Genomic DNA, 57671 nt, shown 5'->3' on the forward strand with positions numbered 1-57671 from the left:
ACGCGGAAGGACCTGCCGACCCTGGCGGCCGGGAGCTCACCACCGTGGACCAACCGGTACACGGTCATCTTCGACACGCGCATCATGGCAGCGACCTCGGCGACGGTCAGGAACTGCACCTGGGCCAGGTTGAGCTGCTCGGGCTGCTCGGACGGCATCCGAACACCGCCTTCCGCTCGCGCACCGTCCGTGGAGGGGACGATGTACACCTGTGAGGATAGCGGTGCCGTTGTGACTGCCCCGACAGGGATGCCACCCGGGCGTGGCCTCAAGGCCCCACGTCAGGGTGACCGACGGTCCGCCGATCGGGTCAACGCTGCTGCACCGTGCGTCCCAGCTCCACCGATCGGTCCCGCGCGGCCTCGATCGCGTCGATCAACGCGGCCCGCACACCGTGCCGTTCCAGCTCGCGGATCGCGGCGATCGTCGTGCCCGCGGGCGAGGTCACGGCCTCGCGGAGCAGGACCGGGTGGTCGTCGGACTCACGCAGCATCGTCGCCGCGCCGAAGGCCGACTGGACGATGAGGTCGGCCGCCACCGTGCGCGGCAGGCCGAGCAGGATGCCGGCGTCGATCATCGCCTCGACGAGGTAGAAGAAGTAGGCCGGGCCCGATCCCGACAGGGCGGTCACCGCGTCCTGCTGCGACTCCGGGACGCTGACGACGCGCCCCACCGCCCCGAGCATCTCCTCGGCCAGCGCCAGGTGCTCGGCGGTGGCGTGCGCCCCGCCGGAGACCGCACTCATGGCCTCCCCCACCAGCATCGGGGTGTTGGGCATGACCCGCACGACCGGCGTCCCGTCGGGCAGGCCGCCCTCGAACAGCGCCGTCGGCAGGCCCGCGCACAGCGAGACGACCAGCGCACCGGGCCGCAATGATCCCTTGAGCGAGGCAAGGACCGGCGCGATGTCCTGCGGCTTCACGGCCACGACCACGACGTCGGAGCCCGCCGCGGCCTCCTCGACGCCCAGCGAGGCGATCCCGAGCCGCTCGACGAGCTCGGCCGACCGTCCCGGGTGCCGTTCGGAGAACGCCAGGTCCGACGCGGGTCGGCCCGCCGCCAGCAGCCCGGCGAGCAACGCCTCGCCGATCTTCCCCGCCCCCAGCACCGCGATCCGTGTCATGGGAGAACCGTAACCGGACGACCCGCGCGGGCGCCGCCCACTTCCCCGCGTCGGTCAGCGCGGGAGCGGGGCCAGTGCGAGCTGGCGGGCCTGGCAGACCAGCCGGCCCGACTCGTCGACGACGCGGGTGTCCTCGTCGAACCACGTCCCGGCGACGGCGTGCGACTCCGACTCGCACCGCAGCCACCCCGGCGAGGGCCGCCCCCGCAGCAGCGCGGTGAGCTGCACCGTGGGCGCCCAGCCGACGTCACCGCCGAGGTTGAACACCGTCGGCGGCAGGATGTCGCCGGCCAGCAGCGCGAACAGCACGTCGGGTTCCTCGCCGAGCGGGCGCACCCACCCGCGCATCCTGGCGTCGCCGGTGTCGCCCCTGGCGAAGGGCATGTCAGCGGGGTCGAACCGCATCGCACAGGCCTTGGCCAGGGTGCGGCCCGGCCCGCGCTGGGCGCTCGGGTCGAGTGCGGTCCCGGTGGGCAGGGCGGGCATCGAGGTCAGGCCGGGGGTGACCCAGCGCGGCGCGTCGTCGGGGAGCCGCCCCGTGGTCACCGACGCCGAGAGCATCACGCGGTCGTCCTGGTGCAGCCGGGCCGAGCAGACCGACGCGGTGCGGCCCAGCTTCACGACCTCGGTGCGGACCTCCACCGGGCCGGGATCGGGGGCACGGAGGAAGTCGGCCGCGACGACCAACGGCTCGGCGGGCGGGGCACCGGCGTCGGCCTGCGCGGCGTCGACCCGGTGCTGCACGACCGCCGTCAGCAGCGCCAGCATCAGCCCACCGTGCACCTTGCCGCCCGCGGCGTTCCACACCCCGCCCAGTGTGGCCCGGTAGGTGTCGTCGGCAGCTCGCTCGAACGCCAGGGCCTCGGAGAACGGCCGCGCGGTCGCTCGGGTGGACGCGGTCACCGGCGGCCCGCCAGTGCGCGCAGGAAGAAGCCGACGTTGGCCGGTCGCTCCGCGAGTCGTCGCATGAGATAGCCGTACCACTGTGTCCCGTACGGGACGTATACGCGCACGGTGTGACCTTCGCCCGCCAGGCGCCGCTGCTCGTCGGGGCGGACCCCGTACAACATCTGGAACTCGACGGTCCGCGGGTCGCGGCCGGTGGCGCGCAGGCGTTCGGTGAGGGGGCCGATCAGCGCCGGGTCGTGGGTGGCGAACATCGGCAGACCGGCCCCGTCGAGCAGGACGCCCGCGCAGCGCGCGAAGCTCGCCCGCACCTCTCCCGCCACGGCGTGGGCGGCCGACTCCGGTTCGGCGTAGGCGCCCTTGCACAACCGCACCCGCGACCCCGCGCCGGCCAGCGCCCGGCAGTCGTCCTCGGTGCGGCGCAGCTGGGCCTGCAGCACCGCCCCCACCCACGGCCACGTCTCGCGCAGCGTGGCGACGACGCGCAACGTCGAGTCCGTCGTCGTGTGGTCCTCCGCGTCGACGGTGACGGTCGTCCCGGCCTCCGCGGCCGCGGCGCAGATCGAGGCGGCGTGGTCCGCCGCGATGCGCTCACCGTCGGCGCCGAGTGCCTGGCCGAGCGCGCTGAGCTTGACACTGACCTCGACCCGGTCGGCCAGCCCCGCGTCGGCGAGCGCGGCGACGACCTCGCGGTAGGCGTCGACGACCCGGCCCGCCTCGGCGGCGTCGGTGACGTCCTCACCGAGGTGGTCGAGGCTCACCACGCACCCGGCGCCGGCCAGTTCGGTGGCGACGCGCAGCGCGTCGGCGGTCGTCTCCCCCGCGACGAACCTGTCGACGACGGCTCGGGTGGGGCGGGCCGCGGTGATCGTCGTGCGGAGCCGGTCGCTCCGGGCGGCGGCGAGGATCGCCGAGCGCAGGGGGTTCACGCGGTCACCGTATGCCCGGTGACCACCCGCGGCCGCGCACGCGGCACCGACGGACGGGAGTCAGCCCCGGGTGGGGGCCGGGACGGGCCGGTCGGCTCCGGAACGCTGCGCCGGGGCCGCGGGTGCGGTGGGCTGCAGGTGCAGCCGGGCGAACAGCAGCGCCTCGGCCAGCATCACGACGCGGTCGTGGCGGGTGCGGCAGCGCCGTGTGCTGATCTCGACGACGACGGTCCCGCCGGCCGCGGCGAACGGTCCCGCCGCGAGGCGTTCGCACACCTCCGCACACGGCTGCGCGCCCCGGCCCGGGACGAGGTGCTCGTCGCGGGTGTCGCCGCTGCCGTCGGCGAGATGCAGGTGGACCAGACCGTCGCCCATGCGTTCGAGCATGGCGAGTGCGTCGGTGCCTGCGCCCGCGGTGTGCGAGAGGTCGAGCGTGTAGTGGGCGTGCCCGACCTCGGTGGGGTCGAGCCCGGGCGCGTAGGGCACGGTCCGGATCCCGGCACGGACGACGGGCAGCATGTTCTCGACGGCGATCCGCACGCCGGAGCCCTCCCCGGCACGCCGGACCTCCTCCGCGAACACGTCGGCGTAGCGGCGCTGCCAGCGGAACGGCGGGTGCACGACGACGGTGCGCGCGCCGAGCTCCTCGGCGGCGGCGACGGAGCGGCGGAGGCGCTCGACGGGGTCGGGGCCCCAGACGCGCTGGGTGACGGCGAGGCAGGGGGCGTGCACCGCGGAGACCCCGACACCGTGCCGGTCGACGAGGCGGCGGACCGCGTCGACGTCCTGGCTGACGCGGTCGGACCAGACCATCAGCTCGACGCCGTCGTAGCCGAGGGCGGCGGCGATCTCGAAGGCCGCAGCGGCGGGCTCGGGGTAGGCCGAGGCGGTCGACAGGGCGACGGGCGGGGCGGCCTGCACGTCAGACCTGCTGGCGGGCCAGGACGAGGATGGCCGGGGAGACCGTGAGCAGCAGGCCCACGAGGACTGCGAAGATCGTCGTCCTGAGGTTGTCGTCGCGCAGCATGGCGCGGACCCCGAGGACGAGCGCGACAGTGACGAACACCGCGCCGGCCAGGGCGACGACGGGCAGGTGCAGCCACAGGAACGCGAAGCCGACCCACAGCCCGGCGCCGACGACGGCACCGCCGATCCACTGGGCGATGACCGCCGCCCAGGAGTGGGGTGCGGCCTCGACGTCGTCGATCCCGTCGAGGTCGTCGATCTCGTCGCGGGAGCGCAGCCCGGCGGGCCGGTCGCGGGAGCGGCGCGGTGGGGTGCGCAACGCCGTCGTGGCCTGCTCACCACCGCCGGGGAGGGCGTCGTTCTCGTCGTCGGGGTTGTCGGTGTCGTCGCGAAGGTCGACGGCGGCGCGGCGGCCGCCCGCGGGGAGCGCCGTGGTGCGGCCGGTCGCGTCGTCGGCGCCCTGGTCGGCGTAGTCGTCGGCGCCCTGGTCGGCGTAGTCGTCGACGTCGTCCGGGTCGAAGGGGGCGGCCTGCGTGGGCGGGCCGCCGTCGCCGCGGGGGTCGGGCCGGTGCTGCGGGTCGTCGGTGAGCGGGGGGACGCCCGCCATCGTGGGCGGGCCCCCGTCGTCGTCGCCGCGGGGCGGCCGGCCGGAGATGGGCCCGGTGTCCTCGTCGCTGCGTTCGACCCGCGGCATCTGCTGTGTCGGGCGCTCGGGGGCCCAGGGGTTGCGCCGGGAATCGGGACGGCCCTGCACTTCGGGAGAACGCTGCACGTCCGGAGAACGCTGCACGTCGGTACCGCGTTGGCCGTCCGGACGCCGGGGTGCCGGTGGGGCCGACGGGTACGTGCCGGTGCCCGACCCCGCGGCCTGCGGGGGGCCGAGCCGGCGGGGCTGGCGGCTCGGCTCGGAGGGCTGCGGCGGCGCGGGAACATGCGGGGCGGGCCGGGCCTGCTGCACCGGGGCCTGCTGCACCGGGGCCTGGGGCTGCAGCGACGCGGGCCGCACCTCGGGGACCGTCGCGCCCTCGTAACCGGAGCGGTGCGGCGTGGACCACTGCTCGGGGCGGGTCTCCGCAGGGACGTGACCACCGCGGTACGCCTGCGCCGCGGCGGCGTCGGGCGCGCGCCGCTCCGCCGCCGGGGCGCGCGGTGGGGTGCCGCGCTCGTCGACGGCGCCGTCACCCGCATCGTCGTCGCCCTCGCGACGGCGACGGCGACGACCGGTCGTGGAGCCTGCGTTCTCCGCCAGCAGCTCCGCGACCGTGCGCTGACGCGGGTGATCGGTGTCTGAGCTCATCCGGTACACCGTGCCCCGAACGGCGTCAAGCGTCCAAGCGTTCCTGGCGAGTCCTGCGCCGAACGGTCCGTCTGGGCCGACCCATCGAGCGTGTCGAGCCGCCGGAGGATCACTCCCTCCCGCAGCGCCCACGGACAGATCTGCAGGGTGTCGATCTTCAACGCACGCATCGCGGCCTCCGCGACGAGCGCGCCCGCGGCCAGCTGCCGCGACCGGCCGGGGCTCACGCCCTCCAGTTCGGCGATGTCCTCGCTCGACATCCGGCTCACGAACGAGACGAGCTGGCGCAGCGCGGCGTGGGTCAGCTCGCGGTGCGCGCGGGGGCCCGCGGAGTAGGGCACGGCGCCGGTGAGCCGGGCCAGCGAGCGGAACGTCTTCGACGTACCGACGGCCACGTCCGGCGTGCCCGCCTCGAGGAAGCGGTCGGCGACCCCCGCGAGGTCGGCGTCGACCTTCTCCCGCAGGACGGCGATCTCCGCGCGGGTGGGCGGGTCGGCCTCGAAGAAGTCGCGGGTGAGCCGGCCGGCGCCCAGGGGCAGCGACACCGCCGTCGACGGGTGCTCGTCACGTCCCGACGCGAGCTCCAGGGACCCGCCACCGATGTCGAGCACCGTCAGCCGGCCCGCCGACCAGCCGAACCAGCGGCGGACGGCCAGGAACGTGTAGCGGGCCTCGTCCTCACCGGGGAGCACCTCCAGCGCGACACCCGTCTCCTCCCGCACCCGGGCGAGGACGGTGGCGGAGTTGGTGGCGTCGCGCAGCGCGGACGTCGCGAAGGCCAGGAGGTCGTCGCAGTTCGCCTTCTCGGCAGCCTGGCGGGCCTGGTCGACGGCGCGGACGAGGGCGTCGGCACCGCGACGGCCCAGCGAGCCGTCCTTCTCCAGGTGCTCGGCGAGCCGCAGGGGGTTCTTGTCCGAGGTCATCGGGGTCGGGTGGCCGCCGCGGTGGGCGTCGACCACGAGCAGGTGGACGGTGTTGGAACCGACGTCGAGAACTCCGAGGCGCACCCGAGCAGGCTAGGCGTCACGACAGACCCGTGGCCGGATCGTGACCGTTCTCCCCCCACGCATCACCCGGTCGGTGATCTCAGGCGTCGAACTTGTACCCGAGACCGCGGACGGTGAGCAGATGGCGCGGCGCGGAGGGGTCGACCTCCACCTTCGAGCGGAGGCGCTTGACGTGGACGTCGAGGGTCTTGGTGTCGCCGACGTAGTCCGCGCCCCACACCCGGTCGATGAGCTGGCCGCGTGTCAGCACCCGGCCGACGTTGCGCAGCAGGTACTCGAGCAGGTCGAACTCCTTGAGCGGCAGCGCGACGTCGGCGCCGCCGACGCTCACGACGTGCCGGTCGACGTCCATCCGCACGGGGCCCGCCTCCAGCACCCCGCCGCCGCCCTCGACCTCGGGGCCGCCCTCGCCGCCACGGCGCAGGACCGCGCGGATACGGGCGATCAGCTCGCGGGCCGAGTACGGCTTCGTGACGTAGTCGTCGGCACCCAGCTCGAGGCCGACGACCTTGTCGATCTCGCTGTCGCGGGCGGTCACCATGATCACCGGGACGGCCGAGCGGGACCGCAGCGAGCGGCACACGTCGGTACCGCTCATGCCGGGCAGCATGAGGTCGAGCAGCACGATGTCGGCGCCGTTGCGGTCGAACTCCTCGAGCGCGGACTGGCCGGTCGTGGCCACGGCAGCCGTGAAGCCCTCCTTGCGCAGCAGGAACGCCAGCGGGTCGGCGAAGGACTCCTCGTCCTCCACGATGAGCACCCTGGTCATGTCATCCTCCAGCTCTTCCGGCGGTCCACGCCGGATCGGGCAGGTCGGTCGCGTCGGACGGGGCTGCGGCGTCGTCCCCCGGGGACGGGTGTGCGCCGGCGCGCACGGGGATCCGCATGGTGAAGGTGGAGCCCGTGCCGGGGCTCGACCACAGCGTGACCTGTCCGCCGTGGTTGGCCAGCACGTGCTTGACGATGGCGAGACCGAGACCGGTCCCGCCGGTGGCGCGTGAGCGGGCCGGGTCGACCCGGAAGAAGCGCTCGAACACCCGCTGCTGGTGCTCGGGCGCGATGCCGATCCCGCGGTCGGTGACCGCGATCTCGACGACGTCGCCGTTGCGCCGCCGCGAGACCGAGACCGACGCGCCCGCCGGGGAGTAGGCGATCGCGTTCTCCACCAGGTTCGACAGCGCGGTGACCAGCAGCGTCCGGTCGCCGTCGACCTCGAGACCCGAGTCGGCGTCGACGGCGATCTCGATCGACGACGCCTCCGCCGACAGCCGGGACCGGGCCATCGCCTCGCGCACGACGTCGTCGACCTCGACGGCCGCCAGCTCCGGCAGCCGCTCGGCACCGGTGAGCCGCGACAGCGCGATCAGCTCGGTGACGAGGTTCCCGAGGCGTGTGGACTCGTTGAGGATCTTGGTGACGAAGCGGTGCACCTCGGCGGGGTCGTCGACCGCGTCGAGCACCGCCTCGGCCAGCAGAGCGACCGCGCCGACCGGCGTCTTGAGCTCGTGGCTGACGTTGGCGACGAAGTCGCGCCGGGTGGCCTCCAGCCGCACCGACTCCGACGTGTCGGCTGCCTCGACGAGCAGGAAGCCGTCGCCGATCGAGCGGACCGTCGCCAGCACCGCCTCGGGGCGGCGGCCGCGATGGTCGAGCGGTGAGAGGTCGACGTGCGCGACGGCGCCGTCGCGCAGCACCCGTTCGCACACCACCCATGCGCGGGGGTCGGCCCGTCCGGCGACGACGACACCGAGGGTGATGGCCTGGTCGTTGGCCATCACGACGTCGCCGTGCCGGGAGATGACGGCGAGGCCCGCGCCGCTGGACCGGAAGACCCGGCGCAGCAGCTCGGCGAGGGTCGGCCCGGCGGCCGGGTCGGGTCGGACGGCGGCCTGCCGGGCGCGGCGTCCCCACCAGAAGCCGAAGGCCATACCGAGGAGGAGGGCCGCGGCAGCCGGCAGGACGTACGCCAGCACGTTCACGGCCGCATCGTAGGCAGTCCCACCACCCTCAGGACCAGCCTGGAGGGCCCGTCGTGACCCTCACGACCCTCCGCAACGAGACATTTCCGCTCTCGTTCACCGCTCGTTCACCCGGTCAGGGGTCGAGCGGTCGAGGGAATGCGGATCCTCCGGTCAGCGCCCCTGGTTCGCGACGGCCGTGATCGCCGCCGCCGCCGCCGACGGGTCGAGGTAGGTGCCGCCCGGGTTCGTGGGGCGCAGGTCGTCGTCGAGGTCGTAGCGCAGCGGGATGCCCGTCGGGATGTTGAGGCCGACGACGTCGTCGTCGCTCATCCCGTCGAGGTGCTTGACCAGCGCGCGCAGCGAGTTGCCGTGCGCGGTGACGAGGACGACCTTGCCGGCGCGGAGGTCGGGGACGATCGCCTCCTCCCAGTACGGCAGGAACCGGGCGACGACGTCGGCCAGGCACTCCGAGCGGGGCAGCGCGTCGCCGAGGCCGGCGTAGCGGGGGTCGCCGTCCTGGCCGAACTCGTCGCCCGCGGGGATGGGCGGCGGCGGGACGTCGTAGGAGCGGCGCCAGAGCATGAACTGCTCCTCGCCGAACTCGGCCATGACGGCCTTCTTGTCCTTGCCCTGCAGCGCGCCGTAGTGGCGCTCGTTGAGGCGCCAGTCGCGGTGCACGGGGATCCAGTGCCGGTCGGCGGCGTCGAGCGCGAGGTTGGCGGTGGCGATCGCCCGGCGTAGCAGCGACGTGTGCACCACGTCCGGCAGCAGCCCCTGTTCGACGAGCAGCTCGCCGCCGCGGCGGGCCTCGTCCTGCCCGAGGGCCGACAGTGCGACGTCGACCCAGCCGGTGAAGAGGTTCTCCGCGTTCCACACGCTCTGTCCGTGCCGCAACAGGACCAGTGTTCCCATGGCGGACAGCTTGCCAGCCCACCCGGACCGCCCCGTTCCGGACGGGGGCCGCGTCACGCGAGACGTTCGGCACCCCCGGCGGTGGCCCCGCCCGACGACGCGGCGCGCACGGCCGCGGCAGCCGCTTCGCGCAGCGGTCCGGCGCCGGGTTGGCCCGACATCCGGTCGAGCGCGGCGTCGCAGATCCCGCGCAGCGCGTCGACCTGTTGCCTGGTCAGGCCGTCGAACAGGTTCTCCCGCACGCACGCGACGTGCCCCGGCGCGGCCGACTCCAGCACGGCGAAGCCCTCCGCGGTGAGCTCGGCGATCGTCGAGCGCCGGTCGTCGCGCGCCGGTCGTCGCCGCACCCAGCCGGCCGCCTCCAGCTTGGCGACGGCGTGCGAGACCCGGCTCTGCGAGCTCTGGGTGATCGCGGCGAGGTCGCTCATCCGCAGGGAACGGCCCGGAACCTCGGAGAGCATGGCGAGGACCTGGTAGTAGGCGTGCGGCATCCCGGCGTCACGCTGGAGCTGGCGGTCGAGCGCCGCCTCGAGCAGCGCGACGGTGGCCAGCAGGGATCGCCAGGCCCGGTACTCCCCGTCGTCGAGCCAGCGGGGGTCGTCGGAGGTCACACCTTCACTCTAGCCCAAGAAGCTTGAACTCTCATGTTTCGACGCGTAGAGTCCTTGAAAGTTGAACATCAATCCTCCTGAGGAGTCCCCGTGCCGGTCCAGCGGCTGAACCACGCAGTGCTCTACGTCCGCGACGTCGACCGCAGCGTCGCCTTCTACACCGAGGCGCTCGGCTTCCGGGTCAAGGTGTCGATGCCCGGCCGCGCCGCGTTCCTGCAGGCCGAGGGCTCCACCAACGACCACGACCTCGGGCTGTTCGCCGTCGGCGACGGCGCCGGTGCGTCCCAGGCCGGCCGCTCGACCGTCGGGCTGTACCACCTGGCCTGGGAGGTCGACACCCTCGCCGAGCTCCAGCGCATCCAGGACGTCCTGCGCGACAACGGCTCCCTCGTCGGCGCCTCCGACCACGGGACCACCAAGGCGCTCTACGCCCGCGACCCCGACGGCATCGAGTTCGAGGTCAGCTGGCTCGTCCCCGCCGACCTCATCCCCGCCGACGTCCGGATGGCCACCCTGCCGCTCGACCTCGACGCCGAGCTCGCCCGCTACGGCGCGCAGACCTTCGGCGGCATCGGCGTCTCGGTCCCCGCCGCGCGCTGACCCCGTCCGGCGCCCGGCCCTGCCCCTGCCGCACGCTCCCGGTGCCGGGGTACTGCCCCTCGGCGCCGAGCTCGTCGGTGGCGCGACCAACCGATCCCGGCGTCCGTTACGTCCACTCTCCGGAGAGGGGAGTCACCATGACGACGACCGAGCGCGCACCGACCACACCGAGGGACGCCGACGACCCGGCACCGCGGGACCCGGCACCGGAGGCGGGCCCACCCAGGGTCCCGCCTGTCCCACCCACCCCGGCCGCGGCACAGCCCCGCCCGCGCAGGCCCCGGCGGACGCTGCGGATCGTCGCGCTGGTCGTCGCGGTCGCGGTGCTGGCGACGTTCGTCGTCGCGGCGGTCGTCGCGACCCTGTCGCCGTCGGGCAGCGGCGGCGGGTACGCGGTCACGGTGGACCGCGACTCCACGTCCTCGTCGTCCACCGGGTCCCCGGGCGGGTCCGCCGAGTCGACGACCGGGGGCGCACCCGCCGTCCCGCAGTCCTCCGACGCCGCCCGCGCCGCCGACCCCGGCACCCGCGACCCCGCCCAGGACACGACGGTCGGCCCCGACCGCGCCGTCATCCGGACCGCGACCGTCCGCATCGAGGTCGCCGACCCCGCCGGCACCGCGGGTGACGTGCGCGCCGCCGTCACCGCCGCGGGCGGCTACGTCGCCGACGAGCGTTCCACGAGCCGCCGCTCCGACCTCACCGTCAAGGTCCCCGCCGCGCAGCTGGACGCGTTCGTGAACCGCGTCGCCGGGCTCGGGACGGTCACCGAACGATCCTCGACGGCCCGCGACGTCACCGACCAGCTCATCGACACCGACGCGCGGGTCGCGGCGCAACGTGCGAGCGTCGACCGGGTCCGCGCCCTGCTGGCGCAGGCGAACTCGATCTCGGAGGTCGTCGCGATCGAGTCCGAGCTGACCAGCCGCCAGGCCGCCCTCGACTCGCTCGACCGCAGGCTCGCGGGCCTGCGGTCGAGCACCGAGCTGGCGACGGTCGACGTCGCGCTGGTGGAGGCCGGTACGCCCGCGGCCACCGACACGGGGACGGGCTTCGGCGAGGGTCTCGGCGTCGGCTGGGACTGGCTGCGCGGCCTCGGCGCGGGACTCGCCGCCGCCGCGGGCTTCGTGCTGCCGCTGCTGCCCGTCGCCGCGGTGCTGGTGCTGGCCGCGTGGGGCGTCCGCCGCATCGTCCGGGCGCGCCGCCCCCGCCCCGCCGCGGCCGGCCCCACCGCAGGCCCCACCGCTGGAGGACCCGCCGACTCCGCCCCCGCCGACAGGACCTGACCACCCCCTCCGCCGAGCACGCGCAACTCGGGCCCTGCCCCCGCAACCCGGCGGGAACGCCCGCGACGCGGCGGGAACGGGACCGTCAGGTGAAGAGGTGCTCGAAGGCGCGGAGGTTGGCGAGCGACTCACCGCGTTCGGAGCGCCACGCGTGCTCGCGGCGGATCGACGTCGCGAAGCCGAGCTCGAGCAGGGTGTTGAAGTCGCCGTCAGCGGCTTCGAGGACCTGGCCGAGAATCCGGTCGAGCTCCGCGGCGGTGATCGCGTGCAGCGGGACCCGGCCGATCAGGTGGATGTCGCCGATGCGGTCGAGCGCGTAGTGCACCCCGTAGAGCCGGGCGTTGCGCTGCAACAGGAAGCGGTACACCCCGTCGTGGTTCTCGTCGGGCTGGCGACAGACGAAGGCCTGCACGAACAGGGTGTGCTCGCGGATGAGCAGCCAGCACTGCGTCTGCAGCCGGTTGGTGCCGGGCAACGACGCCAGGAACTCACCCCGGTCGCGGCGGGTGTGCTCGACCTCGAGGTCGCGCAGGGCGTCCTCGATCACGGCAGCGGGGTCGCCATGGGGAACGGGGTCGGTCATGGTGGTCGGGTTCCCCGCTCAGCCGTCGCCCACACCGGCGAGTCCGTTCCCGGCCCTGGCGAACGCGGCGGTGGCACGCTGGGTGAACTCCGCGCCTGCCTCCGTGTAGGTGGCGAGCAGGGCGTCGGTGGTGCGATCCCACGAGAACCGGCGGGCGTGGGCGACGGCGCCCGCGGAGAACCGTTCGCGGCGGAGCCGGTCCAGGGCGACGGCGGCGAGCGCATCGGCCCAGTGCGCCGGGTCGTGGCCGTCGACGAGCAGACCCGACCCGCCGTCGGCGACGGCGACGGGCAGCCCACCCACCGCCGCGGCCACCACGGGCGTCGCACACGCCTGCGCCTCCATGGCGACGAGCCCGAACGACTCGTTGTGGCTGGGCACGGCGACGACGTCGGCGGCGCGGTAGACGTGCACGAGGTCGCGACCGTTCTGCGGGGGCAGGAAACGGAGCACGTCGTCGAGCCCGAGGGCGGTGCCGAGCTCCTGCAGCGCGCGGGGTTCGGCGAGCCCGCTGCCCGACGGGCCACCCGCGACCAGCACGACGAGGCGGGACCGCAGCGACGGGTCGCGGCGCAGCAGCTCGGCGGCGGCGCGGAGCAGCACGTCGGGGGCCTTGAGCGGCTGGATGCGGCCGACGAACGCGAGGACGACGGCGTCGGCGGGGATGCCGAGCCGGGACCGGGCGATGCCGGCCGAGCCGGGGGTGAACCGGTCGAGGTCGACGCCCGGCGGGATGGTGACGGTCCGCAGCGGGTCGGCGTTGTAGAGCTCGACGAGCTGGCGGGACTCGATGTCGGTGTTGGTGATGAGCCGGTCGGCCTCGGCGACGACCTGGTCCTCCCCGATGACGCGGACCATCGGTTCGGGCGGGTCGCCGTCGGCGAGCGCGGCGTTCTTGACCTTGGCCAGGGTGTGGGCGCTGTGCACGAGCGGGACACCCCACCGGTCGCGGGCGAGCCAGCCGACCTGCCCCGACAGCCAGTAGTGCGAGTGGATGGTGTCGTACCAGCCGGGTTCGTGACGGGCCTCGGCGCGCATGACGCCTGCGGCGAAGGCGCACAGCTGGGCCGGCAGGTCGTTCTTGCCGAGGCCTTCGTAGGGGCCGGCGGCGAGGTGGCGGACGACCACGCCGGGCGCCATCTCGACGACGGGCGGCAGGTCCGACGACGTGGCCCGCGTGAAGATCTCGACCTCGACGCCGCGGCGAGCCATCCGCTGGGCGGTCTGCACGATGTAGACGTTCATCCCGCCGGCGTCGCCCGTTCCGGGCTGTTCCAGCGGCGAGGTGTGGACCGACAGCACGCAGACCCGGCGCGGACGCGCGGGAAGCGGGCCGCCGCGGCGATCGCTCACGGGGTTCTTCCTAGCATGCGACCGCGTGGTTCACCCATCGTCGGATCCCCGCTCCGGCTCGGTGGCGAGCAGCCCCACGAGGGCACGCAGCGGGTCGGTCGCGTGCCAGCGTCCGTCCGCGTCGGGCCAGGCCGCGACGGCTCTGCGGCCTGTGGCGGGCCGCCGCAGGTCGATGGTGAGCTCGTCGTGGACGACGAGGTCGCCGGCCGGGACGGGGACACCGACTGTGTGGCACGCCACGATCACATCGGGCAGAGCGGACCAGGCGACGACGCGGCCGGGGCCGGGGTCGAGCACCGCGTCGACGTAGTCGGAGGCCAGCGGGAGGTCGAGCAGCTCGGCGAGGGTGCCGGGGTCGCCACCGGCGACGAGCTCGTGGGCGGGCAGGACGGCGGCGAGCCAGGGGGCGTCGAGGACGACGACGTCGTCGACGGGCACGACGCCGCCGTCGAGGACGCGGATGCGGTCGGGCAGGTCGAGGGCGGCGGGGTCGGCGCGGCCGTCGGCGACGGCGTCGGTGAGCGCCTCGTAGGCGGCGAGGACGACGGCCGGGTCGGGGGTGCGCGCGGGGTCGGCGAGGCGGTCGAGGAGGTCGGCGGCCGCGTCGGTCCCGTCGACGGCGAGCCCGGTGCGGACGCCGATCGCGCGCAGGAGCGCGTCGTCGACGCCGTCGGCGGGCGCAGGTTCGTACAGGGCGGCGAGGTCGCCCGCCGACGGGAGCCGCCAGTGGCCGGGCGCGCGGCCGCCGAGGACCACGTTGCGGCGCAGCCACCAGCGGGTGTGCCCGTCGGTGAGGACGGCGGCGCGGGTGTCGCGGTCGGCGCCGAGCAGGGCCAGGGCGCCGGCCCAGGCGTCGTCGTCGACGAGGTCGAGGTCGCGGACGGCGGCGACCCGCGCGGGCGGGGCGTCGAGGCCGTCCCACCAGAGGTCCTCGTCGTGCAGGTCGTGGTCGGGGCCGAGCGGTTCGTCGTCGACGACGAGGACGAACCCGTCGAGGACACCCGCAGCGACGAGGGCCTCCCGCGGGTACTGCCCCGCGGTGTCGGGATGCAGGACGCCGACCGGCGCGTCGGGGGCGAGCAGCGGACGGATCGCGGCGTCGGGCAGGACGAGCTCGTCGGCGCGGGCGGGGTCGCCGTGCTCGTCGGGCAGGGCCAGCGCCCCGAGCCGCTCCCCCGCGCCGCCCGCCACCAGGCCCAGGACGAGGCGGACCAGCGGCGCGGTGTCGAGGCCCGCCTCGGCGTCGTCGACGGAACGGTCGACGGCGTCGCGCAGGGCGGGCAGGCCCAGCAGCGACGCCGGGTCGGCCGGGGTGGCGCCGAGGCGTTCCAGCAGCGGGTGCGCGGCGGCCGGGTCGGCGAGGTGCAGGCCGGGCAGGTCGAGCCCGGCGAGGAGGTCGGCGGTGTCGTCGACGGGGATGACGACGCTCGCGGGTCCGGCGACGGTGCGCCCGTCGTGGAGCGGGACGGGCAGGGCACGCAGCTCGTCGAGCAGGCCGGGGACGGTGTCGGTGGCCGGGGCGAGCGCCTCGTAGACCGCGTGCCACCAGGTCGGGGGCTGTTCCAACGGGAGCAGCCGGTCGGCGAGCGCGGCCGGTCCGACGCGGCGCATGCCGAGCTGGTCGAGTACGGGGCGGGGAACGCCGTCGATCGCCCCGGGGTCGGCGAATGCGCCGGCCGGCGGCGCGAGGAGGCGGGCGAGCGGACCCGCGTCGGGGAGGTCCAGCCACTCCGCGCGGCGGGCGACGAGCTCGTCGCCGTCGGCACCCGGCAGCCACTGCCCGTCGCGCAGCGCGGCGACGACCGCCTCCCGGAGCGCGGCGTCGGTGGGCGACTGCGGGAACCCGGGGACGGGGACGAGGCGGACGCGGTCGGCGGCGGGCACCGCGCGGACCAGGTCGAGGTAGGCGGGGCCGGCGGCGGCGAGGACGCGGCGGGCCGCGGCGGTGTCGCGGACGCGGCGGCGGTCGGGTTCGAGCGGGACGGTGGCGACGAGTCGCGCGGGCAGCGACAGCCGTTCCTCCGACGGGGTCGGGGCGTGCAGGACGTCCGTGGCGACCGGAGCGGGACGTCCGTCCCGCTCCAGCGGGAGTGCCCAGGTCAGCGACCAGTCGCGGCGGCCCCGCTGCTCGACGGCCTGGGTGCCGGCCTCGGCGTCGTCGAGGGTGCCGGTGGCGCGGGCGAGCAGCCAGGCCCGGTCCCCGACGCGGACCCGGCCGGCTCCCTCGTCGACGCGGGTCACGGTGCTCGCTCCGACCGTGATCTCCACCAGGCCGGGCAGGGCGAGCAGCAGGTCGGCGGCGGCCAGGCCGGTCAGGTCGGGTTCGACGTCGAACGGCAGCCGCACCTCGGTGTCGAACCCCGGTGGCGGCGGTTCCTCCTCGACGGGCCACGCCAGGCGCAGCACGGGCAGCTGCCCGGCACGGCGGGCCAGCTCGGTGGCCGGTCCGGGCAGGTCGGCGACGGCGGCGGTGGTCGCCGACGCCGAGAACCGGACGCCGTGGCCGTCGTGGGTGACGACGCGTGGCTCCCGCGACACCGCCAGCACCGCGGCGAACCCGACACCGAACCGGCCGACGGACCCCTCGTCGTCACGTTTGGCCGACGCCCGCAGCGACGCCAGCGCGGCGACCCCGGCGGCGTCCAGCGGTGCGCCGGTGTTGGCGACGCGCAGCTCACCGGTGCCGTCGACGGAGACGACCCGCACCAGCACGCGACCCGGGACCCCGGCGGCGCGGGCGGCGTCGGCGGCGTTCTGGGCGAGCTCGACGAACCACGCCCCGGCGTAGCCGCCGAGGAGCAGGTCCTCCTCGGCGTTGGCGTCCTCCCGGAACCGGGTCGGGGAGGACGCCCACGAGTCGAGGACGGCGGCGCGCAGCGGCCCGGTACCGAACGGGTCGGCCGTGGGGGGCGCGGTCAGGAGTCGGCCGGCTCCAGCTCGGCTGCCGGGGCCTCCTCGTCGGCGCGCGGAACCGTCTCGAGGTCGACCCCGTCGTCGAACACCAGGGCCGCCACCTGCACCGGCGAGCCCTGCTCGACCGCGACGTCGGAGTGCGCGCCGCAGCCGAACTCGACGGCGACGACCGCCCCGTCGCCGGGTGAGAACTCGTTGGCGCACACGCCGAACCCGCCGCGCAGCGACCCGGCGAGCGGCATGAAGAACCCGCAGGTGCCGCACACGCCGGGGGCGGAGCGGGCCATCGCGGCGGCGGGCCCGTGCGGGCCCTCATTCCAGCGGACCGCCGCCTCGGCGCGGCCGAAACGGGAGAGCACGCGGGTGCGGCCCAGCCCGATCTCGACGGCGACGTCCTCGACCGCGGGATCGTCGCTGGCGACGTAGCCGGGGACGAGCCGCTCGTCGTCGGCGGGGGCGGGCAGCAGGTCGCCCACCCCGAGATCGCCGGGGCGGACCCGTTCCTGCCAGGGCACCCAGGTCGGCGCGACCAGCGCGTCGTGCCCGGGCAGCATCACGACCTCGCTGACCGTGGCCGGCTCGCCCTCGCCCGCCGAGGCGAGCGTGACCGCCCAGCGCCAGCCCCGGTAACCGGGCCGGGTCGCGGCGAAGAAGTGCGTGTAGGCCTCGCCCTCGGCGGCACCACCCAGGTGCTCGCCGACGGCCACGGCCGCCTCGTCGGGGCCCGCGTCGGTGGCCGCCTCCTCGACGGCCGCCGCCCGTGCGAGGTCGATCGCCCGGTCCGGCGGGCGCAGCGCCTCGCGGCCGGCGGCGCCCTCGTCGTGCGTCGGTTCGTCGCTCACCCGCGAGATTGTGCCACCCTTGCCGATCGTGATCGTCCGCCGTGCGCTCCTGCTGGTCGCGGTGCTCGCGATGGCCGCCTGCGGCGCGGCCCGACCGGGCCCGCCGGCGCTGCGCGCGCAGGTCCTCGGCGAGCTCCCGCACGACCCCACCGCGTTCACCCAGGGGCTCGAGCTCGACGACGGCGCGCTCTACGAGGGGACCGGCCTCGAAGGCCGCTCCCAGCTGCGCGAACTCGACCCGGCCACGGGTGTGCTGCGCCGCGCGGCGCCCCTGCCGGGCAGGCTGTTCGGGGAGGGGCTGACGGTCGTCGGCGACCGGATCTGGCAGCTCACGTGGCGCGACGGTGTCGTCCTGGAATGGGACCGGGCGTCGCTCACGCTGCTGCGGCAGGTACCGATGAGCGGTGAGGGCTGGGGCCTGTGTTCCGACGGGCCGCGCCTCGTCCGGTCCGACGGGACCGATCTGCTGCGCTTCCACGATCCGGTGACGTTCGCCGAGACCGGCTCGGTCCGGGTGACGCTGGACGGTCGGCCGCTGACGCAGCTCAACGAGCTGGAGTGCGCCGACGGGCAGGTGTGGGCCAACGTGTGGCAGACCGACCGGATCGTCCGCATCGATCCCGCCGACGGCCGCGTCACCGGGGTGGTCGACGCCGCCGGGCTGCTGCCTGCCGACCGCCGCGCGGGCACCGATGTCCTCAACGGGATCGCGTCGCTGGGCGGCGGCGAGTTCCTGGTGACGGGCAAGCTGTGGCCGACGATGTTCCGGGTGCGGTTCGTCCCCTGATCCGGGTAGCACCGACGTCGGCGTGCCGGGCAGGGCATGAGCCACAATGAGCACGTGGCACGGACCGGTTCCTCGGACTCCCGCGAGCCGCGGCGCGGAAAGCGCCGCCCGTGGGTCTCCGGCGGTGCCGGGAAGGACGCCGGGAAACCCGCGCAGCCCCCAGCCCCGGAGGAGCCTCCGGACTGGGCCGGGAGGCGTCCCGACGCCCGGCCCGCGCCCGCTCCCTACGAGCCGACGGTGCGCCGTCGCTACCCATGGCACGACGATCCCGACTACGACCCCGCGGCCTACCGCCGCGCCCCGGACATGCTCGACGGGTACCCGACGACGCCGGCCGAGCCCCGTCCCGACCGGGTGCGCGAGCCCGGCTGGGCGGGCGAGACGGTCCCCGAGCCGCCGCGCCTGACCCCGCCGCCTGCGCAGGGCTTCCGCGGCGCGCCGCCGCGCACCCCGCCCGGTACACCGCCGCCGGCTCCCGCACGGGGCACGCCGGTCCCGACGCCGTCGCAGGGCATGCCCGCACCCCCGGCCCGGCCCGTACCCCCGGGCGACACCGCGCCCCCGACGTACCCCGCGCCGCCGACGTACCCCGCGCCGCCGACGCCGCCCCGCGGCGCCGCCGCGTACCCGCCGGGCCCGTCCCCGGAGGACCGGCGTGCCGCCGACCCGCACGTCGACCAGGCCCCCGGCCCCGACGAGCCCACCCGGCAGGCGACGGGCCCCAAGGCCCCCCGCAAGCTGACGGTCACCCGGGTGGCGGCGATGCGCACCAAGCAGTTCGCGCAGGGCGGCATCCGCACGTTCCACCGCGCGGCCACGGCCGACGGCGCCGACCGCTCGGGCCTCACGGCACTGACCTACGCGACGATGATGACCTACGCCGTCGACGCCGCGGTCACCGTCGCTCTGGCCAACACGCTGTTCTTCGCCGCCGCCACCGCCGAGTCGAAGTCGAACGTCGCCCTCTACCTCGCGATCACCGTCGCCCCGTTCGCGGTGGTCGCGCCCGTCATCGGGCCGATGCTCGACCGGCTGCAACGCGGCCGCCGCGCCGCGCTGGCGGTGTCCTTCGCCGGCCGGGCGATCCTCGCCGTCGTCATGGCGCTGAACTACGAGAACTGGCTGCTCTACCCGGCCGCGCTGGGCACGCTGGTGCTGTCCAAGAGCTACATGGTGCTCAAGGCGGCGGTCACCCCGAGAGTGCTGCCCGAGACGATCGGGCTCACCACCACCAACTCCCGGCTGACGACGTTCGGGCTGGTCGCGGGCGGTGTGTTCGGCGGCATCGCGGCCGGTGTGGCCTGGGCGTTCGGGTCCCCGGGGGCGCTCTATTACACGGCGGCGCTGGCAGTCGTGGGCGTCTGGCTGTGCGTGCGCATCCCGCGCTGGGTCGAGGTCACGGCCGGCGAGGTCCCCGCAGCGCTGCGCAGCACCCACCGCGGCAAGCGCAGGCCGATCACCCGCGGTGTGCTGACATCGCTGTGGGGCAACGGGTCCATCCGCATCCTCACCGGCTTCCTCGCGCTGTTCGTGGCGTTCGTCGTCAAGGCGCAGACCGAGGCCGACCCGTCACGGCAGCTGTTCCTGATCGGCATCGTCGGCGCCGCGGCCGGAGCGGGCGGCTTCATCGGCAACTTCGCGGGGTCGCGGGCCACGTTCGGACGCACCGACGCCGTCGTGCTCGGATGCATCGGCGCCGTCGTGTGCTCGACGGTGGCGGCCGCGGTGGTCCCCGGCATCTGGACGGCCGCGATCGTCGGCCTCGTGGGCTCGACGGCCAGCGCGCTGGCCAAGGTGTCCCTCGACGCCGTCATCCAGCGCGACCTGCCGGAGGAGTCACGGGCCTCGGCGTTCGGCCGCTCGGAGACGGTCCTGCAGCTGGCCTGGGTGTTCGGCGGCGCGTTCGGCGTCCTGCTGCCGCACAGCACGTTCTGGATCGGGTTCGTCGTGGTGTCGTGCCTGGTCACGCTGTCCGGCATCCAGACGGCGCTGGTCGCCCGCGGCCGCACCCTGATCCCGGGGCTGGGCGCGCGGGAGGCACGCGTCGACACCCCGTCCATGGCTCCGACCGCGCACTCATAGGCTGGTGGGGTGCCGCGTCGTGTCCTGGGGTTCCTGCTCGTCGCCTGCGCCGTGCTGCTGGCCGGGTGCGGCGGTTCGGACGCGCCGCCTCAGGTGACGTTCACCGTCGCAGGCCAGGACCGCACCACGGGGCCGACGCAGTGGTGCGACCTGAAGGTCACCGACTGCACCGGCGACCCGGCCGCCGAGGTCCACCTGGGGGTCACCCCGGGCACCCCCGTGCAGGTCGCGGTGACCGAGGGCCTGTCGTCGACGCCGTGGCACGTGGTGTTCAGCTACCGCGGCGCCGACGGCCAACAGGTCGACGGGCGCAGCCCCGTGTTCGCGGCGGGCGCGCAGAAGGGCTACACCCTCGAGCTGCCTGCGCCCACCGACCAGCTGATCACCGCGCAGGTGCAGGCCTTCGGCGTCCCCTCGGCCGACCCGCAGACCGGCCAGGGCGAGTTCCTCATCCGCGGCAGCTGGGTGCTGGTCAGCGACAAGTGACGCGCCCCGGTCGGCCCGTCAGGGTGTCGGCCCCGGCTCTCAGCCGTCGAGGTCGCGCGCCACGGCGCGGACGACCTCCGCGGCGAGCTTCGACGCCTTGCGCTCCGGGTACCGGCCGCGGCGCAGGTCGGGCTGCACCTTGCTCTCGAGCAGCTTGATCATGTCCTCGATGAGGCCGTGGAGCTCCTCGGCAGGCCGGCGGGTGGCCTCCGCGACCGACGGCAACGCGTCGACGAGCTTGACCTGCAACGCCTGCGGGCCGCGTCGGCCCTCGGCCATCCCGAACTCGACGCGCTGGCCCGACTTCAGCGACTCCACACCCGACGGCAACGCCGCCTTGCGGACGTAGACGTCCTCCCCACCGTCCTGCGAGAGGAAGCCGAAACCCTTTTCGGCGTCGTACCACTTCACCCTGCCGGTCGGCACCCTGCTCACCCGTTCCTCGATCGTCATCACGCGGTCGTCGCGGAGTGGATCTCACGCCCGCACGACAAACGCGCCCTGCTGCTGCTGGTCCACCGCACCTGTTTCGGCGGCTCGCCCAGCGACACCGGGACGCGCAGGTACCAGCCTAGACCTGCGGAGCCCGGCCGCGCACCGTCGAAATCCACCGGCCGTCGGGGCCGAACGGCCCAGCCGGTGCCGCCGTCGGGCGCTCGCCCGCCCTGCCGTCAGGCGTTCTTCACCGCCGCCGCGTCCTGCAGGTCGAGCAGCTCGACGGACCGCTGCCGCATCTCGACCTTGCGGACCTTGCCGGTGACGGTCATCGGGAAGTCGTCGACGACGACCACGTAGCGCGGGATCTTGTAGTGCGCCAGCTTGCCGGTGGCGAACTCCCGGACCTTCTCCGTGGTGAGCTCGGGCGCGCCGTCGCGCAGCTTCACCCACGCGCACAGCTCCTCGCCGTACTTGACGTCGGGAACGCCGACGACCTGCGCGTCGAGGATGTCGGGGTGGGTGTAGAGGAACTCCTCGATCTCGCGGGGGTACACGTTCTCCCCGCCGCGGATGACCATGTCCTTGATCCGGCCGGTGATGTTGAGGTAGCCGTCGCCGTCCATGATCGCGAGGTCACCGGTGTGCATCCAGCGGGCCCGGTCGATCGCCTCGGCCGTCTTGTCGGGCTGCTCCCAGTAGCCGAGCATCACCGAGTACCCGCGGGTGCACAGCTCACCCGGCTCGCCGCGGGGCATCGTCAGCCCGGACTCGGGGTCGACGACCTTGACCTCGACGTGCGGGTGCACCCGCCCCACCGTCGACACCCGGCGGTCGAGGGTGTCGTCGGCGCGGGTCTGCGTCGACACCGGGCTGGTCTCGGTCATGCCGTAACAGATGGTCACCTCGGTCATGCCCATCCGGTCGACGACCTGCTTCATCACCTCCACCGGGCACGGCGAGCCGGCCATGATCCCGGTACGCAGGCTCGACAGGTCGTAGGAGGCGAAGTCGGGGTGGTTGAGCTCGGCGATGAACATCGTCGGCACCCCGTAGAGCGACGTGCACCTCTCCTGCGCGACGGCCTTCAACGTGGCCTCGGGGTCGAAGCCCTGCGCGGGGATGACCATCGTCGACCCGTTGGTGGTGCAGCCCAGGTTGCCCATGACCATGCCGAAGCAGTGGTAGAAGGGCACCGGGATGCACACCCGGTCCTCGCTGGTGTAGCCGCAGAGCCGGCCCACGAAGTAGCCGTTGTTCAGGATGTTGTGGTGCGAGAGCGTCGCGCCCTTGGGGAAGCCCGTGGTACCCGACGTGTACTGGATGTTGATCGCGTCGTCGGGGCTCAGCGCGGCCTGCAGCCGGGCGAGCTCGGCGCGGTCGCCGCCGCGGCCGGACTCGAGGAGCGCGTCCCACTCCGCGCCGCCGATGATCACGACCTGCTCCAGCGCGGCGCAGTTGCCGCGGACCTTCCCGATCATGCCGACGTAGTCGGAGGTCTTGAACTTCTCCGCCGACACCAGCATCTTCACGCCGGCCTGGTTGAGCACGTACTCGAGCTCGTGGGTGCGGTAGGCCGGGTTGATGTTGACCAGGATCGCGCCGATCTTGGCCGTGGCGTACTGGACCAGGGTCCACTCGGCCATGTTCGGCGCCCAGATCCCGACCCGGTCACCCTTGCCGATGCCGGCCCGTAGCAGGCCCATCGCCACGATGTCGACGTCCTCGCGCAGCTGGGCGTAGGTCCAGCGCCGCGCCGTCGGGACCTCGACGAGCGCCTCGACGTCGGGCTGCGCCATGGCGGTCCGGTCGAGGTTGTCGCCGATCGTGTCGCCGAGCAGCGGCACGTCTGAGGTGCCGGAGGCATAGGACGGGACGGCGGGGGCGCCTGCGGAGGTCACGACGTCGTTCTCCTCGGGTGCGATCGGGAAGGCTCCCGACATCCTGTCCCGTGACAGCGACGCACGCCACTCCCCCGCAGGCCAGGTCGGACCGTGCGGAAATCGGGGTGCGCACGGGCGATACCCTCGACCGATGCATGACCCGCGCGTCCTGCTCGACCCCGCCACCGAAGCCGTCCGCAAGCTCGCCCGCCGCGGCTACTCCCTCGACCTCGCCGAGCTGGAGAAGCTGCTGTCCGGCCGCAACTCCGCGATCCAGCGGGGCGACGAGGCGCGTGCGGAGTCCAAGCGGGTCGCGACGTCGGTGAAGGGCGCCTCACCCGAGGAGCGGCCCGCGCTGGTCGAGCGTGCCCGCGACCTCAAGGGTGTCGTCTCGGCCGCCGAGGACGAGCAGAAGGGGTTCGACGCGCAGCTGCAGGACCTGCTGCTGGGCATCCCCAACCTGCCCGCCGACGAGTCGCCCGACGGCACGTCGGACGCCGACGCCGAGCTCGTCCGCACCTGGGGGCAGCCGCCCGTCGTCGAGTCGCCGGTCGACCACGTCGACATCGCCGAGAAGCTGGGCATCCTCGACCTGCCGCGCGCCACCAAGCTGTCGGGCCCGCGGTTCGCGGTGCTGCGCGGCAGGGGCGCGGCGCTGCAGCGCGCCATCGGCGCCTACCTGATCGACAAGGCACTGGAGAACGGCTACACCGAGTTCTCGGTGCCGTCGCTGGTCACCCGCCAGACCATGACCGGCACGGGCCAGCTGCCCAAGTTCGAGCAGGACCTGTTCCGCACCGAGGTGGCCGACCGGGAGCTGTTCCTGATCCCGACGGCCGAGGTGCCGCTCACCAACCTGCACGCCCGCGAGACGCTCGACCTCGAGTCGCTGCCGCTGGCCTACACCGCGCACACGCCGTGCTTCCGCTCGGAGGCCGGCTCCTACGGGCGCGACACCCGCGGCCTGATCCGGATGCACGAGTTCGCCAAGGTCGAGCTGGTCCGGTTCGTCGACCCGGCCCGTTCCCGGGAGGAGCTCGACGTCCTCGTCGGGCATGCCGAGTCGGCGCTGCAGGGTCTCGGGCTGGCCTACCGCGTCGTCAAGCTGGCGGCGGGCGACACGGGCTTCTCCTCGTCGCTGACCTTCGACATCGAGGTGTGGCTGCCGAGCCAGGACACCTACCGCGAGATCTCCTCGTGCTCCGACTTCGGGGTGTTCCAGGCCCGCCGCGCCGCCATCCGGACGAAGGCCAAGGACGGGTCCCGCGGCTTCGCGGCCACCCTCAACGGCTCGGGCCTGCCGATCGGACGCACCCTCGTCGCGATCCTGGAACAGGGCCAGCAGGCCGACGGCTCGGTCAAGCTGCCCGACGCCCTGGTCCCCTACGCCGGCTTCTCCACCCTCGACCCGCTGTGAGTGGCGACAGTCGCTGCAGCGACTGTCTCCACTCACGACCCGGCCGGGCCGGCGGACTCAGAGCCCGCCGGTGTTGAGGAGGCGGTTGGCGGTACCGCCGGCGCCGCCGCCGTCGATCACCCCCGGCGTGGCGTGGTCGAGGATCCACTGCTCGACCGTCGCGCTCGCCGCGTCGCCGTTGCGCTGCTTGTAGAGGGCCGCGACGCCCGCGGCGAACGGCGCCGCCATCGACGTCCCGCTGTAGGACGCCGTCCCGCCGCCCGGGACCGGTGCGATGATGCCGGTGCCCGGTGCGTAGAGGCCGACGCAGGCGCCGGTGCTCGACGTCGGAGCCCGCCTGTCGTCGATGGTCGAGTTGGCCACGACCAGCACGCCGCTCGCGTTGCGCGGCGCGACCTGGCAGTCGTCGCCGCCGGTGTTACCGGCCGAGGAGGCGACGAACACACCCGAGTCCACGAGGCCCTTGACCGCCGCCGTGAGCACGTCGGAGGAGCCGTAGCTCCACGACATGACCGCGACCGACGGGCCGGAGTGGTTGCGCGCCACCCAGTCGACCCCGGAGAGCAGCGACGACAGGGTGCCGGTGCCGTTGCAGTCGAGCACCTTGACCGAGCTGACCGAGGCCTGCTTCGCCACGCCGTACGTCGTCGAGGCTGCGATACCGGCGACGACCGTGCCGTGGCCGTCGCAGTCGGTGGCGTTGTCGTCGATGGTGTCGGTGCCGACGCTCGCGCGGCCGCCGAAGTCCGGGTGCGTGACGTCGACGCCGGTGTCGACGACGAAGATCGTGACGCCCGCGCCGGTGCTGTTCGTGGTGAACTTCCCGTCGAGCGGCAGCGACGCCTGGTCGATGCGGTCGAGGCCCCAGTTGCGCGGGGAGTCCTGCGTGGCCTCGGTGGACGGCTGCGGCTTCGAGGTGCGGACGGTCCGCGGTTCGAGCGGGTTGATCCGGCGGTCCTGCTCGACGCCGAGGATGCCCGGCAGCGCGCGGAGCTGCTCGACCTGTGCGGACGTCAGCTGCGCCGCGAACCCGGAGATGGCGTGCTCGAACGTCGCCGACGGGATCACCCCGAGGTCCTCCGTGGCTTTCGTGGCGTCCGCCGCGGTGGCGGCGTGGACGACGTAGTCCGCGGCACCCGGCCCGATCACCGTCGTGGTGTCGGGCTGCGCGGCGGAGACGAGCTGGGCAGCGACCGGCCGGGCGGTGGCCGGTCGGGCGGTGGCCGGCTGGGCGGTGGCCGGCCGTGCCGTGGCCGGCTGGGCCGTGGCCGGCCGTGCCGTGGCCGGCTGGGCCGTGGCCGGCTGGGCCGTGGCCGGCCGTGCCGTGGCCGGCTGTGCGGTGGCCGGCTGGGCGGTGGCCGGCTCGGCCCCGGGGGCCGGAACGTCCGGCTGGACGGCGACCCCGCTCGGGATCGGGCCGTCGTCGACGACGGAGGAGGGCAACCCGGTCGGGGTGGTGCCGGTCATCGATCCGAAGACGACGAGCAGCAGCACCACCGGGAGCACCTTCAGGGCAATGCGCGTCACGTCGAGTGACGGTACGGAGCCGTCGGGCCGGTCGGAAGCCACACGATCGAGGCAGGTGAGGTTCCTGTGACGAGAGTTTGGTGACAACAATTGCTTTCAGTAACTGACGTCGAGGTGCGCGAGCGCTGGGTAGTGCCGTCCCGGCGGTGCCTCCGCGAGCCAGCCACCAGCCGAAACCCGGGACTCAGCGTGACGCCCGAGAGCGCGATCACCCCGAACGGGACATCCCGGCGCCACAGCCGACTCCGCACCGTGGCGACTCGCTGTCACGTCGGGTAGCACCGGCGACCCGGCGATATCACCCGCCGGGGCGGGCGCTTCACCGATGATCCGGTGCTCGGGCGACGGATACGTCGCCGAACGCACCCGGTCACCCGGTCCGCGTCATCGTCATCAGCACCGGAGTCGTCACGGCCCTGCGGCGGCGAGGTCCGCGATCGTCTCGGCCGGCCAGCCGATCGCCTCCACCGACCACTCCGACGGGCGGCCCTGCAGCGTCGGTCCCCGCCTGGGCGGGCCGACCGGAAGCCGTCGTCGAACGGCGGCCTGATGACCGTCGCTCTGTCCGTGACGTCGTGCCGGCTGTAGCCGGAGACAGCCTGGTCCAGACTCTGCAGGTCGTCGACGAGCGGGACCGCGAGATCGGCGATCGCCGGTCCCCGACCGCTGTCGATCCCGATCTCGACCGGGACAGCTTCGTCGTGCGCGACAGCCTCCCGCGGACTGTCGGCCCGCCTCGACCCGGCTTTGCGGCCCGCAAGCAACCCCACGTCCACCATCGAGGCAGCAGCGAGAGGATTCAGACCGTTCTGTCGTCGCGCGAACCGCGTGAGGCGGTCAGCTCGCGGCGGGGTGGATCGCGACCTCGGTGGCCTTCACCGCGAACCACAGCTCGGCGCCGGGTTCGACGGCCAGGTCCGCGGCGGCGGCGAGGGTGACGTCGGCAGCGAGGCCCTCGAGCCAGGACGGACCGCCGTCCGGTGGCGAAGCGCGGAGCCGGACGGTGTCGCCCTGCGGCTCGATGGCGGCGAGGGTGACCCGCAGGACGTTGCGGGGGCTGCCGTGGGGACGGTCGCGGAACACCGACACGGCCGACGGCGGGAACACGGCGGCGGCGTCGTCGCCCTCGGCGATCGGGTCGCCGGCACGGCCGCTGAACAGGGTGCCGTCGTGGGTGCGCAGCCCGTCGGGGCACTTGGTGCCGGGGACGAGGTCGAGACCGGCGATCCGGGCGGTGAAGGGGGTGCGGGGCTTGGTGAGCACCTCGCGGGTCGGGCCCTGCTCGACGATCCGCCCGCCCTCGAGGACGACGACCCGGTCGGCGAGCACGAGGGCGTCGAGCGCTGAGTGCGTCACCAGGATCGCGGTCTGTTTGGCGTCGCGGATGACGCGGCGCAGCAACGACCGCATGGCCGGGGTGGCGTCGACGTCGAGCGCCGCGAGGGGCTCGTCGAGCAGCAGGAGCCCTGGGCGGGGCGCGAGGGCGCGGGCGAGCGCGACGCGCTGCTGCTGCCCGCCCGACATCTGCGAGGGACGGCGCCCGGCCATGTCGTCGGCGTCGAGGCCGGGGAGGACGTCGGCGATGAGCGTCCGCGCCCGGGCTTCGGCGTCGCGGCGCGGGACCCCGGCGGCGCGCGGCCCGAACGCGACGTTGGCGAGCGCGGTCATGTGGGGGAACAGCAGGGCCTGCTGGGCGAGGAGGCCGACGCCGCGGCGGTGCGGCGGCACGGAGACACCGGCGTCGACATCGGTGACGACGGTGTCGCCGACCGCGACCCGCCCCGCGTCGGGCACGAGCAGCCCGGACAGCACACCGAGCAGCGTCGACTTGCCGGAGCCGTTGGGCCCGAGCACGGCCACGACCTCGCCGGGCTCTGCGTCGAGGCTGACGTCGAGGGTGAATGCGGCCCGGTCGAGCCGGACGGTGGCGGCGAGCGCGGCGCCGGTCATCGGATGCCCTCGGTGGTGCGGGGGCGGGCGAACGCGATGACCAGGATCGCGACGACGACGAGCAGCAGCGACAGGGCGATGGCGCCGGCGTCGTCGGTCTCGCGCTGGATGTAGACGAGCAGCGGCAGCGTCTGCGTGGTGCCCTGAAGGTTGCCGGCGAAGGTGATGGTCGCGCCGAACTCACCGAGGCAGCGGGCGAACGCGAGGACGGTCCCGGACATGAGGCCGGGCAGCACCAGCGGCACGGTGACGCGGCGGAACGTGAGCGCGGGCGAGGCGCCGAGTGTCGCGGCGACGGCCTCGTAGCGCTCCCCCGCGGTCCGCAGCGCCCCTTCGAGGCTGACGACGAGGAACGGCATGGCGACGAACGTCTGCGCGATGACCACCGCGGCCGTCGTGAAGGGGATGGTGATGCCGAAGCCGAGGTTCAGCGCCTCGCCGACCAGTCCCCGGGCGCCGACGAGGTAGAGCAGCGCGAGCCCGCCGACGACCGGGGGCAGCACCAGCGGCAGCAGCACGACCGACCGCAGGGTGCGCAGCCCGCGCATCCTGCCGCGGGCGAGCACGGCGGCGAGCGGGCCGCCGAGCAGGATGCACAGCACCGTCGACGCCGCGGCCGTCTCCAGGGACAGCCGCAGCGCGGCGAGGGCGGCCTCGCTGGTGAGCAGCTCGGGCATGCGCGCCCAGTCGGCCTCGAGCAGCAGCCCGAGGACCGGCAGGGCGATGACGAGGAACGCGACGACCGCAGGCACCCACATCCAGCGGGGCAGGGCGACGTCACGTTCGTGACGCCGGTCCCGCGTGCGCTCGGCCTGTGGCGCCTGCGGTACGTCGTCGGTGACGCTCACGAGGTCACCGTTCCGGCAGTCACTTCTCGGCGCCGAAGCCCGCCGCGTCCAGCGTCTTCTGCCCGAACTCGCCGGTGACCATGTCGATCCACTTCTGGGCGAGGCCGGCCTGCGGCGCGTTCTTGACGACGGCGATCGGGTAGTTGGTGACGGCCTGCTGCGCCTCGGGGAACGTGACGCCCTGGACCGATCCCTTGGCGGCGGTGACGTCGGTGACGTAGACGAGGCCGGCATCGGCGTTGCCGCTGCTGACCTTGCCGAGCACGGACTTGACGTCGGTCTCCTGGCTGGCCGGGGTGAGCGTGACGCCGGTGGCCGTCTCGATCTTCTGCTCGGCGGCACCGCAGGGGACCTGAGGGGCGCAGACGACGACCTTCAGGTCGGGCTCGGCCAGGTCCGCGAAGGACGCGATGCCCTCGGGGTTGCCGGGCTGGGTGGCGATCTGCAGGACGTTCGTCGCGAAGATCCTCGGCGCCGCAGCCGTGAGGTTCTTGTCGGTGACGGTCTTCATGGTCGCGTCGCTGGCGGCGGCGAAGACGTCGGCGGGGGCGCCGTTGACGATCTGGCTGGCCAGGTCGGAGGAGCCGCCGTAGCTGATGCGGACGGTGACGCCCGGGTTGTCGGTCTCGAACCGGGCCTTCATCGCGTTGAACGTCTCGGTGAGCGACGCGGCGGCCAGCACTGTCAGGGTGCGGGGCGCGGCGGCGGCGGACGACCCCCCGGTGTCCGCCGAGCCGGAGCTTCCGCCGCACCCCGCGAGCAGCAGGGCCAGCCCGGCCAGCAGGCCGAGCAGTGCACGAACCTTCACGAGAGTCCTCCCGGGACTTCCACGACCACGTTGGTCGACTTGATCACCGCGACCGCGAGCGCCCCGGGTTCGAGCCCCAGGTCGTCCATCGCCTCCGTGCTCATCAGGGACACGACCCGGTGCGGGCCGCACTGGATCTCCACCTGTGCCATCACCGTGTCGGCGATCACCGACGTGACGATCCCGACCATCCGGTTGCGCGCGGAGCGCTGCACGTCGGACGGGTCGGGGGTGGCGTCGGCGTGCTCGCGGGCCCACGCGGCGAGCGCGGCGCCGTCGATCACCTTGCGGTTCGACGCGTCGGTCTGCACGGGTAGCGCGCCGGCGTCCACCCAGCGGCGGACGGTGTCGTCACTGACGCCGAGCAGACCCGCGGCATCAGAGATCCTGAACTGCGGCACGGATGGCATCCTAGGTCCGCGGATGCGTACAGCGCCAGGGATGCGTCCGCACGCTGTGATTGGGTGCGGGTGTGGACTTCGAACCCAGCGCCGCGGCCGCGGACCACACCCGGCGGATGCGTGCGTTCCTCGACGAGAAGGTGCTCCCCGCGGAGCCCACCTACGACGCCTGGCGCCTGGAACGCCGCGGCACCCCGCAGGAGTGGGACCTGCCACCGGTGGTGGAGGAGCTCAAGGCCGAGGCCCGGACGCGCGGGCTGTGGAACCTGTTCCTGCCCAGCATCTCCGGTCTGTCCAACCTGGAGTACGCGGCCGTCGCGGAGGTGTCGGGCTGGTCGCCGGTGATCGCGCCGGAGGCGATCAACTGCCAGGCCCCGGACACCGGCAACATGGAGACGCTGCACCTGTTCGGCACCCCGGAGCAGAAGCAGCAGTGGCTCGAGCCGCTGCTGGAGGGCGAGATCCGGTCGGCGTTCGCGATGACCGAGCCCGACGTCGCGTCGTCGGACGCCACGAACGTGCAGACGCGGATCCGCCGCGACGGCGACGACTACGTGATCTCCGGCCGGAAGTGGTGGATCTCGGGGACCGCCGACGAACGTTGCAAGGTCTTCATCGTCATGGGCAAGACCGATCCGGACGCCCAGCGGCACCGCCAGCAGTCGATGGTCCTGGTGCCGCGCGACACCCCCGGCATGCGGGTCGTCCGTCATCTGCCGACGTTCGGCTACCAGGACCAGCACGGCCATTCGGAGATCGTGTTCGACGACGTGCGGGTCCCCGCGTCGAACCTGCTCGGTGAGGAGGGCGGCGGCTTCGCCATCGCGCAGGCCCGCCTCGGACCCGGCCGCATCCACCACTGCATGCGGCTGATCGGCATGGCGGAGCGGTCGATCGACCTGATGGTCCGCCGGGCCCGCGACCGCGTCGCCTTCGGCCGCCCGCTGGCCGACCAGGGCGTCGTGCGCGAGCAGATCGCGTTGTCGCGCATCCAGGTCGAGCAGGCCCGGCTGCTGGTGCTCAAGACGGCGTGGCTGATCGACGAGCACGGCGCCAAGGGCGCGGCCACCGAGATCGCCGCCATCAAGGTGGCGGTGCCGCGGATGGCGTGCGAGGTCATCGACCGGGCGATGCAGATCCACGGCGCCGCGGGGATGAGCGACGACGTCCCGCTCGCCTACTTCTACTCGTGGGCCCGCGCGCTGCGCTTCGCCGACGGCCCCGACGAGGTGCACCTGCGGTCGGTCGCGCGCCAGGAGCTGGCTGCGCACGAGTGACGCCGACGGCGGCCGACCTGGTCGACCTGTCCCGACGATCAGGTCGGCGGCCGCGGGTGAGTCACGTCGCCGGACGCGGAACATCCGATTCTGCGGATCATGTCGCCACCCTGCGGCGCACCTGCGGAGACAGGAATTCCCGCTGCTCAGCACACGCATGCGGGGCTCCCCAAGTGGTTACGCTCGTGACGTGACGGCAACGGAGCTCGGCCTGCCCGCACTGCGGACTGCCACGACGAGAGACCCCGCCCGCCCCGCCGACGCCCGCCTCGTCGACAGCTTCGGCCGGGTGGCCACGGACCTTCGCATCTCCCTGACCGACCGCTGCAACCTGCGCTGCCACTACTGCATGCCGGCCGAGGGGCTGGACTGGATGCCGCGCGAGGAGCAGCTCACCGACGACGAGCTGATCCGCCTGGTCACGATCGCCGTCCGCGACCTCGGCGTCGAGGAGCTGCGCTTCACCGGCGGCGAGCCGCTGCTGCGGCGTGGGCTCGAGGACCTCGTGGCGGCGTCGGCCGCGTTGGAGCCCCGCCCCGACATCTCGCTGACCACCAACGGCGTCGGCCTCGCCCGGCGCGCCGAGGCGCTCGCCGCCGCCGGGGTCAACCGGCTCAACGTCTCGCTCGACACCCTGCGCCCCGACCGGTTCGCCACGATCACCCGCCGCGACCGGTTCTCCGACGTCCTCGCCGGGATGCGCGCCGCCCGCGACGCGGGACTGTCCCCGGTCAAGATCAACACGGTGCTGCTGCGCGGGATGAACGACGACGAGGCCGTCGACCTGCTGCGCTTCGCCCTCGACGAGGGCTTCGAGCTCCGCTTCATCGAGCAGATGCCGCTCGACGCCCAGCACGGCTGGGAACGCACCGAGATGGTCACCGCCGGCGAGATCATGGCCGCGCTGTCGGAGGAGTTCACGCTCACGCCCGACCCCGCGCACCGGGGTGCCGCCCCGGCCGAGCGCTGGGTCGTCGACGGCGGGCCGACGATGGTGGGCATCATCGCGTCGGTGACCAGGCCGTTCTGCGGCGCCTGCGACCGTACCCGGCTGACGTCGGACGGCCAGGTCCGCTCCTGCTTGTTCGCCCGCACGGAGACCGACCTGCGCGCCATGCTCCGCGGCGGCTCGACCGACACCGAGATCGCCGACAGCTGGCGCGATGCCATGTGGGGCAAGCTCGCCGGGCACGGCATCGACGACCCGGGCTTCTTGCAGCCCGACCGCCCGATGAGCGCCATCGGCGGCTGAGTCCCGCCCTGGAGGAGGATGTCCACCGTGACGACCAGCACGACGACGCTCACCACGACGGTCCACTTCTTCGCGGCGGCCCGGGCCGCCGCGGGTACCGAGGCCACGTCGGTGGCGCTCCCCGAGGGCGCGACCGTCGAGGACCTGCTCGACGCCCTGCGCGCCGCCCACGGCCCGGAGTTCGCGCGCGTCCTGCAGCGCTGCAGCTACCTGCTCGACGAGGTCGCCGTCCGCGACAGCGCCGCGACCCCCGTCCCCGCGGGCGCGACGCTCGACGTCCTGCCCCCCTTCGCGGGCGGCTGACCGTTCGCAGACCCTGTGGGTGGCCTCGGTCGCCTCTGCACGGCGGGCGCGGGCCTACAGCTCCTCCAGGACCTCCCGGTAGGACCGCCACGACCCGCCGGGGGTGTCGACGCCGGTCGCCGCGAGGACCGCGTGCACCACGGCACGAGCGGCGACGTCGGCGGCCGCGGCATGCAGGGCGAACAGCGCGGGCAGGTCCGGGGCGGGACGGCTGCCCGTCGCCACGGCGAAGAGGGTGTCGCCGTCCATCACGGTGTGCACCGGCGAGAGTGAACGGGCCAGGCCGTCGTGGCCCATCGTCGCCAGCCGGGAGCAGCCGGCCTTGTCGAGCGTCGCGTCGGTGGCGAGCACACCGATCGTCGTGGCCGTGCCGGCGCGGCCCGTGTGCCGGCCCAGTGCCGCGGCGACCGCGGCGGCCGCGGCGGGGCCCGGCTCCGGGAGGTCGAACTCCCCGTCGAGCCCGTGCCGGGCACCGTGCAGGGCGCCCGTCGCGAGGTCGGCCGGTGAGCCGACGGCGTTGACGGCGATCAGGGCGGCGACGACGGTCCCGTCGGGGAGGACCGCGCTGGCCGCGCCGATGCCCGACTTCAGGCCGCCCGCCACCGCCCCCGTCCCGGCCCCGACGACGCCTTGGACGACCGGCCCGGCCGTCGCCGCGTCGAACGCCGCCGCGCCGTGCTCCGCACCGGGTCTGGCGTCGAAACGACCCCCTCGTCCGAGGTCGAACAACACCGCGGCGGGCACGATCGGGACCACCCCGCCGGGCACCGCGAAGCCGATCCCGGCCGCCTCCAGCCGGGCCATCACGCCCGATGCCGCGTCGAGACCGTAGGCGCTGCCGCCGCCGAGGACGATCGCGTGCACCTTGTCGACGGTGTTGCGCGGGTCGAGCAGGTCGGTCTCCCGGGTGCCGGGGGCGGCGCCGCGGACGTCGACCCCCGCGGCCGCGCCGCCGGGCGGGGCGAGGACGACGGTCGTGCCGCTGAGTGCACCCTCGTCCTCGACCTGCGCGTGCCCGACGCGGATGCCCGCGACGTCGGTGATGTCGTTGTGCCGCCCCGCCACGATCATGGCGTCATCCTGGCAGGGCCGGGGCGTCAGTCGTCGTGCTCGACGCAGACGTCACCGGCCGGGGTGCCGTTCACACAGGTCAGCCCGGCCACGAGCGCACCGGCCGCCACCACCGCCCAGACCAGGACGGCGGCCACGGATCGGGTACGGGTCGGACGCCACGGCAGGGCTGGAGCAGGCCGTCGGCAACCAGCCCGACATCGTGGTGCTCGATCTCGGCCTGCCCGACCTCGACGGCACCGTGATGCTGCGCGGCGCGAGCAGGGTGCCGGTCATCGTCACGACCGCCCGCGACGACGACCGCCGCGGTGGTGACGACGGCTGAGGTCGTGAGTGGCAATGGTCGCAATGGCGACCATTGCCACTCACAGGGCTATCCGAGCAGGGTCACTTCGAGCGCAGGCGTCGCACCACGACGAAGATCGCCAGCAGCGCGCCGAGCACGCCGACCACCGGCGCCAGCCGCTTGAGGACGGGCGCGCCCGCCGTGTCCAGCAGGTCGATCGCGTCGATCTCGCTGCGCACGGGGCCACCGGTCGGCGTCGACCTCGGCGACGTCACCGGCTTAGGGGCCTCGGAGCCGGCGGTCGACGACGTGGGCGCGCTGGTGGGCGCGGCCACGGCCGGCGCGTCGGCCGACGGGGCCACGGGGGCCGCGGCCGCGGCATCCCTACCGGTGCCGCCGAGCTTGTCGGTCAGGCAGCCCGCGAACTGCCCGATGATCTTCTCGCTCACGTCGGAGATGACGCCGCGGCCGAACTGTGCCGGGCGACCCGTGATCGTGAGGTCGGTGACCATCGTGACCTCGGTCTTGTCCGGGCCCTGAGCCACCATCGAGCCGGTGACCTTGGCCGCGGCGGTGCCGTTGCCACGCGAGTCGCGGCCGGTGGCGTCGATGACGACCCGGTGCGCCGCGTCGTCACGCTCGACGTAGGTGCCCTTCCCCTTGTAGGTCAACGAGATCGGGCCCAGCTTGACCTTGACGGTGCCGGTGAACGAGTCGTCCTCGTACTCGGTCAGGGTGGCGCCCGGGAAGCACGGTGCGACCGTCTCCGGGTTGTTGAGTGCCGCCCACGCCTCCTCGATCGGCGCCGCGATCGTGAACTTGTTCTCCAGCTGCATCGGTACTGCCTCCTCGTCGGGGCCGCGCTCCCGCCGACCGGGCGGAAGGGGCCGAAAAACCCCCGCACAAATCTGTGGACGCCCACCCGTGTCGGGCGGGCGTCCACAGGTGACGCTGCTTCTCGCTCAGCCCGCTGCTGCGAGCACCGCCCGGCCCGTCAGCACCCTGGCCAGGTGCTCACGGTAGTCGGCTGCGGCGTCGGCGTCACTCGGTGCGGCAGTGCCCTCCGTCGCGTGCTCGGCCGCGGCACGTGCCGCGTCCGCGGATGCCTGCTGACCCACCAGGGCCGCCTCGACACCGCTCGCGCGGATCGGGGTCGTCCCCATGTTGGTCAGACCCACCCGGGCCTCGGCGATGCTGCCGCCGTCCAGGCGCAGGGCCACGGCGACCGCGCACATCGACCAGGCCTGTGCGGTCCGGTTGAACTTCTCGTAGTGCGAGGTCCAGCCGGTGTACTTCGGGAACCGCACCTGAGTGAGGATCTCGCCCTCGCCGATGGCGGTCGTGAAGTAGTCGACGAAGAACTCGCTCGCCCCGACGGTGCGGGTGCCCGACGCGCCCGCGATGACGAACTCGGCGTCGAGCGCGAGCGCGACGGCGCCGAGGTCACCGGCCGGGTCGGCGTGCGCCAGCGCGCCGCCCAGGGTGCCGCGGTGGCGGACCTGCGGGTCGGCGACGGTGGCGGTGGCCTGCGACAGCAGTGTGACGTGCTGCTTCACCAGGTCGTCACGCATGACGTCGTGGTGCGGGGCCATCGCGCCGATGGCGATGCGGTCGCCGTCCTCGGAGATGCGACGCAGGTCGGCGATGCCGCCGAGGTCGATGATCACCGAGGGTGCGGCGAGGCGCAGCCGCAGCACCGGCAACAGGCTCTGGCCGCCGGCGAGGATCTTGGCGTCCTCACCCGCGTCCCGCAGCGCCGTGACGGCCTCCTCCACCGAGGACGGCCGCACGTAGTCGAACTTGGCGGGGATCACTGGACCTCTCCCTGGGGGTTGTTCGGGTCGATCGAGCCGAGGCCGGCACCCGGTGAGTGGGTGTCGATCGGGGTCTCCTGGGTGGAGTTGCCCTTGGCCTCCTGGATGGCCCGCCACACGCGCTGCGACGTCGTCGGCATCTCGACGTTGGTCACGCCGAGGTGCCGCAGGGCGTCGATGACGCCGTTGACGATCGCGGGGGTCGAGGCGATGGTGCCCGCCTCGCCGACACCCTTGACGCCCAGCGGGTTCGAGGTGGCCGGCGTCGAGACCGTCGAGGACTCGAAGCTGGGCAGGTCGGCCGCCGACGGCAGCGTGTAGTCGACGAAGGTGCCGTTGACCAGGGTGCCCTGGTCGTCGTAGTTGGCCTCCTCGAACAGGGCCTGCGCGATGCCCTGGGCGAGACCGCCGTGCACCTGGCCCTCGACGATCAGCGGGTTCACGACGTTGCCGATGTCGTCGACGCAGACGTAGCGGCGCAGTGAGACCTTGCCGGTCTCGGTGTCGATCTCCATGGCCGCGAGGTGCGTGCCGTGCGGGAAGGAGAAGTTCTCCGGGTCGTAGACGGCGTCGGAGTCGAGGCTGGGCTCCATGTCCTCGGGGTAGTCGTGCGCCATGAACGCGGCGAACGCCAGCTCCTGGATGGCCTTGCCCTTGTCGGTGCCGCGGACGGTGAACTGACCGGCGTTGAACTCGATGTCGTCCTCGGACGCCTCGAGCAGGTGCGCGGCCAGCTTCTTCGCCTTGGCGACGACCTTCTCGGCCGCCTTGACGATCGCGATACCGCCGACGACGAGCGACCGGGACCCGTATGTGTCGAGGCCCTTCGGCGAGATCTGCGTGTCGCCGTGCAGGATCTCGACGTCCTCGAACGGCACGCCGAGCTGGTCGGCGACGATCTGGCTGAACGCCGTCTCGTGGCCCTGCCCGTGCGCCGAGGCGCCCGTGATGACCTCGACCTTGCCGGTGGCGAGCATCCGGATGCTGGCGGCCTCCCAGCCGCCGGCGCCGTAGGCCAGCGAGCCGAGGACGCGGGACGGGGCGAGCCCGCACATCTCGGTGAACGTCGAGATGCCGATGCCGAGCTGGACCTTGTCGCCGCGGGCGCGGCGCTCCTCCTGCTCACGGCGCAGACCGGCGTAGTCGAACGTCGCCATGGCCTGGTCGGTGGCCTGCTCGTAGTTGCCCGAGTCGTAGGTCAGCCCGACGACCGTGGTGAACGGGAACTCCTCGTGGGTGATCCAGTTCTGCTTGCGCAGGTCCATCGGGTCGCGGCCGAGCTCGACGGCAAGCTCGTCCATGATCCGCTCGATGCCGAACGTGGCCTCCGGGCGCCCGGCGCCGCGGTAGGCGTCGGTCAGCGTCTTCGTCGTGAAGACGTTGGTGCAGGTGAACTTGAGCGCCGGGATCTTGTAGATCGCGTTGAACATGAACGCGCCGAGGATCGGCACGCCCGGTCCGACGAGGCCGAGGTAGGCGCCCATGTCGGCGAGCAGGTGGACGTCGAGCCCGGTGACCGTGCCGTCCTTCTTGGCGGTGATCGTCAGGTCCTGGATCTGGTCGCGGCCGTGGTGGGCGGCGAGCAGGGACTCCGACCGGGTCTCGGTCCACTTGACCGGCTTGCCGAGGCGCTGCGCGATGGCGACGCAGAGCATCTCCTCGGGCAGCACGCCGATCTTGCCGCCGAAACCGCCGCCCACGTCGGGGGCGATGACGCGCAGCTTGCTCTCGGGCACGCCGAGGGTCACGGTCGTCATGGTGCGCAGGATGTGCGGCACCTGGGTCGCGGCCCAGACGGTGATCTGCTCACCGGTCGGGTCGACGACGCAGGAGCGGGGCTCCATGAACGCGGGGATGAGCCGCTGCTGACGGAAGCGTCGCCTGAGCACGATCGAGTCGGGGTCCGCCTCGGCGGCGGCGATGGCCTCGTCGACGCTGGCGCCGGTGCCCGCGGCACCCGAGTCGAAGACCCAGGTGGCGTTCTCGTTGGTGCCCAGGTCGGGGTGGACGAGCGTGGCACCCTCGGCGAGGGCGGCCTCCATGTCGAGGACCGGCTCGAGGGCGTCGTAGTCGATCTCGACGAGGTCACCTGCGTCGCGGGCCTCCGCGGCCGTGCGGGCGACCACGACGACGACGCCCTCACCGGCGAAGTGCACGGTCGAGCTCGCGAGCAGCGGGCGCTGGGGAGCCTTCATGTCGGGGGTGATCGGCCACGCGCAGGGCAGGCCGACGGCCTCGACACCCAGGTCGGCAGCCGTGAACACACCGATGACGCCCGGGGACGCCTCCGCGGCGGACTTGTCGACGCTCGTGATCGTGGCGTGCGCGATCGGCGAACGGACGACGTGCAGGTGCAGGGTGCCGTGCGGGGTGATGGAGTCGGTGAAGCGGGTCCGGCCGGTGATGAGGCGCGCGTCCTCCTTGCGGGTGCGCGCCTTGCCGAGCTCGGTCGTGGTGGGTTCGGCGGTCGTCGTCATGATCAGTTGCCTCCCGCGACGGGGGCCGGCGACTCGGTCGGGACCGACGCGCCCGGCTTCATCATCTGCGCGGCGCGCTGCACCGAGCGGACGATGTTCTGGTAACCGGTGCAGCGGCAGAGGTTGCCCTCGATGCCCTCACGCACCTCGGTCTCGTCGGGGTCGGGGTTGTCCCCGAGCAGGTCGACGGCCGCCATGATCATGCCGGGGGTGCAGTAGCCGCACTGCAGGCCGTGACACTCGTTGAACGCCTTCTGCACGGGGTGCAGCTCGCCGTCGCGGGCGAGGCCCTCGATGGTGAGCACCTCCGCGCCGTCGGCCTGGACCGCGAGCACCGAACAGGACTTCACGCTCTGCCCGTTCAGGTGCACGGTGCAGGCACCGCAGTTGCTGGTGTCGCAGCCGACGACTGTGCCCGTCTTGCCCAGACGCTCCCTCAGGTACTGCACCAACAACATTCGGGGCTCGACGTCGTCGGCGTAGTTCACGCCGTCGACCGTGACCCGGACCTGTGCCATGAATCTCACTCCTCAACCGCGACGTCCGCGTCGTGTCGCGAGGACTACCGGGGGTGGTGGTGTCGCCCCGCCGCGGCCGAGCCGCAGAGGGCACCGCGCACGCGTGTGGCGGTCGACACATCACACTCCCGATGATCGACCCGTGCAACACAGCTCGGACACGTCGGCGCAGGTCACGGCGTGTGTGCGTGCCCATTTGCGTCATCGGGTCCGCAGTCGCGGAGCTGATCGGCTTGATCGGACGCAGACGCGGCGTCGACCAGGAAAGGGCTTCATCCTTTCGGACTAGCCCTGTCGGTGTGGCCGCACGCCCGGGCCGGCAGGGCGCAGGGGTGTCGTCGTCCGGTGCCGCCACGCGCCCCACCACAACCCGGCGCCGTAGCCGAGGTCGTCGAGCCGGTGCGCGGCGACGTGCGCGAGCGGTCCGGGGCCACCGGCGTCGTGACCGCGGTGGGTCCACCAGTCGACGATCCCCTCCGCCGCCGCGGCGACCGCGACGGCACGCCGCGCCCGTGCCGAGAACAGGCACGCGACGACGGCGACCGGCCAGAAGTGCCGGGTCAGCGCGGACCCGGTCTGGGCGACCGCGCCGAGGAGACCCAGGCCGGTGAGCCGGGCCGCGGCGAGCCGGGGCCTGCGCAGCCTGCCGAGCTTGCGCGACAGCCGTTCTGCGGCTCCCAGCGAGACCGCGACGGCCAGCGCCGCCGCCCCCCGGCGCTGCACGAGCAACAGGGCGCACACCACCGCCGACCACGGCGAGAGCACCATCGGCGGCACCGCACCCTCGTGCCGCAACGCCAGCGGCGCCGCACCCGTCCCGTAGAAGGCCTTGCGCCCCAACCACTGCCGGACGTCGACGCGGTGGTCGTGCGCGACGTGCGAGGCCGGCTCGTAGCGCAGCCGCCAGCCCTGGGCGTGCAGCCGCAGCACGAGGTCGACGTCCTCGGCGACGTGCAGCGCCTCGTCGAACCCGGTGCCGACCGCGTCGCGCCGCACCAGCAGGGCCGCACTGGGCACATAGGCCACCCGCGAGCGCGGCACGACGGGCGCCGGGTCGAGCCCCAGATCCAGCGACGACCGCACCGCCTCATAGCGGCTCACCCACGTCGTGCCCGGCTCGAGCGCGACGATCCGCGGCGCGGCCAGCCCGACCGCCGGGTCGGCGAACCGGTCGAGCAGGGGCTGCAGCCAGCCGGGCCGGGGCACGACGTCGGAGTCCAGGAACGCCACCAGGTCCGTCGTCGCGGCGGCCAGGCCGGCATTCCGGGCGGCGGCCGGACCTTTCGCCGTCTCGTGGCGCAGGACCGTCACGGGGCCGTGATGGGAGACGACGACCGGGACGGCCGACCCGTCGTCGACCACGACGATCCCGCCCAGGTCGGGCGGCAGCACCGCGAGCAGGCGGAGCAGCCCGGCGGTGCGGTCCTTCACCGGGACGACGACGGTGACGTCCGCCGCCGACGGTCGCCTGAGTCCCCCGGGGGGCGGCACCGGCTGGGCCAGGCCGCCGTCGAGGAGCCGGCGCGCGAGCGCCCGTGACGCCGGGTCGGCGACGGTGACCGAGCCGCCGTCGAGCAGCGCGCGGGCCCGCTCGGTGAGATGGACGAGCCGCGGCGGGGCACCCCCGAGCAGGGCGGCACCGTCGTCGAGAATCCTCGTGCGCCGGTCGAGGACGACCCGGAACCCGTCGGGCAGCCGGGTGTCGGACGGACCCGTGCCTGGGCATGCCGACGTCTCGGCCGCGCCCATCCGTTCTGTGCCCATCCGTTCTGTGCCCATCCACCGTCCTCGCCGTGCGGGGTTCGCGCCATTCTGCTCACGCGCCCACCTCGGGCGGCGTCGCGGGCTGGCAGGCTGCACACCGTGACCTCCCCGCTCCTGCCCCGGTACGGAACTGCCTCACTCGCCGAGGTGCTCCCGTCGGTGCTGGCGGCGCTCGGCGTCCCCGGGCCCACCCCGATCGCCCTCGCGCCGGTGCGCGCCGCCTGCGTCCTGCTGATCGACGGTCTCGGCGCCGAACTGCTCGCCACGCACGCCGCCGACGCGCCCTACCTCTCCGCGATGGCCGACGCCGGGCCGCTCACCGTCGGGTTCCCCTCGACGACGCCGATCAGCCTCGCCACCCTCGGCACCGGCCTGCCGCCCGGCGGGCACGGCATCGTCGGCCTCGCCTTCGACCCCGGGGACGACGACCTCCTCGACACCCTGCGCTGGACCCGGACACAGGACGGACGTCACGTCGACCAGCGCGAGGTCCACGTCCCGGAGATCGTGCAGCCGTCGGAGACGGCGCTGCAGCGGGCCGCGGCCGCCGGGATCGTCGTCACCGCGGTCGCACCGGCGTTCCAGCGCGACTCCGGGCTGACCCGGGCGGCGCTGCGGGGTGCGCGGTTCCGTGGGGTCCTTGCGCTCGGTGACCTCGCCGCCGAGGTCGGCGCCGCGCTCGCCGGGCCCGAACGTCGGCTCTGCTACGGCTACCACTCCGACCTCGACACCCTCGGCCACGTGCACGGCCCCGCGACCCTGCCCTGGCGGCTGCAGCTGCGCCAGATCGACCTCCTGGTGTCGACGATCGCCGCGGCCCTCCCACCCGACGCGCTGCTCGTCGTCACCGGTGACCACGGGATGGTGACCACCACACGCCGCTACGACGCCGACACCGACGACGACCTGCAGCGCGGCGTCAGGCTCCTCGGTGGCGACGCGCGGGCACGCCACGTCTACGCGGTCGACGGTGCCGCCCCCGACGTCCTCGCGGCGTGGCGGACGGCCCTGGGTGACGACGCCTGGGTGGTCACGCGCGACGAGGCGATCGCCGCCGGCTGGTTCGGGCCGCTGGGACCGCACGTCGCGGGCCGGATCGGGGACGTCGTCGTCGCGATGCGCGGGGAGGCGACCGTCGTCAGGACGGGGGCGGAGCCGCAGCTCGCGAAGCTGGTCGGCCAGCACGGCTCGCTGACCAGCGCCGAGCAGCTCGTCCCGCTGCTGGTGGCGGGCCCGGCGGGGTGACCAGGGCATTCTGCGAGCGCCCCACCGCACCGCAGGACGTGTCGTGAGCGCAGCCTGTCGACGCTGACGACACGTTCGGAGAGCGGGTCAGCCGCCCTCGACCATGGGGAACGCCGCGAGGGCCGCGGCGGCGTGGGCCCGGGACATCGCCACGGCGCGAGCGCCTCGCGCCGGCCGCGGATCAGCCGGGTCCCCCGCGAGGTTCTCGACGACCATCGTCGCCGCGGACGCCGCGGCGGCCGCGGCGAGGAACACCGCCGTTGCGGCGTCGGCGCGCAGGTTGCGGTTCCCCGACTCCACGAGCGGCGCGGCGATCCCGGCGACCTCCGCGGCGGCCTCCGCCGTCGCGAGCGGGACGTCCGCGGCGTGCGACCTGGCCGCCGCTTCGCCGGGAGTCCGGTGGGCGGCCATGAACGCCGAGTCTGAGGAGATCGACAGGTGGTCTTCGCGATGCAGACCGGCAGGTCGCCGAACCCGTCGCGCTCGTAGTCGTCCAGTTGCCTCGCGGCCGCCGGGGCGATGTCGACGCCGGCGGACCCCGAGCGACGCGGCGATCTCGGCGATGGCGGTGTGCCCGGAGGGGTGGTCGTCGGGGAACGCGTTGATCGCGACGACCGGCGTCACCCCGTGGACGCGGATGTTCTCGATCTGCTTGCGCAGGTTGGCCCCGCCCTCGTGGACCTCGTCGGGGTTCTCGGCGAGCAGCGCCTCGGGCAACGCCTTCCCGGCGACGATCCGGGTCTTGCCCTCGCCGAGCGGCGTCGGCGTCACGGCGGAGACCACGACGTACTTCGCCTTCGACCGGCCGGCCAGCTCTGCAGGAGATGCGACGGGATGTCCATTGCCGCGGCCACGTCGTCGAGCGGTTTGAGGTCCGTTCCTCGGGCGATCGTCAGGTCCGAGGGGAAGGCCATGTGTGAGGTCCTCGCTTTGCCATGCTGCCGAGCGACGCGCGACCCTCGTCACGAATCAGGCTGTGTGACCCAGGCCTCTCGCGTGCCGGCCAGGGCGATCATCACAGCCGCCCTCCGGGCCCCGGACTCCACTTCCGAAGTGCGGCAAGACAGTTGTCGACGATCGTCGCCAGCAGCCGGTGGCCCTCCTCCGCGGATGCCCCGAGAGGGTTGCCGAGGACGCCGTTGCGGCTGACCGCGGCGGTGCCGCCCGCCCGCATGGCGGGGAGGAGCTCGCTCAGCGGAGCGGTGTTGCCGGGCTCGGCGCGGTCGGCGTGCACGGCGTTGGGCGCGATCGCGGCCAGCAGCGAGGTCTCGGAACGGCCGGCGTGGGGGTCGCCGCCCGGCGTCGCACACGGCACCCACGCGGCGTCGCGGCCCTCGTGGCGCAGGCGTTCGACCGCCTCGACGAGCGTCGCCAGGTTTCCGCCGTGGCCGTTGACGAACAGCAGCCGCCCCGCCCACCGGCACGCCGACCGCCCGTACTCGACGAGCAGCAGCCTCAGCGCCTCGTGCCCGATCGACACGGTGCCGGGGAAGCCCTCGTGCTCGCCGGCGGCGCCGTAGGCGATGGCGGGCGCGACGACGAGCTCCGGCGCGCGGGCCAGGAGACCGGCGGCGACGGCGTCGGCGATCCGCACGTCGGTGTCGAGCGGCAGGTGCGGTCCGTGCTGCTCCACCGACCCGACGGGCACGACGACCGTCGGCCGGGTCCCCCGCAACTCGGGCCAGGTGAGCTCGCGCAGCAGCGGCACGTCGCAGACCCTAACCCCGGCCGCCGAGACCGACAGGAGTGTCGTCGCGCGGCGCACGGACAGCACTGGTGTCGGTCTCGGCGATCGCCGCGGCGAGCCGTTCCGCGTCGGCGATCGCGGCTCCCACCCGGCGGGGGGCGAGGGCGTCGCCGATCCGGAGCCCGGTGAGGCCGTCGCGGGGGCGTGGTGCGGTGGCGACGACGACCGCGTCGACCTCGCGGACCTCGTCGCGGCCCGTGGGATGGTGCAGCAGTGTGACGGCGACGCGGCCCCCGGGAGTCCGCGCCGCGGCGACGACGACCGTGTCGGTCGTGCACGCGATCCCCAGCGCGGCGGCGCGGCGCCGGAACGCGGGGCGGTGCAGGGTGAGGCCGAGGTCCTGGCCGACGACCATCGCCGGCGTCGCGACCTCCACCCGGCAGCCGCGCTCGGCCAGGAGCTCCGCCGTCGAGGTCGCCTCGTGGAACCCCGTCCCGTCGACGACGAGCACCTCGCCGTGCGGGTCGGCCGTCCCGTCGAGGACGTCGACGACGTCGTGCACCCCCTCGACCGCCCACCCCGGCCGGTCGGGCACCGCGCCGGTCGCGAGGACGACGGTCCCGCTGCGGCGCACCAGGTCCGCGTCCGCCTCGACCCCGGCGCACAGCTCGACACCGAGGGCCCTGCACTCGGTGACGAGGTCGTCGACGAGCACCGCGAGCTCGCCGCGGCCCGGTGCCGTGGCGGCGAGCGCGAGCGTCCCCCCGAGCGTCAGGGCCCGTTCGACGAGCCGCACCCGCAGCCCCCGCGCCGCCATCGACGCCGCGGCCCGCAACCCCGCCGGCCCGCCCCCGACGACGAGCACCCGCCCAGCGTCGCGGCCGAGCCCCCGCGCCGGGTTCGACGTCAGACTGGCCCCGAGCATGATCGAACCAGTCCGGCCTCGAACTCGGCGGCGCTCGGGCTCCGGGCGGACCGCGCAGGACAGCGGCCGGTTCATGCCGACGTTCGCCGTGCACTCCTGGTTGCAGCCGATGCAGGTGCGCGTGGGCCCGCCCGCGCCGGCCCAGCCCGGGTCGGCGATCTGGCCGCGGACCACCCCGACGAGGTCGCAGTGCCCGGCGGCGAGGGCGGCGCGGGCGTCGTCGGGGCGGGTGTAGCGACCGGCGCCCAGCACCGGTACCGACACCGCCGCCCGCACCGCCGACGGCAGCGCCGCCGCGTACCCCGCCGGTACCGGCGACGGGGCCTCGACCAGCTCCAATGTCCGCGTCGCGAGTCCGACCGACGTGCTCAGGTAGTCGACGAACGGCTCGACGAGCCGGGCGGCGGCCACGGCGTCGGCCACGGTCAGCCCGCCGGGGACGTCCTCGCCACCGCCGAGCCGCACCCCCAGCGCCCGGTCCGGGCCGATGGCCGCCCGCACTGCCGCGACCACCTCGTGCAGCAGCCGCCCCCGGACGGCGCCGTAGGCATCCGTACGGAGGTTGGTGCCGGGTGCCAGGAACGCCCGCAGGATCGACGCCTGCGAGCACTGGATCTCCACCCCGTCGAACCCACCCTCGACGCACCGCTCGGCGACGTCGGCGTAGGCCGCGACGAGCTCGTCGATCTGCCCGACGGTCATCGCGACGGGGACCTCCCGGAACATCGGGTCCGGCACCGCCGAGGGAGCCCACAGCGGCGCCCCCGAGTACAGCCCCGACGACTGCGGCCCGTTGTGGTTGAGCTGCGCCAGCACCGGGATGCCGTGGGCGTGGACGGCTGCGGTGAGCCGGCGGTACGCGTCGAGGGCCCGGGGGTCGTGGCCGCGGATCATCCGCTCGTACGGGCGGTCACCGGGATGGACGGCGTGCTCCTCGGTGACGACGAGCCCCGCCCCACCCGCCGCGCGCGCCGCGTAGTGGTCGACGTGCCGGCTGCTCGGCAGCCCGTCCTCGGCGAAGCCGGTGAGGTGCGCGGCGAAGACGACGCGGTTGCGCAGGCGGAGCGGTCCGACGTCGATCGACGAGAACAGCGGGTCGTCGCCGAGCTCGCCGCGCCCCTGCGCAGGCCGCCGCCGTGCGAAAGGTCGTGAGCGGCGACGGTCTCTGCAGTGACCATCGCCGCTCACGGGGGACCGGGCTTCGCGCACCGCCTCCTGGATGCCGCGGGGGGCGACGCAGTCGCCTGCGCTCGGGAGGTCGGGGCGGGCGGTCCGGAGGGCGTCGTCGGGGAGGCGCTGGACGCAGTCGACGACGACCGTGCACGGCACCTCACGCGCTGCACCGGTGTGGACGTCGACCAGCTCCGCGACTCCCCCGCCCACGGCCCTGACCTCGCTGAACGCCGCAATCGTGACGCCTGCGCGCAGCAGCCTGGCGTGCGCGCCACCCATGTCGGCGCCGGGGCCGAGCCGGGTCCCGGCCGCCGGGTCGGGGGTGACCAGGGTGCAGCGGTGCCCGTCGGCGGCAAGGCGTTCGGCCACCCCGATCGCGACGGCGTCCCCGACGGGGTCGGACACGACGACGTCGGTCACGGCGGGGTCGGTCACGGCGGGGTCGGTCACGGCGGGGTCGGTCACGGCGGGGTCGGCCCCCGGCTGCAGGAACGGCACTTCCCCGACGTCCGGTTGCGGGAAGGTGCCGTTCCTGCAGAACGCGATGGCCACCAGCTCCGCCGCCGCCACGCACGAGGCGTCGGGGGCCACGGCGAAGGCCGGCGGGCGGGGGCGGGAGCCGGTCGCGAGCAGGACGTGGACGCCGCGGGCGCGGGCGTCGTCGAGATCCTCGACGGTGACCGCGTGGCCGGTCGAGACGGTGACCCCGAGGTGCGCCAGCTCGCGCTCCCACCAGTCGACGAGCAGCCCGAATCGGTCGCGGCCCGGCAGTGCGGCGGCGAGCCGCAGGGACCCGCCCAGCCGGTCGGCGCGTTCGATCAGCTCCACGGACCGGCCCTGCAGCGCGAAGGTCCGCGCGGCTTCCATGCCGGCCGGGCCGCCCCCGACGACGAGGACGTCCCCGGTCCCGGGCGGCGGTGACGGCGACGGGCCGGGCGAGGCGTCGTCGGAGACCACGACGTTGCGCGGGTCCCGCCCCGCCGACCAGCGCCCGGACAGCGTCGCAGGCCGGATCCGTGCCGGCGTCCCGGCCCGGACGAGCGCGACGAGCCGGGGATCGGCGATCTGGGCCCGGGTCATCTCGACGGCGTCGCACACGTGCGCGTCGAGGCCTTCCTGCGCGAGCGCCGGCGAGGCCACCGATCCCTGCCACACGACGTCGCACCGTCCGTCCACGATGGACGTCACAGCTGCTGACAGCTCGCGGTTGATCCCGGGCGGGGTGTGCATGTCGGGGCGGGTCGCGGCCACGGAGTACACACCGCCGCGGACCGGGACGAGGTAGTCGACGAGCGGGGCGACCGCGTCCACCACCGGCGCGACCGAGGCCGGGGTGACACCGGCCCACGGCATGAGCTCGTCGCCGCACAGCCGCAGCCCGACGACCGCGTCCCCCGCTGCCTCGCGGACCGCGCGGACCACGTCGGGGACCACGGCCGAGGAGGGGGACACGGACAGGCACTGCCGCAGCAGCGCGTACTGCCCCGCGTCGATCTCCACGCCGTGCAGCCCCGCGGCGACGGCGAGCGCGGCCGCGGCGGCGAACCCCTCGACGAGCGCGCCCGCGTCCATCGTCTCCGGGGTCCACAGCACGGGGGCGTCGTAGGCGGTCGAGCCCTGGACGCCGGCATGCCCGAGGGAGGCCAGGACGAGGGTCCCGTGCGGACGGCACGCCTCGGCGATCACGGCCCAGCCCGCGGCGGCGGCCGAGAAGAGGGGCGCGCGCTCGTAGGGATGGTCGGAGGGGTGCACCGACGCCGTCTCCGTGACGACGACGCCGCAGCCTCCCGCGGCCCGTTCGGCGTAGTACGCGACGTGCCGCTCCGAGAACGCGCGGCCGTCACCCAGGTTCGTCTCGTGCGGGCCGAACAGCACCCGCGAGGGCGCGCGGCGGCCCTGCAGCGGCCACGGGTCGGTGAGCAGGGTGCTCACGGGAGGAGGTGCACGGCGCCGGACCCGGTCGGGCGGGTCCGGCGCCGGCTGTCCCTCAGCCGCCGGCGACCGGCAGGCGCAGCCCGGAGTCGGACTCCGAGGCGCCGAGACCGGCGAGCGGGCTCGTCTCGCACGCGCGGTCCGGGCGGGCGACCTCCAGCGGGCGGGAGGTCAGTGTCAGCGGGACGGGGCCCTTGGGCGTGCGCGAGTTGCGCGGGGCCGAGCGGCTGTGGTCGACGTCGGACCTCGGGATCGACGTCCCGTCGCCGCGCGCGGCCAACGCCTGCTCGCCGAACCCACGGACGCACTCCGGGTCGGGGCCGTCGAGCGGCAGCCCGGTGAAGAACTTGGCCGCCATGCACCCGCCCTGGCAGGAGTCGTAGTGCATGCAGGAGGCGCACGCCCCGCCGGTCTGCGGCCGGCGCAGCTCGGTGAACAGCTCCGAGGACTGCCACACCTCCTGGAACCCGCCGGGCGAGCGGACGTTGCCGGCCAGGAAGTTCTCGTGGATCGCGAAGGGGCAGGCGTAGACGTCGCCGACCGGGTCGATCAGGCAGACGACGCGACCCGCGCCGCAGAGGTTGAGCCCGGGCAGCGCCTCGCCGAACGCGGAGAGGTGGAAGAACGAGTCCCCGGTGAGCACCTGGTCGCCGCGCTCGACGAGCCAGTCGTACATCTGGCGCTGCTGGCTCGGCAGCGGGTGCAGCTCATCCCAGACGTCGGCGCCGCGGCCGGAGGGGCGCAGCCGGGTGATGCGCAGCTGCGCGCCGAACTTGTCGGCGATCGCCTTGAACTCGTCGAGCTGGTCGACGTTCTGCCGCGTCATGACGACACTGATCTTCGGCTGGGCGAACCCTGCCTCGGCGAGGTTCTCCAGCGCCCGCATCGCGGTGGCGTAGGAGCCGGGGCCGCGGACGTGGTCGTTGATGTCGGCGGTCGCGCCGTCGAGGGAGATCTGGACGTCGACGTAGTCGGTCGCCGCCAGCTGCGCGGCGCGCTTCTTGTCGAGCTTGATCCCGTTGGTGGAGAACTTGACCCCGACGTCGTGGGAGATCGAGTAGTCGAGCAGCTCCCAGAAGTCGGGGCGCACCGTGGGCTCGCCGCCGCCGACGTTGATGTAGAAGACCTGCATCCGCTGGAGCTCGTCGATGACGGCCTTGGCCTCGTCGGTGGACAGCTCACGCGGATCGCGTCGGCCCGACGACGACAGGCAGTGCACGCAGGCGAGGTTGCACGCGTAGGTCAGCTCCCAGGTGAGACAGATGGGTGAGCTGAGCCCGTACTGGAAGTGGTCGACGAGCTTCACGGCGCTCCCTTGCTACGTGGTGGTACGGGCCTCGATGGTCCCGGAGGCTGCGAGCCCGGCCAGGGCCTTGAGGTACGCGGGGCGTTCGGTCTCGGCGACACCCGCCGCGTCGATCGCGGCGTGCACGTCGGCGTGCTTCTCGAGCCCGGTGACGACGTCGACGAGCTGCGGCGTCTTCAGGAACGAGAGCTTGCGCGTCCCGAAGTGGTAGACGAGCGCCCCGAACGACTCGGGGCGCAGCGAGACCTGCGGGCTGCAGCGGTACGCGGTCCCCGGGTCGAACCCGGGGTCCGCGCCGCCGGCAGTCGGGTCAGTAGACACCGCACATGCCGTCGATCGAGACCTCTTCGACGAGGGTCTCCTCGACGAGCGGCTCCTCCTGCGAGGCGGTGGACTGGACGTTCTCGACCGGCGCCATCGGCTGTCTCCCGTCGTTCGGGTCGTGCTCGGACGAACTGGACGTTAAATGGCACCCGGTGCCAATGCAAGAGTCACCTCGACCCGGACCTGTCCGGACCCACCCGTTCGGAGGGGTCCGGAAGGGACCGTCCAGACTGGCGACGTGAGTGCTCCGACGTTGCTGCACCTGTGCACGCCGGCCGAGTGGCGGGCCGCGCTCGCCGACGGCGCGCTCGGGCTGTCGGGCGCGGCGGGCCGCTCGATGGCCGAGTCCGGGTTCGTCCATCTGTCGACGGCGGAGCAGGTCGCGCTGCCGGCGAACCGGCTGTTCAGGGGCCGTTCCGACCTCGTGCTGCTCGCGATCGACGCCGGCCGGATCGCCGATCTGCGGTGGGAGCCGGGCCTGCCCGGCGACCCCTCCGGCATGGTCTTCCCGCACGCCTACGGGCCGGTCCCGACCGGCGCGGTCGTCGCCGTGCTGCCCTACCGGCCAGGTCCCGACGGTGTCTTCGACGTGCCCGGCAACCCGCCGTCGCGCGTCGACGCGGTCACCCGCCGCGACGTGATGGCCTACTCGGTGCTGCGTCGCCTCGCGACGACCGAGCATCCCGTCACCGGGGGCACCGCGGTGCTGACCGCAGCGGTGAGTGCGTCGCACCAGCACAACCAGCTGCTCATCGACGGTCCGGTCGGCGCGGCCCAGGTGATCTCCGACGCCGAGCACGTGCTCGGCGGCGCCGGCATCCCCCACCGGGCGGCCACGCTGCGGGGGGTCGACGCCGCCGCGACCGCCGCCGAGCTGGCCCGGCACGGCTGGGAGATCGACCACCTCGTCTCGTTGGTGACGACCCCGTCCGGCGAGCCCCCGCGCCACCAGGTGCGCGCCGAGCGCGCCCTGCCGTCGGAGCTGCGGCCGTTCTGGGAGGCGTCCTGGCTGCGTGCGGCGCCGGGGCTGACCGAGGAGCAGCGTGCCCAGCTGTCGGACCGCCACGAGCTGGAGGACGGCACGGTCGACGTGCACGCCATGGCGATCCGCGAGCACGGGCTCGTCGTCGCGTGCTGCCTGCTCAAGATCGACGGATCGACCGCAGAGCTCGACGCCGTCGAGACCGCGCCCACCCCCCGCGGCCGCGGCCTGGGCGACGCCCTGCTCGCAGGTGCGCTGCGCCAGGCCCACCAGGCCGGCTGCGACCTCGTCTGGCTCGACGCCGACGCCGCCGACTGGCCCCGCGACTGGTACCGCCGCCGCGGGTTCGGCCAGGTCGGCGAGTCCTGGTTCTGCCGCCTGCGAGGCTGATCCGCAGGTCGGCAGGGCCGCCGCCGCGACGGGGTGAGCTGACCCGCACCTGTACGACCGGGCAGTCCTGGCCGGGTGGGCCGAACGGTTTCCCTGGGACCCACGCCACACCGGCCCTAGCGTCGGCGGCGACCACCCACCTGCACCAGAAAGGGCTGCCATGCAGGTCGACGAGCTGTTGAAGCCGTTCCCCATCAAGGAGTTCCACCCGTTCCCGAAGGCTCTGCTCGGGCCGGGCGCGCACGAGATGATCGGGCCGGAGGCCCTCAAACTGGGCTTCAGGAAGACGCTCGTGATGACCTCGGGTCTGCGCGGGACCGACATCGTGCACAAGATCGTCGAGTCGATGAAGTACCACGGTCTCGAGGTCGTCCTGTACGACCAGGTCGAGTCGAACCCCAAGGACTACAACGTCATGGACGCTGTGGGCCTCTACCAGCAGAACAACTGCGACTCGTTCGTCTCCATCGGCGGCGGCTCCAGCCACGACGCCTGCAAGGGCGCGCGCATCTCGGTCGCGCACGACGGTCGCAATGTCAACGAGTTCGAGGGTTTCAACAAGTCCGAGAACCCGCAGAACCCGCCGCACATCGCGGTCTCCACCACTGCCGGTACCGGCTCGGAGACCTCCTGGGCCTACGTCATCACCGACACGACGACGGACCCGGACAACCCCCACAAGTACGTCGCGTTCGACGACGCCTCGGTCACCACCCTGGCGATCGACGACCCGGTGCTCTACTACGACTGCCCGATCGACTACACGGCGCAGTGCGGGTTCGACGTGCTCGCGCACGCCTCCGAGCCGTACGTGTCGCGGCTGAACTTCGAGCCGTCGCTGGGCAACGCCCTGCACGCCATCAAGCTCACCGCGCGGAGCCTGCGCCAGGCCGTGTGGAACGGGCAGGACCTGGCCGGCCGCGAGGGCATGATGTACGCGCAGTACATCGCGGCGCAGGCGTTCAACTCCGGTGGTCTGGGCATCATCCACTCGATCAGCCACGCGGTGTCGGCGTTCTACGACACCCACCACGGCCTGAACAACGCGATCGCGCTGCCGCGGGTGTGGGCGTTCAACATGCCGGTCTGCTACGAGCGGTTCGCCGACATCGCCGAGGCGATGGGCATCGACACCCACGGAATGACCAAGCCGCAGGCCGCCGACGCCGCGCTCGCCGCGTCGATCCGGCTGCTGCGCGACGTGGGCATCCCGGAGCGCTTCGTCGACGTCACCGCCGACTCGTACTCGAAGAACCGCCTGGGCACCGGCCCGACGAAGTTCTACGAGAACGCGCCGACGATCGTCGGTGACGCCAACGACGTCGACCGGATCACCAACCACGTCCTCGGTGACGCCTGCACCCCCGGCAACCCCAAGGAGTGCACCTTCGAGACGGTGCGTCCGGTCGTCGACCACTGCATCAACGGCGACCTGGACGACCTGCTCAGCTGACCCTGTGAGTGGCGATGGTCGACATGGCGACCATCGCCACTCACGACCTCTTCCCGACGGGCCCGCCACGCGATTCCGGCGCATGCTGGGACGTGATGGGCCCGCCCGGGCCACCTGCCGCGGCTCGCCGGAGAGCCGCGCGGAAGGAGTACCCGGCCGTGAGCAGCGTGTCCGACGAGACCCAGCTCGACCCCGCCCCCGCGTTCGACTCCGTCGACGACGTCATCGACGCCCTGCGCGAGCAGGGCTACATCGCCGACACCCGGCTCGCCACGACCGTGTTCCTGCTGACCCGGCTCGACAAGCCGCTGCTGCTGGAGGGACCCGCGGGCGTCGGCAAGACCGAGCTGGCCAAGGTCCTCGCGCTCGCGACGGGCCGGCGGCTGCTGCGGCTGCAGTGCTACGAGGGCCAGGACGAGACCAAGGCCCTCTACGAGTGGGACTACGGCAAGCAGCTGATGTATACGCAGATCCTGCGGGAGAAGATCGGGCAGGTCGTCGAGGACGCCCCCGACCTCACCACCGCGGTCGAGCGGATCGGGGAGAACGAGAGCGTCTTCTTCTCCGAGCGGTTCCTCGCCCCGCGCCCGCTGCTGGAGGCGATCCGCTCCGAGCAGCCCGTCGTGCTGCTGATCGACGAGGTCGACCGCGCCGACGAGGCATTGGAGGCAGTCCTGCTGGAGACGCTGGGCGAGTTCCAGATCTCGGTGCCGGAGATCGGCACGTTCGTCGCGAAACAGCGCCCGTACGTGCTGCTGACCTCGAACAACACCCGCGACCTGGCCGCCGCGCTCAAGCGTCGCTGCCTGCACATGTTCCTCGACTACCCGGCCGCCGAGCGCGAGCTGGAGATCGTCCGCTCCAAGAAGACCGGGCTTTCCGACGCGCTGGCCGAGGAGCTGGTCGGGGTCGTGCGCGGGCTGCGCGAGCTGGAGCTGCGCAAGGCGCCCAGCATCTCCGAGACGATCGACTGGGCCCGTACGCTCGCGGTGCTCGGCGTCGAGGAGCTCAACTCCCAGATCCTGTCGGACACGGTGTCGGTCGTCGTCAAGTACGACAAGGACGTCACCAAGGCGCTCGGTGCGCTGCCGCGGCTGGTCGACCCGAACGCGGAGATCTCCGATGAGCACGGGCACGGGCACGGGCACGGGCACGGGCACGAGCCGGACGGTGACGTCGACGGCCGGGCGAAGCGTGCCGGGAAGGACACCGCCGGCAGGCACGGCAGCGTCTACGGCGGCACCCCCGGTGCCGCGCAGCAGACGCCGACGCCGGTCCGCGCGGTGACCCCCGGCCAGGGGGAGAGGTCGTTCGGTCGTCGCAAGCGGCCGTTCTGATGGAAGCCGCGATCCACCGGTTCGTCCGGCTGCTGCGGATCCGGGGTGTGCGCATCTCGGTCTCCGAGGCGCTCGACGCCATGCGCTGCGCCGCGCAGCCCGGCATCCTCGCCGACCGCGAGGTCCTGCGGGAGGCGCTGCGTGTCTCGCTGGTCAAGGACCGTCGCGACGACGAGGTGTTCGACGCGGTCTTCTCCGCCTACTTCGCGCTGGTGGAGGTGGGCGAGGAGGAGCAGGGCCACGGTCACGGGCACGGGCACGGCGACCTCTCCGACGACGGCACCCTCGACGACTTCACCCTGTCCGAGGATCCGAGCCGGACCCCGCAGCAGGGCCACAGCCACGGCAAGCCCGTCGACATCCGGGACTACTTCGACCCCGACGACCTCGCTCAGCAGTACAACCTGCACCAGGAGGCCAACAAGATCGACCTGGCCGCGATGACCGACGAGATCGTGTTCTCGAGGGACGACGCTGCCAACCAGGCCCTCACGGAGGGCAACCGCGTCCAGATCGAGACCGACCGGCTCTCCGGCGCGGGCCTGCCCGGCGACATCTCGCAGGCCACCGGCACCAAGGTCGACGCCGACCTCTCCGTCGCGCAGCAGCAGGCCCTGCTGGGCTGGCTCTCGGCCACCGAGGAGGAGATCGAGGCAGAGAAGGGCAACGAGGACGACGCCGCGGCCTTGCGACGCAGGCTCGCCGGCGTCCTGGCCAACCTGCCCGAGGCGATCAAGAAGCACCTGGAGCAGCTGCTCGAGCTGGAGCAGCGGATCGTCGACGGCGGGCACGAGGACGCGGTGCGGGCCGCCGAGGTGGACCGGGCGTCGGAGACCGAGCGGATGCAGCTGGAGGACTCCCTGCGCCGCCTGGCCAAGACCCTGCACGGCGCCCTCACGCACCGCCGCCGGGTCGCGGCGCAGGGCCGGGTCGACTCGGGCCGGACCATGCGCCGCAACATGCGCTACGACGGCATCCCCTTCAACCCGGTGACGGTCAAGCGGGCGGAGGACAAGCCGCGGCTGGTGGTACTGGCCGACGTCTCCCTGTCGGTGCGCGCCACCGCCCGGTTCACCCTGCACCTGGTGCACGGGCTGCAGGACCTGTTCGGGCAGGTCCGCTCGTTCGCCTTCGTCTCCGACCTCGTCGAGATCACCGACCTTTTCGCCGACCACCCCGTCGAGCAGGCCCTCGGCTTCGTCTTCGGCGGCGACGTCCTCGACGTCGACGCGAACTCCCACTACGGGCTGGCGTTCGGGCAGTTCATGGAGGACCACTCGTCGGCGGTCAACCGGCGCTCGACGGTGCTGATCCTGGGCGACGGCCGGGGCAACGGGAACGACCCGAACATGGAGGCGTTCGTCGAGATCACCCGCCGCGCCCGGGAGACGATCTGGCTGACCCCCGAGCCCCGCTACTCCTGGGGCCTGGGCCGCTGCGACCTGCCCGCCTACGCCGAGCACTGCGACCGCGTCCGGGTCGTGCGCGACCTGACCGGCCTGGAGACGACCGCCCACGAGATGGCCGGCGAGCTCATAGGCCGCTGACACAGCTCGTGGGTGGCGATGGTCGCTGTGGCGACTGTCGCCACTCACAGTGGCGCGGGCCACACACTCGGGCGGCCTCTTTCGTTCGCCCGCGGCGGGCCGTACCGTCTGCGCTACATGGAAATGGTTTCCATGTTCGTAAATGGAGGTTGCACATGGAGAACGTCACGTTCGACGACGTCACCGAGCTGCCCGCGCTGTCGGCGCTGCAGGGCCCGACGACCAACGCGCTCGTGCACAACCCGTTCTCGTTCGACGAGGTCGCCGAGCTCCCGGCCCTGTCGGCGCTCCAGGGCCCGACGACCAACGCCCTGGTGCACAACCCCTTCTCGTTCTCCGGCTGATCACCGACTGAACGTGCCCGCCCTGGCGCCCGTCCCGCGGGCGCCAGGGCCCGCGTCTTCCCGGAGGACCTCGTGACCCCCCTACGCCCCGGCCATCACCTGTACCCCGCACCCGACGGCTGGCGCTGTGCCCTGCCGGGCGACCGCTACGTCCGCATCGGCGGCCCCGACGAGGCGTTGCGTGCCTTCCAGCCGACTGCCCACGGGCACACCGGCTCCGCGACCGCCGACGTCGGCGCGCTGCGCGACGCGTTCGCCGCCCACGACCTGCTGGCCGAGCCCGTCGCCACCGGACCGGCGCCGCGCGTCCTGATCACCGGTGACGGGCCGGTGGCCGACGCACTCGCCGCCGTCCTCTCCGGCTGGACACCCCGGCGGGCCGGCCGGGCCGACGCCCTCCGGGACCTCGACGTGCTCGTCGACTGCGCGGGCTGGCTGCCCGACGCCCGCTGGCAGGCCCTCGACGCCGCCTGTGCCGCGGCGGACGTCGCCTGGCACCGCTGCCACGCCGAGGGCACGTCGTTGCTGACCGGACCGCTGACCGTGCCCGGCCGCTCACCCGGCTGGACCGACCTGCGCGGGCGCCGCCTGGCCGCCAGCGGTGTCGCCGACGAGCTCGTCCACCACTGGGCCTGGCTCGACTCGGGCACCGGCACCCCGCCCGTACCCGACCACGGGCCGGGCATCGCGGCCGTCGTCGCCGGGCTGCTCGCCGACGAGATCGCGACTTGGTGGCGCACCGGCGTCGCCGGCCCGGTCGGGTACCAGACCGAGGTGTCGACGAACCCGTTGCGCGTGACCCGCCACCCGGTCCTCACCCTGCCGACCCTCGCGGCGGCGACGCCGTGACCGGCCTCCTGTCGGACCTGACGACCTGGGCGAACCTGCCCGTCGCCGCGGCCGACGGCACCGAGCTGGTCCTCGACGCTCACGTCCCGCCCGCGACGCAGTGGCCGGTACCCGTCGTCGTCACGCGCACGCCCTACGGCCGGTCCACGCATCTCGCCGAGGGCCGCAGCTGGCGGTCGCGCGGGTTCGGGTTCGTGGTGCAGGACGTCCGCGGCCGCTACGACTCCGCGGGCATCTGGACGCCCTACCGCAACGAGCGGGCCGACGGTGCCGCCCTGCTCGACTGGGTGCTCGACCAGCCGTGGTGCGACGGGAGGATCGCCGTCCTGGGCGGTTCCTACGCCGGGTACACGGCGTGGACGATGGCCGCGGAGCGCCCTGTCGCGGCCCTGCTCAGCCTCGGGCCGTCGATGGGCCTGCACCGCACCAAGTTCGAGCCCAGCGGCATCCTGCGCCTCGCCGAGCACGCGGGCTGGTGGCTCGACCGTGCCGACGCCCGGACCAGCCGCGACGGCCTGCGCCGGCTCGTGTTCGCCGAGCACCCCGACCTGCTGGCGCACCTGCCGGTCTCGGGGATCGCCGACCTGCTCGGCGCCCGGCTCCCGCACTGGACCGACACGCTGGCCATGCACCCGTCCGACACCCCGGCCGAGGCCGTCACCGACGCCGAGGTCCGGGGGCTCGCGGCGCCGTCGCTGCACGTCGGCGGTTGGTACGACCTGCTGGTCTACGAGGTGCTCGACCTGCACGCGCGCAGCGGGTCCGCCGTGTCCCCACGACCGCGGCGCGACCTCGTCGTCGGGCCGTGGGGCCACGACCTCGGGATGGACGGGACGACCACCGTCGGTGCCCGCGAGCACGGCGTGACGGCGAGGCTCCCGCTCGGGACGCTGTTCGTCGAGTGGCTGCGCGCCGCCCTCGACGATCCCACCGCTCCCGGGAACGCACGCGTCTTCGTGCCCGGCGCCGACCGCTGGGAGACGACGCCGACGTGGCCCGCACCCATCCCGACGCGGACCTGGCGCCCGGGTGCCGACGGCACGCTGGACGACGCCGCGGCGCCGCACGGGGGCGTCACCTTCGCCCACGACCCCGCCGATCCGTTCCCGTCGACGTTGCCCGCGGCCGACCGCGCCCCGCTGCTCGCCCGCCGCGACGCCGCCCGGTTCGCCACCGGGCCGCTGCGGGCGCCGCTGCGCGTCGACGGCGCCGGGCACGCCGACCTCGAGGTGTCCACCACGGCGGAGGGCGCGGACTGGGTCGTGCGCCTGCTGGAGCACCGGCCCGACGGACGGCTGCTGGAGGTCACCCGCGGCACGGCCGTCACCGCAGGCGGTGGGCCGCACCGGATCCGGGTGCCCCTCGGCGCGTGCGCGTCCGTCGTCGACACGGGGTCTCGGCTCGTGCTGGAGGTCACCGGGTCGGACTTCCCGTTCCTCGCCCGCAACCTCGGCACCGGCGAGGACCGCCACCACGGCACCCGGCTACGCGCCGGCGCACAG

51 protein-coding genes and 1 pseudogene (2 of these 52 cut by a window edge) are annotated in these 57671 nt (G+C 73.9%); 18 read left to right on the plus strand and 34 right to left on the minus strand.

The window, feature by feature from the left end; all coding sequences use genetic code 11:
• From TOK_RS09430 to TOK_RS09485, 11 genes are all read right to left on the minus strand, one after another.
• A protein-coding gene (locus TOK_RS09430; protein ID WP_013677658.1) for a helix-turn-helix domain-containing protein crosses the window boundary here: on the minus strand, positions 1-158 show its 5' portion. 55 nt of this gene lie to the left of the window's left edge; the window shows 158 of its 213 coding nt (coding positions 1-158); its start codon is at positions 156-158; its stop codon lies beyond the left edge, outside the window.
• A gap of 152 nt (positions 159-310) precedes the next feature.
• Complete coding sequence (proC, locus tag TOK_RS09435; protein ID WP_098957426.1) at positions 311-1123, minus strand: pyrroline-5-carboxylate reductase; 813 nt, start codon at positions 1121-1123, stop codon at positions 311-313.
• Positions 1124-1177: 54 nt separating this feature from the next.
• Entirely contained in the window at positions 1178-2026 is an 849-nt protein-coding gene (locus tag TOK_RS09440; RefSeq protein ID WP_098957427.1) for a thioesterase family protein, read from the minus strand.
• On the minus strand, positions 2023-2958 hold the full coding sequence (locus TOK_RS09445; RefSeq protein WP_098957428.1) for a proline dehydrogenase family protein: 936 nt from the start codon (positions 2956-2958) through the stop codon (positions 2023-2025). Before TOK_RS09445 ends, TOK_RS09440 begins: the two co-directional genes overlap by 4 nt.
• A 60-nt stretch (positions 2959-3018) precedes the next feature.
• Entirely contained in the window at positions 3019-3879 is an 861-nt protein-coding gene (locus TOK_RS09450; protein WP_098957429.1) for a sugar phosphate isomerase/epimerase, read from the minus strand.
• Position 3880: 1 nt separating this feature from the next.
• Positions 3881-5221, minus strand: a complete 1341-nt coding sequence (locus TOK_RS31590; RefSeq protein WP_141566328.1) for a hypothetical protein — start codon at positions 5219-5221, stop codon at positions 3881-3883.
• Positions 5218-6228 (minus strand): Ppx/GppA phosphatase family protein, encoded by a 1011-nt coding sequence (locus TOK_RS09465; protein WP_098957432.1) that lies wholly within the window; start codon positions 6226-6228, stop codon positions 5218-5220. Before TOK_RS09465 ends, TOK_RS31590 begins: the two co-directional genes overlap by 4 nt.
• Before the next feature lie 79 nt (positions 6229-6307).
• Entirely contained in the window at positions 6308-6997 is a 690-nt protein-coding gene (locus tag TOK_RS09470) for a response regulator transcription factor (RefSeq protein ID WP_098957433.1), read from the minus strand.
• A gap of 1 nt (position 6998) precedes the next feature.
• Positions 6999-8207 carry a sensor histidine kinase gene (locus TOK_RS09475; protein ID WP_374754874.1) on the minus strand — a complete coding sequence of 403 codons (1209 nt, stop codon included), beginning with the start codon at positions 8205-8207 and terminating at the stop codon, positions 6999-7001.
• A 153-nt stretch (positions 8208-8360) separates the two neighbouring features.
• The gene (locus tag TOK_RS09480; protein ID WP_098957604.1) at positions 8361-9110 is read right to left on the minus strand and encodes a phosphoglyceromutase; all 750 of its coding nucleotides are present in this window, start codon (positions 9108-9110) and stop codon (positions 8361-8363) included.
• Between the two features lie 44 nt (positions 9111-9154).
• Positions 9155-9712 (minus strand): MarR family winged helix-turn-helix transcriptional regulator, encoded by a 558-nt coding sequence (locus tag TOK_RS09485; RefSeq protein WP_098957434.1) that lies wholly within the window; start codon positions 9710-9712, stop codon positions 9155-9157.
• 90 nt (positions 9713-9802) lie between these two features.
• On the opposite strand from TOK_RS09485, the gene TOK_RS09490 reads away from it, so the two are divergent.
• Together TOK_RS09490 and TOK_RS34680 are read left to right on the plus strand one after the other, a co-directional pair.
• Positions 9803-10312: a VOC family protein gene (locus TOK_RS09490; RefSeq protein WP_098957435.1), complete on the plus strand. Its 510-nt coding sequence runs from the start codon at positions 9803-9805 to the stop codon at positions 10310-10312.
• A 137-nt stretch (positions 10313-10449) separates the two neighbouring features.
• The gene (locus TOK_RS34680) at positions 10450-11598 is read left to right on the plus strand and encodes a DUF4349 domain-containing protein (RefSeq protein WP_098957436.1); all 1149 of its coding nucleotides are present in this window, start codon (positions 10450-10452) and stop codon (positions 11596-11598) included.
• 85 nt (positions 11599-11683) lie between these two features.
• Here TOK_RS34680 and TOK_RS09500 read toward each other — a convergent pair whose 3' ends face one another.
• The 4 genes from TOK_RS09500 to TOK_RS09515 are packed head-to-tail and all read right to left on the minus strand — an operon-like array spanning position 11684 to position 17289.
• Entirely contained in the window at positions 11684-12181 is a 498-nt protein-coding gene (locus TOK_RS09500; protein ID WP_098957437.1) for a YbjN domain-containing protein, read from the minus strand.
• A gap of 18 nt (positions 12182-12199) precedes the next feature.
• Positions 12200-13534, minus strand: coding sequence for a D-inositol-3-phosphate glycosyltransferase (gene mshA, locus TOK_RS09505; protein ID WP_098957438.1), 1335 nt, complete (start codon positions 13532-13534; stop codon positions 12200-12202).
• 30 nt (positions 13535-13564) lie between these two features.
• A complete protein-coding gene (locus TOK_RS09510) occupies positions 13565-16453 on the minus strand; it encodes a sacsin N-terminal ATP-binding-like domain-containing protein (RefSeq protein ID WP_374754881.1) in 2889 nt (962 codons plus the stop codon).
• Positions 16450-17289, minus strand: a complete 840-nt coding sequence (locus tag TOK_RS09515) for a DUF3027 domain-containing protein (protein ID WP_098957440.1) — start codon at positions 17287-17289, stop codon at positions 16450-16452. The genes TOK_RS09510 and TOK_RS09515 overlap by 4 nt, the downstream gene beginning before the upstream one ends.
• Before the next feature lie 28 nt (positions 17290-17317).
• Between TOK_RS09515 and TOK_RS09520 the strand changes: the two genes are divergently transcribed.
• The 3 genes from TOK_RS09520 (at position 17318) to TOK_RS09530 (ending at position 20644) form a co-directional block, all read left to right on the plus strand.
• Positions 17318-18076: a glutaminyl-peptide cyclotransferase gene (locus tag TOK_RS09520; RefSeq protein WP_253258281.1), complete on the plus strand. Its 759-nt coding sequence runs from the start codon at positions 17318-17320 to the stop codon at positions 18074-18076.
• 513 nt (positions 18077-18589) lie between these two features.
• Entirely contained in the window at positions 18590-20158 is a 1569-nt protein-coding gene (locus TOK_RS09525; protein ID WP_374754882.1) for an MFS transporter, read from the plus strand.
• A gap of 9 nt (positions 20159-20167) precedes the next feature.
• Positions 20168-20644 carry a DUF2771 family protein gene (locus tag TOK_RS09530; RefSeq protein WP_098957442.1) on the plus strand — a complete coding sequence of 159 codons (477 nt, stop codon included), beginning with the start codon at positions 20168-20170 and terminating at the stop codon, positions 20642-20644.
• Positions 20645-20683: 39 nt separating this feature from the next.
• On the opposite strand, the gene TOK_RS34885 is transcribed toward TOK_RS09530, so the two are convergent.
• The gene (locus TOK_RS34885; protein ID WP_098957606.1) at positions 20684-21070 is read right to left on the minus strand and encodes a cold-shock protein; all 387 of its coding nucleotides are present in this window, start codon (positions 21068-21070) and stop codon (positions 20684-20686) included.
• Positions 21071-21315: 245 nt separating this feature from the next.
• Positions 21316-23022 (minus strand): AMP-binding protein, encoded by a 1707-nt coding sequence (locus TOK_RS09540; protein WP_216361912.1) that lies wholly within the window; start codon positions 23020-23022, stop codon positions 21316-21318.
• Positions 23023-23113: 91 nt separating this feature from the next.
• Here TOK_RS09540 and serS point away from each other — a divergent pair, with 91 nt between their 5' ends.
• A complete protein-coding gene (serS, locus tag TOK_RS09545) occupies positions 23114-24379 on the plus strand; it encodes a serine--tRNA ligase (RefSeq protein WP_098957443.1) in 1266 nt (421 codons plus the stop codon).
• Positions 24380-24436: 57 nt separating this feature from the next.
• Here serS and TOK_RS09550 read toward each other — a convergent pair whose 3' ends face one another.
• The 5 genes from TOK_RS09550 to TOK_RS09570 all read right to left on the minus strand — a co-directional run bounded on the left by TOK_RS09550 (position 24437) and on the right by TOK_RS09570 (position 29913).
• Complete coding sequence (locus tag TOK_RS09550) at positions 24437-25906, minus strand: S8 family peptidase (protein WP_253258283.1); 1470 nt, start codon at positions 25904-25906, stop codon at positions 24437-24439.
• Positions 25907-26743: 837 nt separating this feature from the next.
• A complete protein-coding gene (locus TOK_RS09555) occupies positions 26744-27856 on the minus strand; it encodes a sulfate/molybdate ABC transporter ATP-binding protein (RefSeq protein WP_098957444.1) in 1113 nt (370 codons plus the stop codon).
• Positions 27853-28614, minus strand: coding sequence for an ABC transporter permease (locus TOK_RS09560; RefSeq protein WP_098957609.1), 762 nt, complete (start codon positions 28612-28614; stop codon positions 27853-27855). The genes TOK_RS09555 and TOK_RS09560 overlap by 4 nt, the downstream gene beginning before the upstream one ends.
• A 109-nt stretch (positions 28615-28723) precedes the next feature.
• Entirely contained in the window at positions 28724-29512 is a 789-nt protein-coding gene (gene modA, locus TOK_RS09565; RefSeq protein WP_098957445.1) for a molybdate ABC transporter substrate-binding protein, read from the minus strand.
• Positions 29509-29913, minus strand: coding sequence for a molybdopterin-binding protein (locus TOK_RS09570; protein WP_098957446.1), 405 nt, complete (start codon positions 29911-29913; stop codon positions 29509-29511). The genes modA and TOK_RS09570 overlap by 4 nt, the downstream gene beginning before the upstream one ends.
• Positions 29914-29984: 71 nt before the next feature.
• Here TOK_RS09570 and TOK_RS09575 point away from each other — a divergent pair, with 71 nt between their 5' ends.
• The 3 genes from TOK_RS09575 to TOK_RS09585 all read left to right on the plus strand — a co-directional run bounded on the left by TOK_RS09575 (position 29985) and on the right by TOK_RS09585 (position 32745).
• On the plus strand, positions 29985-31190 hold the full coding sequence (locus TOK_RS09575; protein WP_098957447.1) for an acyl-CoA dehydrogenase family protein: 1206 nt from the start codon (positions 29985-29987) through the stop codon (positions 31188-31190).
• Positions 31191-31380: 190 nt separating this feature from the next.
• Positions 31381-32442, plus strand: a complete 1062-nt coding sequence (gene moaA, locus TOK_RS09580) for a GTP 3',8-cyclase MoaA (protein WP_098957448.1) — start codon at positions 31381-31383, stop codon at positions 32440-32442.
• An 18-nt stretch (positions 32443-32460) separates the two neighbouring features.
• Entirely contained in the window at positions 32461-32745 is a 285-nt protein-coding gene (locus TOK_RS09585; protein ID WP_098957449.1) for a MoaD/ThiS family protein, read from the plus strand.
• 54 nt (positions 32746-32799) lie between these two features.
• Here the strand turns inward: TOK_RS09585 and TOK_RS09590 are convergent, their stop codons facing one another.
• A complete protein-coding gene (locus tag TOK_RS09590) occupies positions 32800-33816 on the minus strand; it encodes a P1 family peptidase (protein ID WP_172457503.1) in 1017 nt (338 codons plus the stop codon).
• Between the two features lie 154 nt (positions 33817-33970).
• Here TOK_RS09590 and TOK_RS09595 point away from each other — a divergent pair.
• Positions 33971-34114: pseudogene (locus TOK_RS09595) on the plus strand (DNA-binding response regulator); the annotation flags it as partial.
• Positions 34115-34203: 89 nt separating this feature from the next.
• On the opposite strand, the gene TOK_RS09600 reads toward TOK_RS09595, so the two are convergent.
• The 5 genes from TOK_RS09600 to mftF form a co-directional block, all read right to left on the minus strand.
• The gene (locus tag TOK_RS09600; RefSeq protein ID WP_098957450.1) at positions 34204-34938 is read right to left on the minus strand and encodes an SRPBCC family protein; all 735 of its coding nucleotides are present in this window, start codon (positions 34936-34938) and stop codon (positions 34204-34206) included.
• Positions 34939-35064: 126 nt separating this feature from the next.
• The gene (locus TOK_RS09605; RefSeq protein WP_098957451.1) at positions 35065-35916 is read right to left on the minus strand and encodes a xanthine dehydrogenase family protein subunit M; all 852 of its coding nucleotides are present in this window, start codon (positions 35914-35916) and stop codon (positions 35065-35067) included.
• Positions 35913-38393, minus strand: coding sequence for a xanthine dehydrogenase family protein molybdopterin-binding subunit (locus tag TOK_RS09610; protein WP_098957452.1), 2481 nt, complete (start codon positions 38391-38393; stop codon positions 35913-35915). Before TOK_RS09610 ends, TOK_RS09605 begins: the two co-directional genes overlap by 4 nt.
• 2 nt (positions 38394-38395) lie before the next feature.
• Positions 38396-38911 (minus strand): (2Fe-2S)-binding protein, encoded by a 516-nt coding sequence (locus tag TOK_RS09615; RefSeq protein WP_098957453.1) that lies wholly within the window; start codon positions 38909-38911, stop codon positions 38396-38398.
• 285 nt (positions 38912-39196) lie between these two features.
• Positions 39197-40690: a mycofactocin biosynthesis glycosyltransferase MftF gene (mftF, locus tag TOK_RS09620; RefSeq protein WP_253258284.1), complete on the minus strand. Its 1494-nt coding sequence runs from the start codon at positions 40688-40690 to the stop codon at positions 39197-39199.
• A gap of 84 nt (positions 40691-40774) precedes the next feature.
• On the opposite strand from mftF, the gene TOK_RS09625 reads away from it, so the two are divergent.
• Entirely contained in the window at positions 40775-41920 is a 1146-nt protein-coding gene (locus TOK_RS09625; RefSeq protein WP_098957455.1) for an alkaline phosphatase family protein, read from the plus strand.
• An 87-nt stretch (positions 41921-42007) separates the two neighbouring features.
• Here the strand turns inward: TOK_RS09625 and TOK_RS35300 are convergent, their stop codons facing one another.
• From TOK_RS35300 to mftA, 6 genes are all read right to left on the minus strand, one after another.
• Positions 42008-42703 (minus strand): formate--tetrahydrofolate ligase, encoded by a 696-nt coding sequence (locus TOK_RS35300; protein ID WP_253258285.1) that lies wholly within the window; start codon positions 42701-42703, stop codon positions 42008-42010.
• Between the two features lie 232 nt (positions 42704-42935).
• Complete coding sequence (gene mftE / locus TOK_RS09640) at positions 42936-43628, minus strand: mycofactocin biosynthesis peptidyl-dipeptidase MftE (RefSeq protein WP_098957611.1); 693 nt, start codon at positions 43626-43628, stop codon at positions 42936-42938.
• A gap of 10 nt (positions 43629-43638) precedes the next feature.
• Entirely contained in the window at positions 43639-47637 is a 3999-nt protein-coding gene (locus TOK_RS33970) for an FAD-dependent oxidoreductase (RefSeq protein WP_141566329.1), read from the minus strand.
• Positions 47638-47692: 55 nt separating this feature from the next.
• Positions 47693-48943: a mycofactocin radical SAM maturase gene (mftC, locus tag TOK_RS09650; RefSeq protein ID WP_098957457.1), complete on the minus strand. Its 1251-nt coding sequence runs from the start codon at positions 48941-48943 to the stop codon at positions 47693-47695.
• Positions 48944-48955: 12 nt separating this feature from the next.
• Entirely contained in the window at positions 48956-49264 is a 309-nt protein-coding gene (mftB, locus tag TOK_RS09655; RefSeq protein ID WP_098957458.1) for a mycofactocin biosynthesis chaperone MftB, read from the minus strand.
• Positions 49254-49361, minus strand: coding sequence for a mycofactocin precursor MftA (gene mftA / locus TOK_RS09660; protein ID WP_098957459.1), 108 nt, complete (start codon positions 49359-49361; stop codon positions 49254-49256). Before mftA ends, mftB begins: the two co-directional genes overlap by 11 nt.
• Before the next feature lie 144 nt (positions 49362-49505).
• Here mftA and TOK_RS35305 point away from each other — a divergent pair, with 144 nt between their 5' ends.
• The 7 genes from TOK_RS35305 to TOK_RS09695 form a co-directional block, all read left to right on the plus strand.
• Positions 49506-50639 carry a GNAT family N-acetyltransferase gene (locus TOK_RS35305; protein ID WP_253258286.1) on the plus strand — a complete coding sequence of 378 codons (1134 nt, stop codon included), beginning with the start codon at positions 49506-49508 and terminating at the stop codon, positions 50637-50639.
• 160 nt (positions 50640-50799) lie between these two features.
• Positions 50800-52092, plus strand: coding sequence for an NDMA-dependent methanol dehydrogenase (mdo, locus tag TOK_RS09670; protein WP_098957460.1), 1293 nt, complete (start codon positions 50800-50802; stop codon positions 52090-52092).
• Positions 52093-52250: 158 nt separating this feature from the next.
• Complete coding sequence (locus tag TOK_RS09675; RefSeq protein ID WP_253258287.1) at positions 52251-53429, plus strand: MoxR family ATPase; 1179 nt, start codon at positions 52251-52253, stop codon at positions 53427-53429.
• Positions 53429-54976, plus strand: a complete 1548-nt coding sequence (locus TOK_RS09680; RefSeq protein WP_098957461.1) for a VWA domain-containing protein — start codon at positions 53429-53431, stop codon at positions 54974-54976. The genes TOK_RS09675 and TOK_RS09680 overlap by 1 nt, the downstream gene beginning before the upstream one ends.
• Positions 54977-55131: 155 nt before the next feature.
• A complete protein-coding gene (locus TOK_RS09685) occupies positions 55132-55320 on the plus strand; it encodes a streptamidine-related RiPP repeat protein (RefSeq protein WP_098957462.1) in 189 nt (62 codons plus the stop codon).
• A gap of 72 nt (positions 55321-55392) precedes the next feature.
• A complete protein-coding gene (locus tag TOK_RS32500; RefSeq protein WP_172457505.1) occupies positions 55393-56169 on the plus strand; it encodes a hypothetical protein in 777 nt (258 codons plus the stop codon).
• On the plus strand, positions 56166-57671 hold the 5' portion of the coding sequence (locus TOK_RS09695) for a CocE/NonD family hydrolase (protein ID WP_172457506.1). The gene runs 57 nt beyond the window's last position; the window shows 1506 of its 1563 coding nt (coding positions 1-1506); its start codon is at positions 56166-56168; its stop codon lies off the right edge, out of view. Before TOK_RS32500 ends, TOK_RS09695 begins: the two co-directional genes overlap by 4 nt.

The sequence above is a fragment of the Pseudonocardia sp. N23 genome (assembly GCF_002583555.1).
GTDB lineage: Bacteria > Actinomycetota > Actinomycetes > Mycobacteriales > Pseudonocardiaceae > Pseudonocardia.

Excerpts from the sequence above, each read along its gene's own strand:
- proC (WP_098957426.1), bottom strand. The coding sequence starts at position 1,123 with ATGACACGGATCGCGGTGCTGGGGGCGGGGAAGATCGGCGAGGCGTTG.
- TOK_RS31590 (WP_141566328.1), bottom strand. The coding sequence starts at position 5,221 with ATGAGCTCAGACACCGATCACCCGCGTCAGCGCACGGTCGCGGAGCTG.
- TOK_RS09470 (WP_098957433.1), bottom strand. The coding sequence starts at position 6,997 with ATGACCAGGGTGCTCATCGTGGAGGACGAGGAGTCCTTCGCCGACCCG.
- TOK_RS34680 (WP_098957436.1), top strand. The coding sequence starts at position 10,450 with ATGACGACGACCGAGCGCGCACCGACCACACCGAGGGACGCCGACGAC.
- TOK_RS09500 (WP_098957437.1), bottom strand. The coding sequence starts at position 12,181 with ATGACCGACCCCGTTCCCCATGGCGACCCCGCTGCCGTGATCGAGGAC.
- TOK_RS09525 (WP_374754882.1), top strand. The coding sequence starts at position 18,590 with ATGCCCGCACCCCCGGCCCGGCCCGTACCCCCGGGCGACACCGCGCCC.
- TOK_RS09540 (WP_216361912.1), bottom strand. The coding sequence starts at position 23,022 with ATGTCGGGAGCCTTCCCGATCGCACCCGAGGAGAACGACGTCGTGACC.
- serS (WP_098957443.1), top strand. The coding sequence starts at position 23,114 with ATGCATGACCCGCGCGTCCTGCTCGACCCCGCCACCGAAGCCGTCCGC.
- TOK_RS09555 (WP_098957444.1), bottom strand. The coding sequence starts at position 27,856 with ATGACCGGCGCCGCGCTCGCCGCCACCGTCCGGCTCGACCGGGCCGCA.
- TOK_RS09560 (WP_098957609.1), bottom strand. The coding sequence starts at position 28,614 with ATGTGGGTGCCTGCGGTCGTCGCGTTCCTCGTCATCGCCCTGCCGGTC.
- TOK_RS09585 (WP_098957449.1), top strand. The coding sequence starts at position 32,461 with ATGTCCACCGTGACGACCAGCACGACGACGCTCACCACGACGGTCCAC.
- TOK_RS09590 (WP_172457503.1), bottom strand. The coding sequence starts at position 33,816 with ATGATCGTGGCGGGGCGGCACAACGACATCACCGACGTCGCGGGCATC.
- TOK_RS09600 (WP_098957450.1), bottom strand. The coding sequence starts at position 34,938 with ATGCAGCTGGAGAACAAGTTCACGATCGCGGCGCCGATCGAGGAGGCG.
- TOK_RS09610 (WP_098957452.1), bottom strand. The coding sequence starts at position 38,393 with ATGACGACGACCGCCGAACCCACCACGACCGAGCTCGGCAAGGCGCGC.
- TOK_RS09615 (WP_098957453.1), bottom strand. The coding sequence starts at position 38,911 with ATGGCACAGGTCCGGGTCACGGTCGACGGCGTGAACTACGCCGACGAC.
- mftF (WP_253258284.1), bottom strand. The coding sequence starts at position 40,690 with ATGGGCACAGAACGGATGGGCACAGAACGGATGGGCGCGGCCGAGACG.
- mftA (WP_098957459.1), bottom strand. The coding sequence starts at position 49,361 with ATGGCGCCGGTCGAGAACGTCCAGTCCACCGCCTCGCAGGAGGAGCCG.
- mdo (WP_098957460.1), top strand. The coding sequence starts at position 50,800 with ATGCAGGTCGACGAGCTGTTGAAGCCGTTCCCCATCAAGGAGTTCCAC.
- TOK_RS09680 (WP_098957461.1), top strand. The coding sequence starts at position 53,429 with ATGGAAGCCGCGATCCACCGGTTCGTCCGGCTGCTGCGGATCCGGGGT.
- TOK_RS09685 (WP_098957462.1), top strand. The coding sequence starts at position 55,132 with ATGGAGAACGTCACGTTCGACGACGTCACCGAGCTGCCCGCGCTGTCG.